The organism is Paralimibaculum aggregatum, assembly GCF_030270585.1.
Lineage (GTDB): Bacteria > Pseudomonadota > Alphaproteobacteria > Rhodobacterales > Rhodobacteraceae > Thermohalobaculum > Thermohalobaculum aggregatum.
The window spans coordinates 1-46,206 of the sequence record NZ_BSYI01000043.1 but is presented as its reverse complement, the minus strand read 5'-3'; the positions used below and the strand labels follow the sequence as shown (position 1 = coordinate 46,206).

Sequence of the window (46,206 nt, the reverse complement as noted above, 5' to 3'; positions counted from 1 at the left end):
AAGCGCCACCGCCCGCAGGCCCGAGCCGCAGACCTGGTTGATCCCCCAGGCCGCCGCCTCGATCGGCAGCCCGGCCGCGATATGCGCCTGCCGCGCCGGGTTCTGGCCCTGGCCCGCCGTCAGCACCTGCCCGAGGATCGTCTCCGACACATCCGCCGCCGCAACCCCGGCCCGCGACAGCGCCGCACCGATCGCCACCGCCCCGAGCTCGTGCGCCGGTACCGACGCGAACGACCCGTTGAAGCTCCCAACCGCCGTCCGTGCCGCAGATACAATAACCACAGAGCCCATCGCTCAGATCTCCTCCGCTGCCAGGGCCGCGGGCCGGTGCCGCGGCGTCGGGGGCGAGAGTTCCACAGCGTGGAAACCGGGCATATGCGACCAATCCGCCAAGCCGGCCCCGGCGGGGCGCCGGGCGGAGTGCCGCGAGAAGGGTGTTGCGGTGCGGCGCATGCGGTGCGAGAGTACCGCAGTCCTGTAACTGCGCCGTTCTGGGGAGAGCGTCTTGGCAAATCCGAAACATTCCGGCGACGGACCGATCATCATCAAGAAATACGCCAACCGCCGGCTCTACAACACGGCCAAGAGCAGTTACGTGACGCTGGAGGACCTGAGCCAGATGGTTCAGGGTGGCGAGGATTTTCAGGTGTTCGACGCGAAGACCGGCGAGGACATCACGCGCTCGGTGCTGGCGCAGATCATCTTCGAGCAGGAGGCGAAGGGGCAGAACATGCTGCCGACCAACTTCCTGCGTCAGCTGATCCGGCTCTATGGCGATGCGCTGCAATCGGTGGTGCCGGGCTATCTCGACGCCTCGATGGAGGCCTTCTCGCGCAACCAGGAGCGGATGCGCGAGGCCTTCGGGCAGAACCCGGCGATGGCCTCGTTCGAGACCCTCGCGCGGTCCAACATGGAGTTTGCCGAGCGGGCGATGCGGATGTTCGGCCCGTTCGGTGCGCCGGGCGCTGCCGGCGGCGCGCCGGGCGCGGGCCAGGAGCCCGGCGCCGGCGGTGCCCCGTCGGGCGGATCGGGGCCGGCGGATATCGGCTCGGACATCGAGGCGCTGCAGCGCAAGCTCGCCGAGATGCAGGCCCAGCTCCAGTCGCTCGGCGGCGGCCAGGCCGGCGCGGCGCCCGGTGCTGCACCCAGCGCTGCCGAGCCCGAGGCCGGCGCGGCGCCCGCGTCAGAGGATGCGGGCAAGAAGCGGGGCCGGGGCTGAGCTGAGCCCGATGCCCTCTGCGCCGGGGCGGTAGCCCTCGAGATAGTCGATTCCCAGACGCTGCGCCGCCCGGGCCTCCGCAGCGCTGCCGAGGCCGAGGGCGACGGTCATCGTCTCCAGCCGCTCCGCCAGCCCCACCGTCTGCGCGATCGCATGATGCAGCGCCGGATCGCCGGCGGCGCGGCCGAGAAGCGGGCCGGGCAGCGTGAGGATGTCGGGCCGCAGGGCGTGCAGCGCCAGCGGATCGGGCCCGCCGGGCCGGCCGGCATCGAGCGCCAGGGCCGGGCCGAGGGAACGCAGCCGCGCCAGCGCCGGGCCGAGCCGCAGCAGCGCCTCGCCGGGGCCGGAAACCGCGAGGATCAGGCGCTCCGCCGGGTGATCTCGCGCCTTGCCGGAGGCTGCAAGTGCGGCGCTCCAGCCCGGGTCCTCCAGGCTCTCGACGGCAACGGGAATGGCGATGCGCGCGCGCGGCGCGGTCTCCAGCGTCGCGAGGACGCCGGCGAGAACCGCCCGGTCGATCTGCGGCAGGAGACCGAGCGCGGCGGCATCCGGGGCGATCTCGTCCCGGGCCCGCGAGCCGATGCGGGGATGGGCGATGTGGAAGCTGGCGATGCGGGCGCCGGCGCGCAGCACCGGGCGAAAGCCGATCCTGAGGGCGCCCTCCGCGGTGCAGGCCATGGCCGCCTCGGCGGCGGCGGAACGCCCAGCCTGGCGTGCGGCCGCCGATGCGGCATCGGCGGCGAGCACGCGGATGCCGCCACCTGCCGCCTCTGCCGCCGCCAGCGCCGCCTGCGCGGCATCGCCGAGGCGGGCGGCATCGCCATCCGGCGCCGCGGCGCAGCCGATGGCGATGCGCAGCCCGAGCGGGCCGCGCCGGGTCGGCACCGGGGTCTCTGCAAGGGCGGCGGCCAGCGCCGCCGCGAGCCGCTCCGCGCCCTCGGCGCCGAGCCCGGGCACGCCGACCGCGAAGCGCCGCGCCCCGGCCTGCCAGAGCCCGCCGGCGCGGGGGGCCGCCGCGGCGAGGCGCCGGGCCGCGGCGCGCAGCAGCTCGGCGGCGCAGTCCTCCCCCAGCAAGGCCTCGAGCGCGGCGAGATTGACCAGCGAGACCAGCAGCAGGGCATGCGGGCGCCCGGGCTCCGGCGCGGCATGATCCCCGGCCGGCCCGTCCCCGCCGCTGCCAAGCCCTGCACGCTCACCCATGACACACCGCTTTCCGCAACATGGGCCGCACCGGTCGAGACGACCCTTGCAGTATGTTCGGCAAATGTTCTAAACAGATGGTTAACAGCCCCGCCCAACCGAGACCGAGACGGAGCCCCGATGTCCGAGCGTTGCACCTGGTGCGGCACCGATCCGCTATACGTCGCCTATCACGACACCGAATGGGGCCGCCCGGAGACCGGGTCCCGCGCGCTCTGGGAGAAGCTGGTGCTCGACGGCTTCCAGGCCGGGCTCGCCTGGATCACCATCCTGCGCAAGCGCGAGAACTTCCGCGCCGCCTTCGAGGGGTTCGAGCCGGCCCGCATCGCGCGCTGGGGCGAGGCGGAGGTGGCGCGCTGCCTCGCCGACCCCGGCATCGTGCGCTCGCGCGCCAAGATCGAGGCCGCCATCGGCAATGCCCGCGCCTATGAGCGGATCGAGGCGCGCGAGGGCTTCGCCCGCTTCCTCTGGGGCTTCACCGGGGGGCGGATGCTCGACAGCAGCCCGCTGCGCATGGCCGACGTGCCGGCCGAGACGCCGGAGAGCCGGGCGATGTCGAAGGCGCTGAAGGCAGAAGGCTTCAAGTTCTGCGGGCCGGTGATCGTCTATGCCTTCATGCAGGCATCGGGGCTCGTCAACGACCATCTCGCGGGCTGCCCGGCACGGGACGCCTGCACCGCCGAGGCGCGGGCGCTGGGGCTCTAGGCGCGCTCGCCGAAGCGTGAGGCGACCAGGGCCGCGAGCGCGTCCATCAGCGCCTCGGCCTCCGGCCCGCGGGTCGCCACCTCGATCGAGGAGCCGGGCCCGGCGGCGAGCATCAGCAGGCCCATGATCGAGTCCCCCAGCACGGTCTGGCCGTCGCGGGTGACATCGGCCTCGGCGTCGAAGCGCTCCACGGTCTCGACGAATTTCGCCGAGGCGCGGGCATGCAGGCCGCGCTCGTTGACGATCTCGAGGCGGCGGCGGAGCTTGGCCTCGCTCATGCCTGGCGCCCCGGATCGAGGATCTGGCTGGCGCAGTCGATATACTTGTGCCCCGCATCGAGGGCGTTGCGCACCGCCTCGGCCAGCGGCAGGTCGCGGCTCTTGGCGAGCTTGACTAGCAGCGGCAGGTTGGCGCCCCAGATCACCTCGACCTGGGCCGATTGCAGCGAGCCGAGCGCGAGGTTGGAGGGGGTGCCGCCGAACATGTCGGTGATCAGCACCACGCCGTCGCCGCTGTCGATCTCGTGCACGATGCGCTCGATCTCGGCGCGGCGGGCGCGCAGGTCGTCGGTGGGGTAGATCGGCACGGTGCGGGCATTGGCCTGCTTGCCCACCACATGCTCGGTGGCGGCGAGCAGCGCGCCGGCGAGCTCGCCATGGGCGATGATCAGGATGCCGATCACGGGCGGCGCCCCGCGGCGGCGCGGCGACAGGCGCGGGCATGCGGCCAGCCGGGGCCCATCAGGCGCCCGCCTTGCCGGGGCTGCGGCGCTCGATCTCGCGGTGGCGCAGCGCCACCGGCCAGCCCTTGGCCTCGATCTCGCGCGCCAGCGCCTCGGCCACCGCCACCGAGCGGTGCCGCCCCCCGGTGCAGCCGAGGGCGATGGAGAAGTAGGCCTTCCCCTCGGCCTTGTATGCCGGCAGCAGCATCAGGGTCAGCTCGGACAGTCTGGTGAAAAATTCGGGATAGAGCGGGTCATCGGACACAAAGCTTTGTATTCGCGGATCGCCGCCGTCAAGGGCGCGCAGCTCCGGGTCCCAGTAGGGGTTCCGCAGAAACCGGCAGTCGAGCACCATGTCGGCCTCGTGCGGCGCGCCGCGCTTGAAGGAGAACGACTGCACCGAGACCGAGAGCCCGGCCACCAGGCCCTGGCCGAAGCGGCCGGCGATCTCCTGCTTGAGCTCGTGCGGCGTGAGGTCGGTGGTGTCGATCACCACATCGGCGCGGCCACGCACCTCCTCGAGGATCGCGCGCTCGCGGGCGACGCCGGTGGCGGCATCCTCGGCCGGGGCCAGCGGATGGCGGCGGCGGGTCTGGCTGAAGCGGGCGATCAGCACCTCGTCGGCGCAGTCGAGGAAGACCAGCAGCGCGCCGATGCCGTGGCTCTGGCGCAGATGGTCGAGGCTGGCCGTCAGCGCCCGCGTCGAGAAGCCGCGGGTGCGGGTCTCGATGCCGAAGGCGATCGGCCGGGCCGGCCCGCCGGTGCCCGCGCCGGGGGCAGGGGCGATCACCGTCTCCAGCAGCGCCAGCGGGAAGTTGTTGAGCGGCTCGTAGCCGAGATCGTCGAGCACGTTGATCGCGGTGGTGCGCCCGGCCCCCGACATGCCGGTCACGATCAGCACCAGCGGGCGCTCGCGCTCCGCCTCCGGCGCTGCGGGCGCGGGCGGCTGTGGCTGGGGCGGGTCGGTCTCTGCCATGTCTGGCGGTCCTTCGCGCGGTCGCTGCGGCCGCTCGGGCTCACAGCGAGAAGAATTCCGGATCGAGCAGCCCGCCCGCGCGCAGCATCGCCATCAGCGCCGGCGCGAGACCGGGCCGCCCCTTGCCGAAGATGACCGGGCAGGTGATGCCGAGCAAGCCCCGCTTGTCGGGCCGCGGCAGGCGCTCGGTGGTCTCGCGGTTGAGATCGACGATGCAGGTGAGCGGGGCCTGGTCGGTGAAGGGCAGGCGCACGAGGCCGATGCCGCGAAGCTCGAGCAGCCCCTGGATCGGCCCCGGCGCGCTCATCACCAGGCCGACGGCGCGGCCGCGCTCGACGATCACCCAGTCGTCCGCCACCAGCCCGGCGCCGAGCGCCAGCAGCTCCGCCGCAAGCTGCGACTTGCCGCTGCCCGGGTCGCCGGTGATCAGCATGCCGCGATCGTTGAGCGCCACCGCGCTGCCATGCAGCGTGATGCTGTCGGGCCCGGCGCGCTCCGCGATGCGCGGCTTGAATTCCTCGGCTCCGCTCACGCTGTGCTCCCAGGCTCAGGCCGGCAGGTCGAAGACGAAGCGGGCGCCCTTCACCGGCGCCTCCGGCCCGGCCTCCGGATCGCGGATGTTCTCGACCCAGATCCTTCCGGCGTGGGCCTCGATGATCTGCCGCGAGATCGACAGGCCGAGGCCGGAATGGTTGCCGAATGCCTCGGCCTCCGGGCGCTCGGTATAGAAGCGCTCGAAGATCGAGGTGATGTTGTCCGGCGGCACGCCCGGCCCCTGGTCCTCGACGGCGACGCGGATGCCGCCGGGGCGCTGCCGCGCGACGATGCGGATGGTGCCGCCCTCCGGCGAGAAGCTGAGCGCGTTGTCGAGCAGGTTGGTGATGACCTGGGCGATCCGCCCCTCGAGGCCGCGGGCGGTCAGCGCCCCCCCGGGCAGCTCCGCCGCCACCGAGACGCCGCGCTTCTCGCCCTGCGAGCGGGTGACCTCGGCGAGCATGGAGATCAGCCGGCCGAGGTCGAAATTCTCCATCCGCTCGCGCACCAGCTCGGCATCGAGGCGCGAGGCGTTGGAGATGTCGGTGACCAGCCGGTCCATGCGCCCGACATCATGGGCGATGACGTCGAGCAGGCGCTGGCGCTGTTCCGGGGTCTTGGCATATTTCATCGTGTCGACGGCGGAGCGCAGCGAGGTCAGCGGGTTCTTGATCTCGTGCGCCACGTCCGAGGCGAAGCTCTCGATCGCCTGGATGCGCTTGTAGAGCGCCTCGGTCATGCGGATCAGCGCCGCCGAGAGCTCGCCGATCTCGTCGGTGCGGTGGCTCATGTCCGGGATCTCGACACGCTCGGGGTTGAGCGGGCGGGCGGCCGAGGTGCCCTCGGTATCGGCGGCGCGGGCGAGCCGCTTGATCGGCCGCGCGATGGTGTTGGCCAGCAGGATCGACAGCGCGGTGGAGACGATCGCCGCCACCAGGAAGACCTGGAAGATCGCCACCCGCTCGCCGCGCACGATGGCGTCGATGTCGCCGCCGGGGGTGGAGAGCACCAGCGCGCCGAGGATCGCGTCCATGCGGCGCACCGGCACCGCCACCGAGACGATCAGCTGGTCCTGGTCGTTGACCCGCACGGCGCTGCGCGAGGCGCCGCGCACCGCGCTCTGCACCTCGAAATCGCGGCTGATGCCGCCCTGGCCCGCCTCGTCATAGCGCGGCGGGGCCGGGCGCAGGATGTCGGTCATCTGCTCATAGGTGCGCTCGAGCGCGCTCGAGGCCCGGGCCGAGGGCGAGGCCGGCGCGCCGGCCGGCGGCAGCGGGGCGGTCTCCACCGCCTCCGGCCCGGTGCCGAGATTGCGCGTGTCGCCGGTGAGCCGCATCCGCGAATCGTAGAGCCGGGCGCGCAGCCCGGTGGGCCGGGCGAGCCGCGCCAGCACGAGGTTGGCGCGCACCTGGTCATAGTCGGTGCGGCCGTTGCCGTAGCCGGCGGTCTCGCCGATGGTCAGCGCGATCAGCTCGGCCTGGGTCTCGAGCGCGTCGACGCGCTGCTCGATCAGCCCGGAGCGGAACTGGTTGAGATAGAGGACGCCGAGCACGAGGAAGGCGAGGCCGGCGAGGTTGAAGAAGATGATGCGCCGCTGCAGCGAGGAGAACGGCGCGGACTGTTTCAACCCCTGAATGATCCGGGCCCGCATGTTTGCGGGCCGGGGACGGTTGTCCAGGCCGACGAGTTCATGCTCGAGGCCGGTGTGATCGCCTGCGTCCAAGCGGCTCCTCAGACTTCGTTGTACCGGTACCCCACGCCGTAGAGAGTTTCGATGGAGTTGAAGTCCGGGTCAACCTTCCGGAACTTTTTTCTGATCCGCTTGATGTGGCTGTCGATGGTGCGGTCGTCGACATAGACCTGATCGTCATAGGCCGAATCCATCAGCTGGTCGCGGTTCTTGACGAAGCCGGGCCGCACCGCGAGGGCGTGCAGGATCAGGAACTCGGTGACGGTGAGCGTGACGTTCTGCCCCTCCCAGAGGGTGGCGTGGCGCAGCGGGTCCATCTCCAGCTTGCCGCGGCGCAGCACCTTCTCGGCCTCGGCGCGCTCGGCGGTCGGCTCCTCGGCCGCCTCGCGCCGGCGCAGCACGGCGCGGATGCGCTCCACCAGCAGGCGCTGCGAGAACGGCTTGCGGATATAGTCGTCGGCCCCCATGCGCAGGCCGATCACCTCGTCGATCTCCTCGTCCTTCGAGGTCAGGAAGATCACCGGCAGGTCGGATTTCAGCCGCAGCCGGCGCAGCAGCTCCATGCCGTCCATCCGCGGCATCTTGATGTCGAACACCGCGAGGTCCGGAGGCGTCGCCGAGAGCGCGTTGAGGGCCGCGGCGCCGTCGGTGTAGCTCGAGACCTGGTAGCCCTCGGCCTCCAGCACGATGGACACCGAGGTCAGGATGTTGCGGTCGTCGTCGACCAGGACGATGCTCGCCATGAATTCCTCCTAGCGCGTGCTGAGTCGGGTCGGAGCACAACTTGTGCCCCGGATTCCGCGCTTTCGCACTATGATACCGGAGAAATGGCGAGGGCGAGACGGGATATTGGCGACAATGCGACGCTTTTGCCCCGCCTTGCGACGGACCGGCTCTGGACCTCGCCGCGCGGCCTGTATTAGAGGATGCGCGACGGCGATAGCGACGCAACAATATTTCGCGCCGAACGGCCGCCTGGGAAAAATCGAAGGAGCGATCCATGGAAACCGGCCTTTGCAACCCGGCCTTCAGGCTCGAGGATGCCGGCATCACCGGCCTCGGCCAAGTGCACTACAACATGCTCGAGCCCGCGCTGGTCGAGGCGGCGGTGAAGCGCGGCGAGGGCGTCCTCGGGCAGGGCGGCGCCTTCCTCTGCTCGACCGGCAAGCACACCGGCCGCAGCCCCAAGGACAAGTTCGTCGTCCGCGAGCCCTCGGTCGAGGCCGACATCTGGTGGGAGAACAACCCGCCGATGGATCCCGAGGCCTTCGAGCGCCTGCGCCAGGACATGCTGGCCCACATGCAGGGCGGCGAATACTTCGTGCAGGATCTCTATGCCGGCGCCGACCCGGCGCACCGGCTCAACATCCGCATGGTCAACGAGCTGGCCTGGCACGGGCTGTTCATCCGCCACATGCTGCGCCGGCCCGAGCTCTCCGAGCTCGCGGGCTTCACCGCCGATTTCACGGTGATCAACTGCCCGAGCTTCAAGGCCGACCCGGCGCGCCACGGCTGCCGCTCCGAGACCATCATCGCCGTCTCCTTCGAGCGCAAGCTGGTGCTGATCGCCGACAGCTCCTATGCCGGCGAGAACAAGAAGTGCATCTTCTCGATCCTCAACTTCATCCTGCCCGGCCGCGGCGTGATGCCGATGCACTGCTCGGCCAACCACGCGCCCGGCGATCCCTCGGACTCGGCGGTGTTCTTCGGCCTCTCCGGCACCGGCAAGACCACGCTCTCGGCCGATCCGGCGCGCACCCTGCTCGGCGACGACGAGCATGGCTGGACCGATACCGGCATCTTCAACTTCGAGGGCGGCTGCTACGCCAAGACCATCAACCTCTCCGAGGAGGCCGAGCCGGAGATCTATGCCACCACCACCCGCTTCGGCTCGGTGGTGGAGAACATGGTCTATGACGAGCACACCCGCGCGCTCGACTTCGCCGATGACAGCCTCACCGCGAACATGCGCTGCGCCTATCCGCTGCACTACATCTCCAACGCCTCGGAGACCGGGCTGGCCGGCATCCCGCGCACCATCGTGATGCTGACCTGCGACGCCTTCGGCGTGCTGCCGCCGATCGCCCGGCTGACCCCGGCGCAGGCGATGTATCACTTCCTGTCGGGCTTCACCGCCAAGGTGGCCGGCACCGAGAAGGGCCTCACCGAGCCGACGCCGACCTTCTCCACCTGCTTCGGCGCGCCGTTCATGACCCGCCGCCCGGAGGTCTACGGCGAGCTGCTGCGCCGGAAGATCGCCGAGACCGGCGCGCAGTGCTGGCTGGTCAACACCGGCTGGACCGGGGGCGCCCACGGCACCGGCAGCCGGATGCCGATCAGGGCGACGCGCCGGCTGCTGCGCGCGGCGCTCGACGGCTCGCTGGCCGATGTGCAGTTCCGCGCCGACCCGCATTTCGGCTTCGAGGTGCCGGTGGCGGTGCCGGGGGTGGAGACCGGGCTGCTCGACCCGCGCAGCACCTGGGCCGATCCGGCCGCCTATGACGCGCAGGCCTCGCGGCTGGTGCGGATGTTCGTGGAGAACTTCGCGCAGTACCGCGCCCATGTCGGCGAGGACGTGAACGCGGCGGCGCCCCACGCCGCCTGATCCGGCGGCGGCGCGGAGACCGGGCGCGGCCTGCCGCAGGCCCCGCCCACCCTTGCCGCCGTCGCGCCCCCTGCGGGCCGGTCTCTCCCCCACCGGCCTGCGGCAGGCCGCGCCCGCTGCGAGCGCTGCGCTCGGCCCCCTGCGGCAGGCTGTAACCGCAGCCGGCGTTGTGCTCACATCCCCCTGCGGCAAGCCGCGCCCGCGGCTGGTGCTGTGATTGATCCCCCTTCTGCAAGTCGTGCCCGTGGCCAGCGCGGCGCTCGGCCCTCCCGCGGCAGGCCGTGGCCGTGGCCGGTGCTGCGCTCGGTCCCGTGCGGCAGGCCGTGCCCGTGGCCAGCGCTGTACTCGATCCCCTGCGGCAGGTTGTGCCCGTGGCCGGTGCTGCGCTCGGTCCCGTGCGGCAGGCCGTGCCCGTGGCCAGCGCTGTACTCGATCCCCTGCGGCAGGTTGTGCCCGCGGCCGATGCTGCGCTCGGCCCCCTGCGGCAGGTCGTGCCCGTGGCCAGCGCTGCGCTCGGCCCTCCCGCGGCAGGCTGTAGCCGCAGCCGGCGCTGCGCTCGATCCCTCTCCGGCAGGCCGAGCCCGTGGCCGGAGCCACGCTCGGCCCCTGCGGCAGGCCGTGCCTGCGTTCGGCGCTGCGCTCGATCCCTCTCCGGCAGGCCGTGCCCGTGGCCGGCGCTGCGCTCGGCCCTCCCGCGGCAGGCTGTAGCCGCAGCCGGCGTTGTGCTCAGATCCCCTGCGGCGGGCCGCGTCCGCGGCCGGTGCGGCGCTTGGCCCCCTGCGCCTGGCCGTGCCTGCGGCCGGCGCTGTGCTCGATCTCCCTGCGGCCGGCGCGGCGCTCGGCCCCCTGTGGCAGGTTGTGCCCGTGGCCGGCGCGGCGCTCGGCCCCCTGTGGCAGGTTGTTCCCGTGGCCGGCGCGGCGCTCGGCCCTCCCGCGGCAGGCTGTATCCGCGGCCGGAGCTGCGCTCGGCCCTCTGTGGCAGGCCGCGCCGTGGCCGGCGTTGCGCTCGGCCCTTTCGGCAGGTCGAGCCCGTGGCCGGCGTTGCGCTCGGAGCCCTGCGGCAGGCCGTGCCGCGGCCGGCGTTGCGTTCAGAGCTCCCCCTGCGGCAGGTCATGCCCGTGGCTGGCGCGGCGCTCAGCCCGGCGCCGGGCGGGCCTCGAAGGCCATCGGCGTGAGATCGGCCACCAGCCGCGGCTCGGCCAGCCGGTCTGGCCCGGGGACCGGCTGCCGCCAGAGGCTCCCCGCCTCGGCATAGAGGATGTCGGCGCCGTCGCGCTCGGCCCATTCCCAGCCCTCGCGCGCCAGCACCGCGCCGGCCGGGCTCTCCAGCAGATGCGCGTCGCGGTAGACGCCGGCGCCCTGCGGCATCGGGAAGCCCGCCTCGGCGATCTTGTGCAGCACCCAGCCATGGGCGAGCGGCTTGGCGAAGGTGGCGCGGTCCGGGCTCCAGCTCCGCTCCTCCCAGCCGTCGCGCAGCAGCCGCGGGAAGTAGATCCCGAGGCATTCGTTGTTGCGCTGCCGGCCGAGCGGGCTCGGCACCAGCGCCAGCCCGCTGCCGCGGCGGCCCTCCCCGTGCCCGCCGTTCAGCCAGTAGCTGCGATTGCCGGCAAAGCCGCCGCCGCCGTTCCAGGCATTGCCCTTGGGCCAGAGGTCGAGCGCGGTGAGCCAGGGCATGCGCGAGACCGCGGTCCAGCTGCCGCCGGTCTCCTCGTGCAGGGCCGGCGCCCGGTTGTGCCGCGCGGCGAAGACGATCATGTGCCGCCCGTCCGGGGAGATGTCGCAGCGCCGCTCGTAGATCCGCCCGGCGAACCAATGGCCGAGGCTCAGCCGGTCGGTCGCGAGATCCCAGGCGAGGCTGGCGACCTCGCGCGTCGGGCCGCGCCGGAACACCACCGCCATCCGCGCCTCGCGGGCGATGATCGCGTGCAGGCGGGCCGGGTGGCGCTTCGGGGCGGGGCTGCCGGACATCACCTTCCCTCGCGGCGCTGCCACGCTTGACAGCCCCCGAGGCTTGCGGGATTAGCGCCTGATGGGCAAGGGGTTCGGCATCGCGGCGGGACATCGGCTGACCGTGGAGGCCGGCGCGGAGGTGCTGGCCGCCGGCGGCAGCGCCATGGATGCGGCGCTGGCCGGCGCCTTCATGGCGATGGTGGCGGAGCCGGTGCTGGCCGGGCTGCTCGGCGGCGGCTTCGCCATGGTGCGCGCGCCCGGCGGCAGCTGCGAGCTGCTCGACGCCTTCGTCGACACGCCGCGCCGCAAGCGCCCCGAGGGCGAGATCGACCTGCGCGAGATCCATGCCGATTTCGGCGGCGTCACCCAGGCCTTCCACATCGGCGCCGGTGCGGTGGCGGCCTCGGCGCTGGCGCCCGGGCTGGCCGAGGCCCATGCCCGGTTCGGCCGGATGCCGCTGCGCGATGTGGTGGCGCCGGCGGCGGCGGCGGCGCGGGCCGGGGTCGCGCTCACCCCCTACCAGGCGCGGCTGGCGGAGATCGTCCGCCCGATCCTCTGCGCCAGCGCCGGCGCCCGCGCGCTGCACTGCCGCGGCGACGGCACGCTGAAGGCCGCCGGGGAGCGCCTCGCCAACCCGGATTTCGCCGATGTGCTCGAGGAGTTCGCCGCCGAGGGGCCGCGCTTCGTCACCGAGGGGGAGATCGCGGCGCGGCTCGTCGAACATGCCGCCGCCGGCGGGCATCTCACCCGGGCGGACTGCGAGGACTGCCGGCCGGCCTGGCGCCGCCCGGCCGAAGAGCGCCGCGGCGCCGCCCGGCTGGCGCTCAACCCGCCGCCCTCGCTCGGCGGCACGCTGATCGGGCTGGCGCTGGCGCTGGCCCCGCGCGGGGCCGATGCGGTGGCGCTGGCGCGGGTCTTCGCCGCGGTGGCCCGGGCGCGGGCCGAGCACGGGCTCGACACGGCGCCGGAGGCGGGCGCGGCGCGGCTCGCCGACCCGGTGGTCCGGGCGCGGCTGGCAAAGGCGCTGGCGGCGCTCAAGGGGCGCCCGGCGGCGCAGCGCGGCACCACGCAGATCTCGGTGATCGACGGCGCGGGGCTCGGCGTCTCGCTGACGCTCTCCAACGGCGAGGGCTGCGGCGACATCCTGCCGGGCACCGGGATCATGCCCAACAACATGCTCGGCGAGGCCGACCTGGTGCCGGGGCTGGCCGAGGGCGCGCCGCTGCGCTGGCCCGAGGGGTGCCGGCTGGCCTCGATGATGGCGCCGCTGGCCGCGAGCTGGCCCGACGGCCGGGTGGCGATGCTGGGCTCCGGCGGCTCCAACCGGATCCGCACGGCGCTGGCGCAGGTGCTCCTGCGGCTGGTCGATGCGGAGCTGCCGCTGGCGGACGCCATCGCGGCGCCGCGGCTGCATGTCGAGGATGCCGGGGCCGAGGCCGTCGACATCGAGGGCGAGGACCTGCCCGAGGGCAGCCGCGCGGCGCTGGCGGCGGCCTTCCCCGAGGCGCGGTTCTGGGACAGCCGCTCGATGTTCTTCGGCGGCGTGCACGGGGTCGAGGCCGGGCCGCGGGGCTTCGCCGCCGCCGGCGATCCGCGCCGCGACGGGCACGCGCTGACGGGCTGAACCCGGCTCCGGCCGGGCACCCCGCGGCCGAATCGCGCCAGGCCCGCCGGTCGCCGCGCGGTCCGGCGCCGGCGCGCACCGCTTGGAGCCTGCCTTTTTCGATGCCGGACCGCTACCGAATCCCGGCCGGGCTGATCTGCCGCGATTTTCCGGACAGCCCCCGGCGCCGCCTCCCGCGCAAGCAAATTTTAACCGCGGCCGGGCAGGGGACAGCATCTTGCGCAAGATGATTGACCCGGACCCTGTTGCGCCCTAGTTTGCCGCACTGCGTCAGAAAATGGCGCGGCGCAGCATCGCGGCCCGCGGAGGGCCCGACGGGATGAGACGAGGAGAGCGCGCATGAACCTCCAGACCGCGGTCGGCGAGACCCCCGAGGCAGGAAACGCAGCCGGCGAGGCGCTCGCCGCCGAGACCCTGCTGGCATTGACCGGCGCGGCCCTCGGCGCGGCGGAAACCCTTCTGGCAGCGGCGAAATCCCATGTCGCCGGGCGCGTGCGCTCGGGCGAGCGGGTCTCCGGCCGGGCGCTCGACGCGGCGCAGTTCGCCGGCCACGGGCTGGCCTGGGCCGCCACCTATGTCGAGTCGCTGCGGCAGATGCGCGCCTGGGCCGAACGCCTCGCCGCGGAGGACCGGTTCGGCGAGATGGAACGTCTGATCCTGCAGATCGCCTATGGCGAGTATCTCGCGCAGCTCGCCGGCGGCATCCCGATGAGCCAGGCCGAGATCGCCCGGCCGCAGGACATGGGGCTCGGCGCCGCCGAGATCGCCGCCTTCCGCACCGAGGAGACCGAGCGCCTGATCGCCGCCGGCACCGATGACGCGGTCCGCCAGCGGCTGGTCGCGCTGATGCGCGCGCAGTCCGGCGCGGCCAGCTTCGGCGACACCGGGCTCGACGAGGAGCTCGACATGGTGCGCGACCAGTTCCGGCGCTTCGCCGACGAGCGGGTGGTGCCCCATGCGCATGGCTGGCACCTGCGCGACGAGCTGATCCCGATGGAGATTCTCGAGGAGATGTCGGCGCTCGGCGTCTTCGGCCTGACCATCCCCGAGGAGCATGGCGGCTTCGGCATGGGCAAGACCGCGATGTGCGTGGTCTCCGAGGAGCTCAGCCGCGGCTATATCGGCGTCGGCTCGCTCGGCACCCGCACCGAGATCGCGGCGGAGCTGATTCTCGGCGGCGGCACCGAGGCGCAGAAGGCGCACTGGCTGCCGAAGCTGGCCAGCGGCGAGATCCTGCCGACCGCGGTCTTCACCGAGCCCAACACCGGCTCCGATCTCGGCGCGCTGCGCACCCGCGCCGCCCGCGATGGCGACGACTGGGTGCTCACCGGCAACAAGACCTGGATCACCCATGCCGCGCGCACCGACCTGATGACCGTGCTGGCGCGCACCGATCCCGAGACCTCCGACTATCGCGGCCTCTCGATGTTCCTCGCCGAGAAGACCCGCGGCACCGACGACGACCCCTTCCCGGACGCCACCATCGCCGGCGGCGAGATCGAGGTGCTCGGCTATCGCGGCATGAAGGAATACACCCTCGCGCTCGACGGCCACCGGGTGCCGGCGGCGGCGCTGCTCGGCGGCGAGGCGGGGCAGGGCTTCAAGCAGCTGATGCGCACCTTCGAGAGCGCCCGCATCCAGACCGCGGCGCGCGCCATCGGCGTCGCCCAGGCGGCGCTCGAGGCCGGGCTCGCCTATGCCGAGGAGCGCAGCGCCTTCGGCCGGCCGATCGTCGCGTTCCCGCGCGTCGGCGCCAAGCTCGCCATGGCGGCGGTGGAGATCATGGTGGCGCGCCAGCTCACCTATCACTCGGCGCGGGAGAAGGATGCCGACCGGCGCTGCGACCTCGAGGCCGGCATGGCCAAGCTGCTCGGCGCCCGGGTCGCCTGGTCGACCGCGGATTGCGGGCTGCAGATCCATGGCGGCAACGGTTTCGCGCTGGAATATCCGATCTCGCGGCTGCTCTGCGACGCCCGCATCCTCAACATCTTCGAAGGCGCGGCGGAGATTCAGGCGCAGGTGATCGCGCGCCGATTGCTCGAGGCTACCTGATGAAAGTGCGTCTGTTGCGCCGCGGGAAGCCTTTGGAAAACAATACGGCAATTCGGGGAGGGTTGCGCTGAGCGCATGACGGGTATGCGCTGGGGTGGCTTACCGCCGATCCCAGACTGCATTATTTCCCGCTCTCCGCCGGGTTAACCGGCATTAACCATCAATTCAAGACACAAGGAGACGTGTCGTGCCCTACGACATGAACCGGGATTCGTTGCTCGAAGAGCAGGGCAAGCGGGCGCAGAAGCTGTTTGCCGCGGTCGTTCTGGCCGCCATCGACGACGCCATCCTGGAAGAGAAGAAAAGCGGGACCGGCGTGAGCACGATCGCGTCCTGGGCGCGCTCGAAGGACGGCAAGCTGATCCTCTCGGCGGCCGGCATCGAGGTCTGCGAGCGCACCGTCGAGAACCTGATGGCCTTCGTGGCCCGCGGAATCAAGACCACCGTCGCCTGACGCGCTCCCCCTTGCGCGGGGGGCCGTTTTCCTTTACCCGTCAGGGCGCTCAAGACGTTCGATACCGATCTCTGCTGTCTCCGCTACTGCAGTCATCCTTCGATCCGACTGCGCACTCGGCCCCCACATGGTGTGGCGGGCATACTGTCAGGAGACCAGACATGGCCACCGGTACCGTCAAATGGTTCAATTCCACCAAAGGCTTCGGCTTCATTCAGCCCGATGGCGGCGGCAAGGACGTCTTCGTCCACATTTCCGCCGTTGAGCGCGCCGGCCTCACCGGCCTCGCCGATGGCGCCAAGATCGAGTTCGAGCTCGAGCAGGATCGCCAGGGCCGCAGCGCCGCGAGCTCGCTCCAGCTGCTCGACTGACGCGATCCGCGTCCCCCGGCCGCGATAGCGGCCCTGCGCCCCCCATTGCTTGACGCGGGGGCGCCCATCGGGCAGCCTCCTTGGAGCAACGAGGAGGCTGCCATGCGCCGCACGTCTTTCGCCATTGGATTGATTTCTTTCGGTTTTCTGGTCGCAGGCTGTGCCGCGCCGCCGCCGCCTCCCCCGCCGCCGGAACCCGAACCGCCCGCCTACAACCAGCAGCCGCCCGCCTATGGCCAGCCGAAATACGGCGAGCCCGGCTACGGCCAGCCCGGTTACGGCCAGCAGCCCCCCGCCTACGGACAGCCGAAATATGGTGAGCCGAAATATGGGCAGCCGAAATATGGGCAGCCGAAGTATGGGCAGTATGAGCCGCCGCCGACATACAAGCCTGCGCCGAAGCCGAAGCCGGCCTATTACCCGCCCTACTGGCAGGGGTATCAGTGCGTGCGCAAGGACGCGTATGGCAACGTGACCCCGGTCGATCCGAAGCGCTGCCCGCCGCGCTACTGAGGGCGCATGCAGGCATCCGGGGGCTGGCGGCCAAGATGCTGCCAGGCCCCGTTTTTTTGCCCGGACGGCGGCCGGAAGGGGCATCCGGCGCCGGCCCCGGCCGGGCCTGCCGGGCGCCGCCTTGCCGGCCGCATCCGGCGCGCCGGCCCGATTCCGGCCTGATTCTGCGGGCGGCGGCGGGGCGCGCCGGCGGAGGCCGGGGCGGGCCCGCGCGGGCGGTTTTCGGGCACGGACAAAGGTTCGCACGGCGCCCCGCCGCCCCAAGCGAAAAATTCCCGCGAACATTTTCCACGGGAACGTTCGCACGAACATGGTGGGTCGGTCATCGCCTTCGGCGAGATCATCAACCCCACCTGGATCGTGGAGGCGCCGCTCAAATGAGTGGGTCTTTGCGTTGTGTCGCGCGCTCTCGCGCGCCTTCCAAATTTCGGGGATGATTAAATCTTTTTGGAAAGGTGAAATTGAACGCTCTAAGGCATGATGGTCCGCTCATTATGTACTGTATAATTCGATCTCAGTAGGTTTCGTTTGAATCCTCGCGTTTCATATGATCCATTGATGAAGAAGGCATCGTTTGTAAGGTTTGGCTATGGTAGAGAAGAGCGGGTCGCCGGGACGGGTTACATCGGTTCGCGGGTTTCTAGGAAAAGTGTTTGAACTTGATCGCCGAAGTGGGTTTGAGGGGAGTGCAGTACGAGTTTTTTACAGAGGTCAGTGGAATCATGAATGGCCTATATGGCCTTCTGTATTTAGAAATGAGAATTTGAAGGAAAATGAAGGGAAGCTTATTAAGGAGGTTGTTTCCAGATTTCCAGATGAGTTTATAAATGATAATACAACACTAGAGAAACTTGTTCGATTGCAACATTATGGGTTGCCAACGAGAATACTTGATCTTACGGAGAATTCCTTGTATGCACTATACTTTGCGTGCTGCGAAGGCGCAAGTGAAAAGAAAGATGGTGTTGTTTTTTCTTTTGTTGTTAATCGTGATTACTGTTTGGATTTTATGAGTGATACGGCGTCCGTGGTGTCGAATCTGTCCTATCTAAATTCAGAAGAGAGGGTTTCGATTCGTGAGAAGGCGTTAAATTTAATCAAAAAAGAAAAGCTATCAGGTGAGGATGTGGTTAAGTTTAATAATGATTTTCACATGAGAAGACTACTTCATTTCATAAAGGAGGAGAAGCCATATTTTGAGCCAAAAATTGCGCCCAAGTCCCTCCATAGAATTGTTGCCGTAAACCCAAAAATGAACAACAGGAGAATTATTGCGCAAAGTGGAGCTTTCTTCCTGTTTGGAATTCAGGATATTTTAAAAGAGAATAATGATGATGAAATTAGCGTGGAGAGAATAACTATAGATGGAGCGTCAAAACTTAAAATAATTGAAGAATGTGAAAAAATTGGCATTACAGAATCAAGGTTGTTCCCAGAGATTACGTCTGCAACATTGGAGGTGAAGAGGAAGTATGAGAGTATTGGTCGTTAGGACTATTAAGTCTAATCATCCATCTTCAACGCGTTGATGAACGCTTCCTGGGGGATGTCGACGCGGCCGAACTGGCGCATCTTCTTCTTGCCGGCCTTCTGCTTGTCGAGGAGCTTGCGCTTGCGGGTGGCGTCGCCGCCATAGCATTTGGCGGTCACGTCCTTGCGGAGCGCCGAGATCGTCTCGCGGGCGATCACGCGGCCGCCGAGGGCGGCCTGGATCGGCACCTTGAACATGTGCTGCGGGATCAGCTCCTTGAGCTTCTCGCACATCGCCCGGCCGCGGGCCTCGGCCTTGTCGCGGTGGACGATGGTGGAGAGCGCGTCCACCGGTTCCTCGTTGACCAGGATCGACATGCGCACCAGGTTGCCGGCCTCGTAGCCGTCGATCGCGTAGTCGAAGCTGGCATAGCCCTTGGTGACGCTCTTCAGCCGGTCGTAGAAGTCGAACACCACCTCGTTGAGCGGCAGCTTGTAGACCACCATGGCGCGGGAGCCGGCATAGGTGAGGTCGAGCTGCACGCCGCGGCGCTCCTGGCAGAGCTTGAGCACGTCGCCGAGGAACTCGTCCGGCACCATGATGGTGGCCCGGATCCAGGGCTCCTCGATGCTGTCGATCTTGGTGACCTCGGGCATGTCGGCGGGGTTGTGCAGCTCGACGAGATCGCCGCCGGTCATGTGCAGGCGGTAGACCACCGAGGGCGCGGTGGTGATCAGCTCGATGTCGTATTCGCGCTCGAGCCGGTCGCGGATCACCTCGAGATGCAAGAGCCCGAGGAAGCCGCAGCGGAAGCCGAAGCCGAGGGCGGCCGAGGTCTCCATCTCGAAGGAGAAGGAGGCGTCGTTGAGGGCGAGCTTCTCGATCGCGTCGCGGAGCGATTCGAACTCCGCCGAATCGACCGGGAAGAGGCCGCAGAACACCACCGGCACCGCCGGCTTGAAGCCGGGCAGGGCCTCGGCGCAGGGCCGCTTCTCGTGGGTGATGGTGTCGCCGACGCGGGTGTCGCGGACCTGCTTGATCGAGGCGGTGAGGAAGCCGATCTCGCCGGGATGCAGCTCGCCGGTGAGGGTCATCGCCGGGGTGAAGACGCCGACCCGGTCGACCGGGTAGCGCGCGCCGGTCTGCATCATGCGGATCTGGTCGCCCTTCCTCAGCACGCCGTCGATCACCCGCACCAGCACGACGACGCCGAGATAGGCGTCGTAGTAGCTGTCCACCAGCATCGCCTTGAGCGGCGCCTCGGGGTCGCCCTCGGGCGGCGGCAGGCGGGTGACGATGGCCTCCAGCACCTCCTCGATGCCGAGGCCGGTCTTGGCGGAGATCTGCACCGCGTCGGTGGCGTCGATGCCGATCACGTCCTCGATCTGCTCGGCGATGCGCTCGGGCTCGGCGGCGGGCAGGTCGATCTTGTTGAGCACCGGGACGATCTCGTGATCCGCCTCGATCGCCTGGTAGACATTGGCCAGCGTCTGCGCCTCGACGCCCTGCGAGGCGTCGACCACCAGCAGCGAGCCCTCGACCGCGTTCATCGAGCGGTTGACCTCGTAGGCGAAGTCGACATGGCCCGGCGTGTCGATCAGGTTGAGCTTGTATTCCCGGCCGTCCCTGGCGCGGTAGATCAGGCGCACGGTCTGCGCCTTGATGGTGATGCCGCGCTCGCGCTCGATATCCATGGTGTCGAGCAGCTGCGCCTTCATCTCGCGCTCGGTGACGGTTCCGGTCGACTGGATCAGCCGGTCGGCGAGGGTGGATTTGCCATGGTCGATATGGGCGACGATGGCGAAATTTCGGATGTGCGATTGCGTGGCCATGGCATGGCTTATGGGCGATTTCACGGCCCCGTCAAGCGGCGCCGGGCCTGCCGGGGCCGGCCGGCCCGCAGCGGTTGCCATGCTGCACCCGCAGGGCATCGCCCGCCCGCCCGCGCCGGCCCCGCGCCGGCCCCGCGGCACCGGGTCAGGCCGGCATCCGGGCCGGCGCGAGATCGGCCAGCACCGCATCGGCAAGGCCGGGCAGGGCGGGGTGCATCATCCGGTAGAAGGCCGATTTCGCCCGCGGCACCTGGCCGCCGGCGCCGCGCACCGGGATCGGCGCCGAGACCCTGAGCACCGGGCCGTCGTCGATCGTCTCGGTCATCCGGTGCGCGGTCCAGACATTGCTGTCGGCGCCGCGCGCGAGCACGTCGCCATGCGGGTCGAAGCCGGCGCCGTGGCCGTTGGCGAGGTCGGAGGGGTGCAGGTTCACCGCGCCGAGGCGGGGGCGGGAGAGGATCGGCCCGTCGAGCCGCTGGCCGAGGCAGCAGCACAGGATGAGATCCGGCGCCCAGCGGTCGAGCAGGCGGCGGAAGCCCCGGCATTTCAGCTCGCCGGTATAGGCCGGCACCCCGGCGCGGAGCGCGATCGCCATCGTCGCGAGCTGCGTCCGGAGCCGGGAAGGCGGGTCGAAATGGCGCCAGATCCGCTTCGCCGCGCCGATCCGGGCGGCCGGGTTCACGGCATCGTCGGTGGCGAGGCCGACCAGCTGCACCGGCACCGCGGCCCGGCCGTCCCGGTCGAGCAGCGCGCGCAGCAGCACGGGCGCGAACTCCCAGCTGGTCATCGCCAGCACGCGCAGCGCATCGCCCGCCGGCCGCGGCCGGTGCGGCGCCAGCGGCCGCCCGGGCAGGACCAGCCCGCCCCAGCGGGCGCCGGCGAGCGCAACCACCCGCGCGCCCGGATCGACCGCCGCGAGCCGCCTGCGCAGCTCCGCCGGCATCACCGCCGGATCGCCGGCCCGGCCGATCGGAACGCCCTCGCCGAAACCGGCAGGGCCGGCATCCGCATCCGCATCCGTCATCATGTCACCGCCCCCGGAGTTCCCGCCTCGCCGCCCAGCGGTCTGGATGCCAAGGGCGGTTGAAGCTTTTGAGGCAAACTCGTGATGCTTTTGCGGTAATAGTTCTTAATAAATACTTAACGGGAGGCGATCCGATGCCAGACCCCCGTCGCCGTCCGCAGCACCGGCGGAGAGCGGCAGGCCGCCGGCGCCTCCGGCCCCGCCGGGCGCGCGGAACCGGGCGAGGCCCTCCGGGCCGCGCGGCGGCAGGCCGGGCAGGGGCTGCCGGGGGCGACGGGTCCGGGGGGCTCGCGGGCCGGCTGCGCGCAGCACGGGCGGCGGCGGCAGAGGGCGCCCCGAAGGCGCTTCCGCGATCGCGGCGGGGGCGGCGGCGGACGCCGCCGGGGCGGGCGCCCGGTGGACGGACACCGACATTCCGATCCCGGAATGCCGGGCCGATCCGCAGCGTGAGCCCCCGTTGCGCCTCGACCTTTCCCGACCGAAGGCGCGGCGGATGCCGGGCGCTTCCGTCCCGGCCGAAGCGCTAGCGCGCGGCCAGCTCCGCGATCAGGGCGCGCGCGGCGGTCTCGACGAGATCGAGCGTGCGCTCATAGGCGGCCGGCCCTTCGCCATAGGGGTCGGGGATCTCGTGCCCGGCCGGGTGGAACAGGCGCAGCTCGGCCCGCCCCTGCGGCGGCGCGAGGCTCTCGAGCTTGGCGAGGTTGCGCCGGTCCATGGCGAGGATCAGGTCGAAGTCGTGGAAATCCGCCGCCGACACCTGGCGCGCCCGCTGGGCGCTGTTGTCATAGCCCCGGGCGGCGGCGGCGGCGAGGCCCTCGGGCTGCGGCGGCTCGCCGATATGCCATCCGGAGGTGCCGGCGCTGTCGACCTCGAGCGCGAGGCCCGCCGCCTCGCCCATCGCGCGGAGCGTGCCCTCGGCCATGGGCGAGCGGCAGATATTGCCGAGACAGACGCAGAGGATGCGCATTCGGGGGTCCTTTCGCCGGGATGCCTGCCAGCGAGGTCTTAGCCGCTCCGGCGGGAAATTCCAGCGCCCCCGGGATCAGCCCGCCGTCCGGCGCGCGCGCCAGCCGAGCGCGGCGAGGCCGGCGAGCAGCAGCGCCAGCGGTGCCGGCAGCGGGACATCCGAGCCCGGCACGGTGAAGTTCTGGGTGCCGCTGGACCCGGTTGCCAGCGTCGTGTTCAGGATCTCCAGCGTGCCGACCGTGAAGAGCAGCCGGTAGCCGTTCCAGCCATCGCCGAAGGTGTCGAACATGTTGAGGATGTAATCGCCCGGCGCGGCCTCGAAGCTGCCCGAATGGATGCTGATGAACGGCCCCTCCGCGAAGATCGCGGCGCCGCCGGCCGCGGGCACCACCTCGTAGGAGACCTCGTTGACGAAGATGCCCGGGATGCCGGTGTAGCTGACGCTCACCGCTCCGGCGGTCGATGGCGCGGCGATGCCGGCGGCGCCGATGAGCGCGGACAGCATGGCGGCACGAAAAAGGCTCTGCATTTGGTAACACCCCCCGATCACTGCAGGCAGACTGTAGCGGGCGTGGACCTTTGGCAAGACCCTTGCGCCGGCCCCGCAGCCGGCCTCCCCGACCGTTGCGGATTGCACCCGGAGGGGCGGAGGGCTAAGCAGGCGCCATGCTGGAATTCGCCGCCGCCGTGTTCTTCCTGATCGTGACGCCGGGGCCCGGGGTGCTCTCCACCGCCGGGGTCGGCTCGGCCTATGGCACGCGGGCCGGGCTGGCCTATGTGTCGGGGCTCTGGGTCGGCAACAACCTGGTGGCCGGGCTCGTGGTCTCGGGCCTCGCCGCGGCGGCGCTGGCGGTGCCCTGGCTGCGCGCGGTGCTGCTCTGGGGCTCGGCGGCCTACCTGCTCTATCTCGCGGCGAAGATCGCGCTGGCCGGGGCGCGGATCGGCTTCATCCATCCCGAGCGCAGCCCGGGCTTCTGGAACGGGCTGGCGCTGCAGCCGATCAACCCCAAGGCCTATGCGGTGAACACCGCCTTCTTCTCGGGCTTTGCCTTCATGGCCGAGGCGCCGGGGCTCGAGGTCGGGCTGAAGTTCCTGATCATCAACGCGATCTGGATCCCGATCCACCTGGCCTGGCTCTGGGCCGGGGTGACGCTGCGGCGCATGGAGCTGCCGGCGCGGGTCAACCGGGCGATCAACATCGTGATGGCGGCGGCGATGCTGATCGTGGTGGCGCTGGCGGTGCAGGCCCAGCTCTGAGGCCGGCTCAGCCCGGGCCGTGCTCGCGCTCCGCCGCGGCCTCGAGCCGGGCCAGCCAGGGGAACGACCGCGCCCAGCCGAAGAGCAGGATCGCCCAGCCGAGCGCCAGCCCGGCGGCGCCGTACCAGGGGTCGATCTCGGCGAAGGCGGCGGGCGCCGCGCCGAGGCCGAGCAGCCAGAGCAGCTCCGGGATCTCGAGGCGCGCGAGGTCGGCATCGGCCCGCGGCGTCTGCGGCGCGATCCAGCGCCCGGCCCGCGCCGAGGCGACGAGGTCGCGCACGCCGAGGCTGCGCCGCGCCCGGCCCGCCCGCTTCAGCCGCGCCCGATAGGCCGGCCAGAGCGCGGCCGCCACCGGCATCAGCGCCCGGCGCGGGCTGGTGCGCGGCTCGTCGTCGAAATAGCTGGCCGGGTCGACGGCGGCGATGTCCACATCGAATTCGTCGGCGAAGGCCTCGAGCAGCCCGCGGCCCTCGCGCGCGGTGATCTTCAGGTGCTCGACGAGGCGGTGCTCGGGCTCGATCTCCTCCGCCGGCACGCCGGCATGGCCGGCCACCAGGGCGCGCACCCGGTCGAGATGGGTGACCCGGGTCATCGGCGGCCTCCGCGCGGGCGGGCGCGGCGGGTCGGGGCGGCGGCGGCCGGGTCCTCCGGCCAGGGGTGTCTGGGATATTGCGCGCGCATGTCCTTGGCCATCTCGGCATAGCTCCCGGCCCAGAAGCCCGGCAGGTCGCGGGTGAGCTGCACCGGCCGCCGGGCCGGCGAGAGCAGCTCCACCACCAGCGCGATCGGCGGGTCGCCGACGCTGGGGTGGCGGGTGACGCCGAACATCTCCTGCACCCGCACCGAGAGGGTCGGGATCTCGCGATCATAGTCGATGGCGATGCGGTTGCCGAGCGGGGTCTCGAAGCTCTCCGGCGCGGCGCGGGCGGCGGCCTCGGCCAGCTCCCAGCCGAGATCGGCGCGCAGCAGCGCGGCGAGGTCGATCCGGGCGCAGTCCTCGATCCGGCGGAGACCGGCGAGATGCGGCGTCAGCCAGGCGTCGAGGCGGGCCAGCAGCCCGGCATCGGACCAGTCCGGCAGGCGGGCCGCCAGCGGGCCGGGCTGCGCGGCGAGCCAGCGCATCCGGGCGCGCAGGCGGGCGGCGGCCGGGCCCCAGGGCAGGGCGGCGATGCCGCGGTCGCGGATGCCCTCGGCCAGCGCCGCGCCGAGCGCCTCCGGCGGGGCGTCGCGCCAGATCCGGTCGTCGAGCGCGATGCGGCCGAAGCGCTCCTGCTGGCGCGCGACGACGCGGCCCTCGCGGCGGCTCCAGCGCGCCTCCGAGACCCAGCCGATGGCGGGCCCGTGGATCGCGCGCAGCTCGGCCTCGGTGATCGGCGCGGCGCGGCGGATGGTGGCCTCGGGCACGGTGTCCTCGAGCTCGGCGGCCACCATGAGGCGCTGCCCGGCGAGCGCGTCCTCCGCCGCGATCCGCGCGCCGCGGCCGCCGGAGAGGAGATAGCGCGGCTCGGTGCCGGGCTCGTGGCTGCGCCGCAGCGCCACCCGGTCGGGATAGGCGCGGGCCAGCAGCGGGCCGGCGGCGGCGCGGGCGCGGGCAGGGTCCGGGCGGCGGGCGCCGGGGGCGAGCCGGCGGGCCTCCTCGCGGAGCCGGGCGACGACGCCGGCATCGGCGCCGGGCGGCGTGCCGCGGCCGGCCAGCGCGGCCAGACGGAGCCCGAGATCGGCGCCGCTGCCGGGCGGCAGCGGGTCGCGGTCGGCCAGCAGCGCGGCGAGCAGGGCGGCCTCCGCCGCGAGGCCCTCCGCCGCGGCGGTCTCCAGCATGTGCGCGAGGCGCGGATGCGCCGGCCGCTCGGCGAGGCGCCGGCCATGCGCGGTGATCCGCCCTTCGGCATCGAGCGCGCCGAGGCCGGCGAGCAGCGCCCGCGCCTCGGCCATGGCGGGGGCCGGCGGCGGGTCGAGGAAGGCGAGCCGGCCGGGCTCGGCGCCCCAGGCCGCGATCTCGAGCGCCAGCGGCGCGAGATCGGCCTCGAGGATCTCCGCCGGCGCGGCGGCGGGCAGGGCGCCCTCCTCGGCACGGCTCCAGAGCCGGTAGCACAGCCCCGGCCCGAGGCGCCCGGCGCGGCCGCGGCGCTGCTCGGCCTCGGCGCGCGAGACCGGCACGGTGACCAGCCGGCCCATGCCGGTGGCCGGATGCACCCGCTGGCGCCGCGCCCGGCCGCCGTCGATCACCACGCGCACGCCGGCGACGGTCAGCGAGGTCTCGGCGATGGCGGTGGCCAGCACCACCCGGCGGCGGCCCTGCGGATCCGGCGCGAGGGCGGCGCGCTGGCGCTCGAAGGAGAGCGCGCCATAGAGCGGGCAGACCGGCAGCTCCGGCGCGCGCGCGGCGAGCAGCCGGGCGGTGCGGCGGATCTCGCCGGCGCCGGGCAGGAAGGCGAGGATGTCGCCGCCCGGCGCCGCCGCGGTCTCGGCCAGCGCGGCGAGCACGGTCTCGGCCATCGCGGTCTCGAGCGCGCCGCGGCTCCGCGGCAGGGGGCGCCCGGCCCAGCGGGTCTCGACGGCATGCGCGCGGCCGGCGCTCTCGATCACCGGGGCGCCGCCGAGCAGCCGGGCGAAGGCCGCGGTGTCGAGCGTCGCCGACATCGGCAGCAGCCGCAGCCCGGGCCGGAGCCCGGCCTGCACCTCGAGCGCCAGCGCCAGCCCGAGATCGCTGTGGATCGAGCGCTCGTGGATCTCGTCGAAGAGGATCGCGGCGATCCCCGGCAGCTCCGGATCGGCCTGCAGCAGGCGGGTGAGGATGCCCTCGGTCACCACCTCGATGCGGGTCGCCGGGCCGGTGCGGCTCTCGCCGCGGATGCGGTAGCCGACGCGCCCGCCCGGGCGCTCGCCGAGCTGCGCGGCGAGGCGCTCGGCGGCGGCGCGGGCGGCGATGCGGCGCGGCTCGAGCATCAGGATGCGGCCCTGGGCGGCCCAGGGCTCGCCCATCAGCGCGAGCGGCACGCGGGTCGTCTTGCCGGCGCCGGGCGGGGCGGCGAGCACGGCATTGGGGCCCTGGCGGAGCGCGGCCGTCAGCGCCGGCAGCACCGCCTCGATGGGCAGTGCGGCCGGTGCCGCCTCGTCGGGCAGTGCGGCCGGTGCCGCCTCGGCGGGCGGTGCGGCTGCTGCCGTCTCGTCGGGCGGTGCGGCTGCTGCCGCGGGCTGGGGCTCGGGGTCCGGGGTGGCCATGCCCGGGGCCATAGCGCAAAGCCGGGCCGACCGCGAGGGGCAGGCGGCGCGGGCCCCGCCACCCTCCCCCACCCACCCACCGGAGGGCGGCGGGGCCCGCGCTTCCGGCCGGCCGGCCCGCTCCCCCCGCCGGTGCGGCCATCGGTGCGGCGGCCAGTGTGGCAACCGGTGCGGCGCCGGCGCCATGCCCGGCGGTTTCCGCCGGCCGGATGGCGGGTGGCCGCCCGCGCGGCATCCGCGGCGATTGCGCGGTCCCCCGCGCCTCCCGTAAACCGGCCCGACACGCCCGTGCCGAGACGAGACGAGGAGCGCATCATGGCAAGCCCGACAGAGGACCCGACCGCCGAACTCGCCGCCGCGCTTGCCCGCGGCGAGCGGCGCGCGCTGGCGCGGGCCATCACGCTCGTCGAATCGCAGAACCCGGCGCACCGCGCCCGCGCCCGCGCCCTGCTCGAGCGCCTCGGCCCGGAGCCGCAGACCCTGCGCATCGGGCTCACCGGCACGCCGGGGGTCGGCAAGTCGACCTTCATCGAGCGCTTCGGGCTGATGGCGATCGAGGCCGGGCGGCGCGTCGCGGTGCTGGCGGTGGACCCGTCCTCGGCGCGCTCCGGCGGCTCGATCCTCGGCGACAAGACCCGCATGGAGCGCCTCTCGCGGGCACCGCAGGCCTATATCCGCCCTTCGCCCGCGGGCAGCGCGCTCGGCGGCGTGGCGCGGCGCACCCGCGAGACGATCCGGCTGGTCGAGGCGGCCGGCTTCGACACGGTGATCGTCGAGACCGTCGGCGTCGGACAGTCGGAGACGCTGGTCGCCGAGATGACCGATCTCTTCCTGCTGCTGATCGCGCCGGGCGGCGGCGACGACCTGCAGGGGGTCAAGCGCGGCATCATGGAGATGGCCGATCTCGTGGTGGTCAACAAGGCCGACGGCGCGCTGAAGCCGATCGCCGAGGGCACCCGGGCGGATTATGCCAGCGCGCTCCGGCTGCTGCGCCGCCGGCCCGGCGATCCGGACGACATCCCGGCGGCGCTGAGCGCCTCCGCCGCCACCGGCGACGGGCTCGCGGCGATCTGGGAGCGTCTGGTCTCGCTCGATGCCTGGCGGCAGGGCAGCGGCTGGCGGGCCGAGCGGCGCCGCGCGCAGGCGGTCACCGCCTTCGAGCGGAGCGTCGGCGAGGGGCTCGCGGCGGCGGTGCGCGGTGCGCCCGGGCTGGCCGCCGCCTGGGAGGCGGCGCGGGCCGATGTCGAGGCCGGGCGGGCGCTGCCGGAAGCCGCCGCCGACGGGCTGATCGCGGCGCTGGCCGCACGCCTCGGGGCCGCCGCCGCCGACCGCTGAGCGCCCGGCCGCCGATGGCCGAGCGCGGACACCGCCGACGGCTGAGCGCCCGGCCGCCGATGGCCGAGCGCGGACACCGCCGACGGCTGGGCGCCCGGCCGCCGATGGCCGAGCGCGGACACCGCCGACGGCTGGGCGCCCGGCCGCCGATGGCCGAGCCCGGACACCGCCGACGGCTGAGCCCGGCTGGCGCAGCGGCTGAGCGCAGACGGCGCCGACGGTTGAGCCCGCGCGGCGCCGACGGCTGTGGCCAGCCGGCGCGACCGCCAAGCCCCGATTGCGCAGATTGCCGAGCCCGGACGGCTCCCCGGCTGAGCGCGGACGGCACCGACGGTTGAGCCCGCACCGCGCCGACCGGTGAGCCCGGATGGCGCCGCCGACCACTGAGAGCGGACGTCGCCGACCGCTGAGCCCGGACGCCGCCGACGGTTGAGAGCGGACACCGCAACCGCTGAGCGCGGATGGTGCTGACCGTTGAGCCCGGCCGGCGCGACCGCTGAGCCCTGACGGCGCCGATGGCTGAGCGCGGCCGGTGCCGACGACCGAGCGTGGCCGGCGCCGACGGTTGAGCCCGGATGGCGCCGAAGGCTGAGCGTGGCCGGTGCCGATGGCTGAGCGCGGGTGGCACCGACGGCTGAGCCCGGATGGCGCCGACGGCTGAGCGCGGGTGGTGCCGAGGCTGGGCCCGGGTGGCGCCGACGGCTGGGCCGGCACGGTGCCGATGGCTGAGCGCGGCCGGTGACGACGGTTGAGCCCGCATGGCGCCGACGGTTGAGCCCGGATGGCGCCGATGGCTTAGCCTGCACGCCGCCGGGTCGGGCCTGCGCCAATCTGTCGCCGCGCGGCCACAGGCGGGACGGCGCCCGGGCCTCTGGGCAGGCGGTATAGACAATTCCCGTGACCGGATCGCCGGCCTGTGTCATCAATCTGTCATATTGCCCCGCGGCACGCGGCGGGGCGCCGGGCAGGGGGTGGCGATGCAGGGGGTGGCGATGGGTATCGTTGGGCGGATCTGTCAGGCGCTCGTGCTGATCGCGGTGACGATGGCGGCGGGCGCGGCGGGGCCGGCGGGCGCGGCGGGCGCGGCGGGCGACCGGGCGGAGCCGCCGGTCTCCGGAGAGCGGCTCGCGGCCTATGCCAGGGCCTGCGCGACCTATGCCAACCGGGCGCGCTTCCTGCCGCGCGGCGACAGCCCGGATTTCCTCGTGATGATGGCGGATGGCTGCCGTGCGGCGCAGGCGACGCTGGCCGGGGGCAGCGCGGCGCAGCGCCGGGCGGCGGCGCGGTATCTCGCGCGGCTGCTGGAGCTGCGCGACACGGTGGTGGCGATCAACATGGACCGGATCTATGGCCGCGAGCGCACCCGCTCGTCGCGGCCGAAGACCGTCTCGGGCCGGCTGATGGCCTTCCAGTCGGTCTCCGTCACCGGGGAGTTCCTGATCGCGCATCGCATGGGGCTGATCGCGGCCTACCGGCTGTGGCGCGCCCGGGCGCCGGAATTCGCGCTGGCGCAGGGCGGGCAGCCGGGGCGCTGAGCCGGCGGGGCGCTGAGCCGGCGGGGCGCCGGGCCGGCCGCGGCACCGGTTTCTGCGGCGCCGGCGCCGGGGCCGTGCCGGCGGGGCTTGCGCAAGCCGGCGCGACGGCGTAAATCGCGGTTGGCCTAGGGGTGTAGCTCAGTTGGTAGAGCGACGGTCTCCAAAACCGTAGGTCGGGGGTTCGAGACCCTCCGCCCCTGCCACCTCACCTCCCGCGAAGGAGCCGACGCATGATGAACCCAGCGCAGTTCGTTGCCCAGGTCCGCACGGAGGCCTCGAAGGTGGTGTGGCCGTCCCGCAAGGAAGCCGGGATGACGACGCTGATGGTCTTCGTCATGGCGATCCTGGTGGCGATCTTCTTCTTCCTGGTCGACCAGCTGCTGAGCTTCGCGATCGACCTGCTGCTCACGCTCTGAGCTGCCGCGGGGCCGCGCGCCCCGCCCCTTCCACTCCGGAGGCATCGCGGCCCGGGCCTGCCGCGGCGCAGGAGCATCCATAACATGCGCCGCCGGCCCGTTCCCGGGCATCCCGGTCGGATCGGGGGTTGATCTCTCCCGCGTCAGGCTGTAAAGGGCACACTTCCGATCCAGATCGAGACGCGGCGCGCCACGGAACTCCGGCGGCGCGCCGGGCCAGTTTCGGCCGAGGCGGCGAAATAGGCCCTGCACGCCGGTGCGGCAGCGCGGGGCACGAAGTAGACTGCGAGAGAAGACGGGGCCGATGGCAAAACGCTGGTATTCGGTGCATGTGCTGTCCAACTTCGAGAAGAAGGTGGCAGAGGCGATCCGCGAGGCGGTCGCGCAGCACGGGCTCGAGGACGAGATCGAGGACGTTCTGGTCCCCACCGAGGAGGTGACCGAGGTGCGGCGGGGCCAGAAGGTCCAGGTCGAACGGCGCTTCATGCCGGGCTATGTGCTCGTGCGCATGGAGATGACCGACCGCGCCTATCACCTGATCAACGACATCCAGCGCGTGACCGGCTTTCTCGGTCCGCAGGGGCGCCCGACGCCGCTGCGCGACAAGGAGGTCTCGCGGATCATCAACCAGGTCGAGGAGGGGCTCGAGCGGCCCCGGCCCGCGATCACCTTCGAGATCGGCGAGACGGTCTCGGTCACCGACGGGCCCTTCGAGGGCTTCACCGGCATGGTCGAGGATGTCGACGAGGAGGCCGCGCGCCTCAAGGTCTCGGTGACGATCTTCGGCCGCGCAACCCCGGTCGAACTGGAATACGCGCAGGTCAGCAAGGCGGCCTGACGCGGATCGCGGTGGGAGGCGAGCGCGGCGCGCCGCGCGGACCGGACCACCCCATGGCAGCGGCGGGAACGCGTTCCCGCCTGATGGAGAGAGACGATGGCGAAGAAAGTTATCGGGCAGCTGAAGCTGCAGGTGCCCGCGGGCAAGGCGAACCCCTCGCCGCCGATCGGCCCGGCGCTGGGCCAGCGCGGCATCAACATCATGGAGTTCTGCAAGGCCTTCAACGCGAAGAGCCAGGAGATGGAGCCGGGCGCGCCGTGCCCGACCGTCATCACCTACTACGCGGACAAGTCCTTCACCTTCGAGATCAAGACGCCGCCGGCGAGCTACTTCCTCAAGAAGGCGGCCAAGCTGAAATCCGGCGCCAAGACCGCGGGCCGCGAGACCGTGGGCACCGTGACCAAGGCGCAGGTCAAGGAGATCGCCGAAGCCAAGATGAAGGATCTCAACGCCAACTCGGTCGAGGCGGCGATGCAGATCATTCTCGGCAGCGCGCGCTCCATGGGCATCGAGGTGAAGTGATGGCGAAGCTCAGCAAGCGCGTGAAGGCGATCCGCGAGAACGTTGCCGGCAAGTCGCTGGTGCCCCTCGAGGAGGCGGTGTCGCTGGTCAAGGGCAACGCCACCGCGAAGTTCGACGAGTCGATCGAGGTGGCGATGAATCTCGGCGTCGATCCGCGCCATGCCGACCAGATGGTCCGCGGCGCGGTGACCCTGCCGAACGGCACCGGCAAGACCGTGCGCGTCGCCGTCTTCGCCAAGGGCCCGAAGGCCGAGGAGGCCGAGGCCGCCGGTGCCGACATCGTCGGCGCCGAGGACCTGATGCAGGCGATCCAGGGCGGCGAGATCAACTTCGACAAGTGCATCGCGACGCCGGACATGATGCCGATCGTCGGCCGCCTCGGCAAGGTCCTGGGCCCGCGCGGCCTGATGCCGAACCCGAAGACCGGCACCGTGACGATGGACGTCAAGGCCGCGATCGAGGCCGAGCGCGGCGGCAAGGTGGAGTTCCGGACCGTGAAGACCGGCATCATCCACAGCGCCGTCGGCAAGGCGAGCTTCGAGGAAGGCCATCTGGTCGAGAACATCCGCGCGCTGGTCGATGCGATCAACCGCGCCAAGCCGAGCGGCGCCAAGGGCCAGTACCTGAAGAAGGTCACCGTGAGCTCGACCATGGGCCCGGGCATCAGCGTGGCGCTCGACAGCCTGGCGGCCGCCTCGGCCGAGGCCGCGGAGTAACGAGATCCCCCGGGCGACCGGGGGTGCGGGCGCAGCGATGCGCCCACCTGTCCGAGACGGTCGGCGGCGGGGCAGCCCGCGGAAGTCCGGCCATAGACGGGTGCTGAGCAGGACCGGACGGCAGCGATGCCGGACGATCGCGGTGAGGCCCCCGGACGGGACCCGAGATGTCGGGTCTGGCACGACCGGACCCGGCAAACGAGAGCCGGCGGCAAGGGGGAGACCCGGCGCCGCCAAGACCTGGAGCCAAGACTGTGGATAGAACCCAGAAGGAAAATGTGGTGGCCGAGGTCGGCCAGATCTTTTCCGACTCTGGCGTCATCGTGATCGGGCACTATGCCGGTCTCACGGTCGCGGAGATGTCGGATTTCCGGAACCGGATGCGTGAAGCCGGTGGCGGGGTCCGCGTGGTCAAGAACCGGCTCGCCAAGATCGCCCTCGAGGGCAAGCCATGCGAAGGCATGGCCGACCTGCTCAAGGGGCAGACGGTGCTCGCCTATTCCGAGGACCCCGTCACCGCGGCGAAAGTCGTGGAGAAATACGCCAAGGACAACAAGAAGTTCATCGTTGTCGGCGGCGCTATGGGGAACGAGATCCTCGACCAGAACGGCGTCAAGGCCGTGTCGGACATGCCGTCCCGCGAGGAGCTGCTGAGCTCCATCGTGGGCATGCTCATGTCGCCGGCCGGCAACATCGTCAGCGCGATCACGGCACCCGCCGCGAACCTGGCCGCCATCGCCCAGACCCTCGAGGAGAGGGAAGAGGCGTAAGGCATCGAGCGAACCGTGGACCAGCGACCCGAATGCAAGCGCGCCGGATCCACCCTGCTAAGCGAAACGGAACAGACACATGTCGAAGATTGAAGAACTCGCCGAGAACCTGGTCGGCCTGACCCTGCTGGAAGCCGCCGAGCTCAAGAACCTCCTGAAGGACAAGTACGGCATCGAGCCGGCTGCCGGCGCCGTGGCCGTGGCCGCGATGCCGGGCGCCGGCGCCGCTGCCGAGCCCGAAGAGGAGAAGACCGAGTTCGACGTCATCCTGAAGGCGGCGGGCGACAAGAAGATCAACGTGATCAAGGAGGTCCGCGCGATCACCTCGCTCGGCCTCAAGGAGGCGAAAGAGCTCGTCGAGGCCGGCGGCAAGCCGGTCAAGGAGGGCGTGTCCAAGGCCGAGGCCGAGGAGATCGCCAAGAAGCTCAAGGATGTGGGCGCCGACGTCGAGATCAAGTGATCCGGCGGCCGCGTGCCGACATGACGAGAGACTGCGGGTTCCGGGGTGGCGTTGCCGCCCCGGGCCTCGCGACGTTCGGCCGGGGCTGAGGCAGCCCGGCCGCAACGCAGAACGAGGCCCGGGCAGGACCGGCGGGGGCCGCCGGTTTCGAGGATGGGGCCCGTTTGCGTTCGGAGCCAGCGAGCCTGCCGCCCCAGCAGGCCCGCGTGCAACGAACCGATCCGAGGGTTTCCATGGGCGAGATGTATTCCGGCCGCAAGCGGCTGCGCAAGTTTTTCGGCAAGATTCGCGAGGTCGCGGAGCTGCCGAACCTGATCGAGGTCCAGAAGCGCTCCTACGACTACTTCCTTGAGAGCGGCGATCAGGGCCAGCCGATCGACGGCGACGGCCTGCAGGGGGTGTTCCAGTCGGTCTTCCCGATCAAGGACTTCAACGAGACCGCGGTGCTGGAGTTCGTCCGCTACGAGCTCGAGGCGCCGAAATACGACGTCGAGGAATGCCAGCAGCGCGACATGACCTATGCCGCGCCGCTCAAGGTGACGCTGCGGCTCATCGTCTTCGAGGTCGAGGAGGACACCGGCGCCAAGTCGGTCAAGGACATCAAGGAGCAGGATGTCTACATGGGCGACATGCCGCTCATGACCAAGCACGGCACCTTCGTGGTGAACGGCACCGAGCGCGTCATCGTCAGCCAGATGCACCGCAGCCCCGGCGTGTTCTTCGACCACGACAAGGGCAAGACCCATGCCTCGGGCAAGCTGCTCTTCGCCAGCCGGGTGATCCCCTATCGCGGCTCCTGGCTCGACTTCGAGTTCGACGCCAAGGACATCGTCTTCGTCCGCATCGACCGGCGCCGCAAGCTGCCGGTGACCACGCTGCTCTATGCGCTGGGGCTGGACCAGGAGGCGATCTGCGACCACTTCTACAACCGCGTCACCTATCAGCGGAAGGGCGAGGGCTGGTCGGTGCCGTTCAACGCCGACCGGCTGAAGGGCATGTCGCCGGTCTATGACTTGGTGGATGCCGACAGCGGCGAGGTGATCGCGCCGGCCGGCCAGAAGCTGACGCCGCGCAAGCTGAAGAAGATGACCGAGAGCGGCGTCGAGCGCGTGCTGGCGCCCTTCGAGGCGATCCACGGCCGCTTCGCCGCGGTCGACATGATCAACGAGGAGACCGGCGAGATCTATGTCGAGGCGGGCGATCCGCTGGAGGCTGAGGTGGTCGAGACGCTGATCGCCGCGGGCCACGAGGCGATCGAGACCCTCGACATCGACAACGTCACCATCGGCGGCTACATCCGCCAGACCATGGCGGCCGACAAGAACCTCGACCGCGAGTCGGCGCTGCTCGACATCTACCGCGTGATGCGCCCGGGCGAGCCGCCGACCCTCGATGCCGCCGAGGCGATGTTCCAGTCGCTGTTCTTCGACCCGGAGCGCTACGACCTCTCCGCCGTCGGCCGCGTCAAGATGAACATGCGCCTCGATCTCGATGCGCCGGACACCCAGCGCACGCTGCGCCGGGAGGACATCCTCGCCGTGGTCAAGGCCATGGTGGAGCTGCGCGACGGCCGCGGCGAGATCGACGACATCGACCATCTCGGCAACCGGCGCGTGCGCTCGGTGGGCGAGCTGATGGAGAACCAGTACCGCGTCGGCCTGCTGCGCATGGAGCGCGCGATCCGCGAGCGCATGAGCTCGGTGGATATCGACACGGTGATGCCGCAGGACCTGATCAACGCCAAGCCGGCGGCGGCGGCGGTGCGCGAGTTCTTCGGCTCCAGCCAGCTCTCGCAGTTCATGGACCAGACCAACCCGCTCTCGGAGGTCACGCACAAGCGGCGCCTCTCGGCGCTCGGCCCGGGCGGCCTGACCCGCGAGCGCGCCGGCTTCGAGGTGCGCGACGTGCACCCGACGCATTACGGCCGGATGTGCCCGATCGAGACGCCGGAGGGGCCGAACATCGGCCTGATCAACTCGCTGGCGACCTTCGCGCGGGTCAACAAGTACGGCTTCATCGAGACCCCCTACCGGGTGGTCGAGGACGGCCGGGTGAGCGACGAGGTGCGCTATCTCTCGGCCACCGAGGAGATGCGCCACACGGTGGCGCAGGCCAACGCCTCGCTCGACGAGGAGGGGCGCTTCACCGCGGACCTGATCTCCTCGCGGCGCGGCGGCGAGTTCCAGCTCTCGCCCCCGGGCGAGATCACGCTGATCGACGTCTCGCCGAAGCAGCTGGTGTCGGTCGCGGCGGCGCTGATCCCGTTCCTCGAGAACGACGACGCCAACCGCGCGCTGATGGGCTCGAACATGCAGCGCCAGGCGGTGCCGCTGATCAAGGCCGAGGCGCCCTTCGTCGGCACCGGCATGGAGGGCCGCGTGGCCCGCGACAGCGGCGCGGCGATCACCGCCCGGCGCGGCGGCGTGATCGACCAGGTCGACGCCATGCGCATCGTCGTGCGCGTGACCGACGAGATGGAGATCGGCGATCCGGGCGTCGACATCTACCGGCTGCGCAAGTTCCAGGGCTCGAACCAGGCGACCTGCATCAACCAGCGCCCGCTGGTGAAGGTGGGCGACCGGGTGCATGCCGGCGACGTGATCGCCGACGGGCCGTCGACCGATCTCGGCGAGCTGGCGCTCGGCAAGAACACCCTCGTCGCCTTCATGCCGTGGAACGGCTACAACTACGAGGACTCGATCCTGATCTCCGAGCGCGTCGCGCGCGACGACCTCTTCACCTCGATCCATATCGAGGACTACGAGGTGATGGCCCGCGACACCAAGCTCGGGCCGGAGGAGATCACCCGCGACATCCCGAACGTCGGCGAGGAGGCGCTGCGCAACCTCGACGAGGCGGGCATCGTCTATATCGGCGCCGAGGTCGGCCCGGGCGACATTCTCGTCGGCAAGATCACGCCGAAGGGCGAGAGCCCGATGACGCCGGAGGAGAAGCTGCTCCGCGCGATCTTCGGCGAGAAGGCGAGCGACGTGCGCGACACCTCGCTGCGGATGCCGCCGGGCGAGTACGGCACCATCGTCGAGGTCCGGGTGTTCAACCGCCACGGCATCGAGAAGGACGAGCGCGCGCTGCAGATCGAGCGCGAGGAGATCGACCGGCTGGCCCGCGATCGCGACGACGAGCTGGCGATCCTCGAGCGCAACATCTATGCGCGCCTCAAGGAGATGATCCTCGGCAAGACCTGCGTGAAGGGGCCGAAGGGCGTGAAGGCCGGCTCGGTGATCACCGAGGACCTGCTGGCGACGCTCTCCAAGGGCCAGTGGTGGCAGCTCGCGCTGCCCGAGGAGGCCGACGCGCAGGCGATGGAGGCGCTCAACGGCCAGTTCGACCAGGCCAAGCGCGTGCTCGAGGCCCGCTTCGAGGACAAGGTGGAGAAGGTCCGCCGCGGCGACGACCTGCCGCCGGGCGCGCTGAAGATGGTGAAGGTCTTCGTCGCGGTGAAGCGCAAGCTGCAGCCGGGCGACAAGATGGCCGGCCGCCACGGCAACAAGGGCGTGATCTCGCGCGTCGTGCCGATGGAGGACATGCCGTTCATGGGCGACGGGACCCCGGTGGACTTCGTGCTCAACCCGCTCGGCGTGCCGAGCCGCATGAACGTCGGGCAGATCCTCGAGACCCATATGGGCTGGGCCTGCGCCAATCTCGGCCGCCAGATCGACGAGGCGCTGCAGATCTACCGCCAGCATGGCGACCTCACCCCGGTGAAGGATGCCATGACCCTGGCCTATGGCGAGAACGTGCTGAACGCGGCCATGGAAGAGATGACCGAGCACGAGTTCCTCGAGGCGGCGGAGAACGTGCGCACCGGCGTGCCGATCGCGACCCCGGTCTTCGACGGCGCCAAGGAGGCGGACGTGAACGAGCATCTGGTGAAGGCCGGGCTCGACATGTCGGGCCAGTCCACCGTCTATGACGGGCGCACCGGCGAGGCGTTCTCGCGGCCGGTCACCGTGGGCTACAAGTATCTGCTCAAGCTGCACCACCTGGTGGACGAGAAGATCCATGCCCGCTCCACCGGCCCGTACTCGCTGGTCACGCAGCAGCCGCTCGGCGGCAAGGCGCAGTTCGGCGGCCAGCGCTTCGGCGAGATGGAGGTCTGGGCGCTGGAGGCCTACGGTGCGGCCTACACGCTGCAGGAGATGCTCACGGTGAAGTCCGACGACGTGGCGGGCCGCACCAAGGTCTACGAGTCGATCGTCAAGGGCGAGGACGACTTCGAGGCCGGCATCCCCGAGAGCTTCAACGTGCTGGTGAAAGAGATCCGCTCGCTCGGCCTCAATGTCGAGCTGCTGGACAGCGAAACGGACGACTGATCCCCCACCCTCGGCCGGCGCGCGCCCCCCGGCGCGCCGGCTCTGGGGGATTGTCTGATACGGGGATGATTGGAGACCTGAGATGAACCAGGAATTGACCAACATCTTCAACCCGACCGAACCGCCGAAGGCGTTCGACGAGATCCGGATCTCGCTGGCGAGCCCCGAGCGCATCCTCTCCTGGTCCTATGGCGAGGTGAAGAAGCCGGAGACGATCAACTACCGGACCTTCAAGCCGGAGCGGGACGGCCTGTTCTGCGCCCGGATCTTCGGCCCGATCAAGGACTACGAGTGCCTCTGCGGCAAGTACAAGCGGATGAAGTATCGCGGGGTCACCTGCGAGAAATGCGGCGTCGAGGTGACGCTGCAGAAGGTCCGCCGCGAGCGCATGGGCCATATCCAGCTCGCCAGCCCGGTCGCGCATATCTGGTTCCTGAAGTCGCTGCCCTCGCGCATCGGCCTGATGCTCGACATGACGCTGAAGGATCTCGAGAAGATCCTCTATTTCGAGCAGTACGTGGTGATCGAGCCCGGCCTGACCGATCTCAGCCACCGGCAGATGATGTCGGAGGAGGAGTATCTCGACGCGCAGGACCAGTATGGCGAGGACGCCTTCCGGGCCGGCATCGGCGCCGAGGCGATCCGCGAGATGCTGGCGGCGATCGAGCTCGACGTGGAGGCCGAGCGCCTGCGCGCCGATCTCGCCGAGGCGACCGGCGAGCTGAAGCCGAAGAAGATCATCAAGCGGCTGAAGCTGGTCGAGAACTTCATGGAGTCGGGCAACCGTCCGGAATGGATGGTGATGACCGTGATCCCGGTCATCCCGCCCGAGCTGCGCCCGCTGGTGCCGCTCGACGGCGGCCGCTTCGCGACCTCCGACCTCAACGACCTCTACCGCCGCGTGATCAACCGGAACAACCGCCTCTCGCGGCTGATCGAGCTGCGCGCGCCGGACATCATCATCCGCAACGAGAAGCGGATGCTGCAGGAGGCGGTGGACGCGCTGTTCGACAACGGCCGCCGCGGCCGCGTGATCACCGGCGCCAACAAGCGCCCGCTGAAATCGCTCTCCGACATGCTCAAGGGCAAGCAGGGCCGGTTCCGGCAGAACCTGCTCGGCAAGCGCGTCGACTTCTCCGGCCGCTCGGTGATCGTGACCGGCCCCGAGCTCAAGCTGCACCAGTGCGGCCTGCCGAAGAAGATGGCGCTCGAGCTGTTCAAGCCGTTCATCTACAGCCGCCTCGATGCCAAGGGGCTCAGCTCCACGGTCAAGCAGGCCAAGAAGATGGTGGAGAAGGAGCGGCCCGAGGTCTGGGACATCCTCGACGAGGTGATCCGCGAGCACCCGGTGCTGCTCAACCGCGCGCCGACGCTGCACCGGCTCGGCATCCAGGCCTTCGAGCCGGTGCTGATCGAGGGCAAGGCGATCCAGCTGCACCCGCTGGTCTGCTCGGCCTTCAACGCCGATTTCGACGGTGACCAGATGGCCGTCCACGTGCCCCTCTCGCTGGAAGCCCAGCTCGAGGCGCGCGTGCTGATGATGTCGACCAACAACGTGCTCTCGCCGGCCAACGGCAAGCCGATCATCGTGCCCTCGCAGGACATGATCCTCGGCCTCTACTACATCTCGCTGGACAAGAAGGGCGAGCCCAACGAGGGCATGGCCTTCGCCGACTGGGACGAGATCGAGCACGCCCTCGAGGCCGGCATCATCAACCAGCACACCCGCATCGTCACCCGCCACGAGACGGTGGACGAGAACGGCGAGACGGTGCGCCGGCGGGTCGAGACCACGGCCGGCCGGATGAAGCTGGCCAGCCTGCTGCCGAGGAACCCGAACATCCCCTTCGAGCTCGTCAACCGCGTGCTGCGCAAGGGCGAGGTCGGCGAGGTGATCGACACCGTCTACCGCCACTGCGGGCAGAAGGAGTCGGTGATCTTCTGCGACCGGATCATGTCGCTCGGCTTCCGCGAGGCGTTCCGCGCCGGCATCTCCTTCGGCAAGGACGACATGGTGATCCCCGACAACAAGTGGGAGATCGTCAACGAGACGCGCGACAAGGTGAAGGAGTTCGAGCAGCAGTACCAGGACGGGCTCATCACCCAGGGCGAGAAGTACAACAAGGTCGTCGATATCTGGGCGAAGTGCACCGACAAGGTGGCCGACGAGATGATGAAGCGCATCTCGGCGGTGCAGGTGGACGAGGAGACCGGCCGCGAGAAGGACCCGAACTCGATCTACATGATGTCGCACTCCCGGGCGCGCGGCTCGCCGACCCAGATGCGCCAGCTCGCCGCCATGCGCGGCCTGATGGCGAAACCGTCGGGCGAGATCATCGAGACCCCGATCGTGTCGAACTTCAAGGAAGGCCTGACCGTGCTCGAGTACTTCAACTCGACCCACGGCGCGCGCAAGGGCCTGGCGGACACCGCGCTCAAGACGGCGAACTCGGGCTATCTGACCCGGCGTCTCGTCGACGTGGCGCAGGACTGCATCGTGAAGGAGCACGACTGCGGCACCGACCGGGCGATCACCGCCGAGGCGGTGATCGACGGCGGCAACGTGATCGCGACGATCGGCGAGCAGGTGCTCGGCCGGGTGCCGGCCGAGGATGTCCTCGACCCGGCGACCGACGAGGTGATCCACCCCGCCGGCGTGATGATCGAGGAGCGCCACGCCGCCCTGATCGACGCCGCCAAGGTGCCGGACATGAAGATCCGCAGCCCGCTCACCTGCGAGACCGAGGACGGCGTCTGCGTCATGTGCTACGGGCGCGACCTGGCCCGCGGCACCGTGGTCAACCAGGGCGAGGCGGTCGGCATCATCGCGGCGCAGTCGATCGGCGAGCCGGGCACGCAGCTGACCATGCGGACCTTCCACATCGGCGGCGCGGCGAACGTCTCGGACCAGTCCTTCACCGAGTCCACCCACGAGGGCAAGGTGCAGTTCCGCAACCCCAACACGCTGACCAACCAGGACGGCGACATCATCGTGATGGGGCGGAACATGCAACTCGCGGTGATCGACGAGCAGGGCCGCGAGCGGGTCTCCTACAAGCTGGCCTACGGCTCCAAGCTGCTGGTCGAGGAAGGCGAGCAGATCAAGCGCGGCACCCGGGTGACCGAATGGGACCCCTACACCCTGCCGATCATCGCCGAGAAGGACGGCGTGGCGAAATATGTCGATCTCGATCTCGGCTTCTCGGTGCGCGAGGAGACCGACGACGCGACCGGCATCACCCAGCGCATCGTGTCGGACTGGCGGGCCGCGCCGAAGGGCAACGAGCTGAAGCCGGCGATCACGCTGGTGGATGCCGACGGCAACATGGTCAAGCTCGCCAACGGCAACCCGGCACACTACTTCATGTCGGTCGACGCGATCCTCTCGGTCGAGAACGGCCAGGGCGTGAAGACCGGCGACGTGCTGGCCCGCATCCCGCGCGAGGGCGCCAAGACCAAGGACATCACCGGCGGTCTGCCGCGTGTCGCCGAACTCTTCGAGGCCCGCCGTCCGAAGGACCACGCGATCATCGCCGAGATCGACGGTGTGGTGCGCTTCGCCAAGGACTACAAGAACAAGCGCCGCATCGAGGTCGAGAGCCATGACGGCTCGGAGACGCGCGAGTATCTCGTGCCCAAGGGCAAGCACATCGCCGTGGCCGAGGGCGACGTGATCCAGAAGGGCGAGTACATCATGGACGGCAACCCGGCGCCGCATGACATCCTCGCCATCATGGGGATCGAGGCGCTGGCGAACTACCTGATCAACGAGGTGCAGGAGGTCTATCGCCTGCAGGGCGTGAAGATCGACGACAAGCACATCGAGGTGATCGTCCGGCAGATGCTGCAGAAGGTGGAGATCTCCGCCAGCGGGGATTCGACGCTGCTGGCCGGCGAGCAGGTCGACAAGGCCGAGTTCGACGAGGTGAACCAGAAGCTGCTGGCCGAGGGCCGGCGGCCGGCCGAGGGGGCCCCGGTCCTGCTCGGCATCACCAAGGCGAGCCTGCAGACCCGCAGCTTCATCTCGGCGGCCTCGTTCCAGGAGACCACCCGCGTGCTGACCGACGCCTCGGTGCAGGGCAAGCGCGACAAGCTGGTGGGCCTGAAGGAGAACGTGATCGTCGGGCGGCTGATCCCGGCCGGCACCGGCGGGGCCACCGAGCGGATCCGCGTCGAGGCGCAGCGCCGCGACAAGCTGATCCAGGCCGAGCGGGCGAAGGCGGCCGAGCAGGCCGCGGCGGCCCTCGAGGTGATCGACACCGCCGAGGAGGAGCACGATCCCGAGCCGGCACCCGCCGGCGGCGGCGGCTTCGGCGAGATCCTCTGAGGCCGGCCCGGCGCGCCCCGGCTCCGGGGGCGCGCCCGCCCGCCCACCCCGCGCCCCCGGAACCGGGGCGCGCCGGGCCGGGGCGAGACATGCGAGACAGGACCCGGGCGGGGCGACCGCCCGGGTTTTTTCTTGCTCGCGGCAGCGGTCCGGCAACGGGATCGTTGCGCGGGGGCATGAAGGATGCGAGGCTGCCCCGAGGTCATTCAGGCGATTTCGGGGAGCCTCGTCATGTCGGTCGGACGCAGCATCATCGCGGCAGGGGCGGCGCTCTGCGTGCTGGCCTCGGCCGCCCCGGCGATCACCGTGGATCTGACCACGGATCCGGCCAGCTTCACGCTGGACCCGGGGCTCAACACGATCTCCGACCGGGTGAGCTACACCTGCACGGGGGTCGGTTTTCCGGTGCCGTGTTTTCCGGGCGAGACCAGCGATTTCACCTTCACGATTCCCGGCGGGTTCTCGATCTCGGCGATTCTCTTCACCGCGCTGACCCCGGCCGGCGACTTTCTCGTCACCGATCCGGCGATCAATTTCCAGGGCGATCTCGGGCCCTTCAATCTCGGCCCGGGCTCGCTGAACGTCACCTGGGTCTCGGCGCTGGGCACCGGGCCGGGCGTCTACAACGTCACCGGCGCGGCGACCCAGCCGGTGCAGGGCACGGAGGGCACGCAGACCCAGGACTGGAGCCTCGCGGTCACCCTGGCCTCGGATGCCGCGGTGCCGCTGCCGGCGGCCGGCTGGCTGCTGCTCGGCGGCCTCGCCGGGCTCGGCCTGCGGGGCCGGCGCCGCGGCTGAAGGCCGCGGCAGGGCGGGGCCGGGGATTCTTCGGGGCAGGCGGGCCATCCGGCCTTGACCCGCGCGAATGCTGCCCGTATAAGCCCGCAGTCCCGACGGCGAGTAGCGCCGCCGGGCTAGATTGCGACACTCGGGCACGGCACGACCCTGGGCAACCCCATGGTCCTCTGCGCAACGGCTGTGAGACGCGTCATACGACGTCGCCTTGCGGCCCATCGGCTTTTTGTCGAGCCTGATGCGGCGCGATCCGACCGAGACGGACGAGAAGCCAGATCTGGGGATGAGGCCCGAATGCCGACGATTCAGCAGCTGATCCGGAAACCCCGGCAGCCCAAAGTGAAGCGCCAGAAGGCCATGCACCTGCAGGCCTGCCCCCAGAAGCGGGGCGTGTGCACGCGCGTCTACACCACCACGCCGAAGAAGCCGAACTCCGCGCTCCGCAAGGTCGCGAAGGTCCGGCTGACCAACCGCTTCGAGGTCATCGCCTATATCCCTGGCGAGGGTCACAACCTTCAGGAGCACTCCGTGGTCCTGATCCGCGGCGGCCGCGTGAAGGATCTTCCGGGCGTGCGCTACCACATCCTGCGCGGCGTGCTCGACACCCAGGGGGTGAAGAACCGCAAGCAGCGCCGCTCGAAATACGGCGCCAAGAGGCCGAAATGATCCGCATCGCACTCATTGCGATGCTGGTTGGCGCGGCCCTGCCGGCCGCGGCCGAGACCTTCGGCGCGATCGCCTACAGCACGTCCGACCAGAAATGGGGCCGGGCGTGGGACTACGGCTCGCGCGAGGCGGCCGAGACCGCGGCGAAGGAGTTCTGCGCGGCCGCCGGCGGCGCGAACTGCGAGACCGCGGTCTGGCTCGAGGACGGTTGCGGCGCCGTGGCGCGCGCGCCCTCGACCAAGGACATCTCCCAGCTCGGCGTGAGCTGGGGGTTCGAGACGGCGGAGGCCTCGCGGCCCCGCGCGATCGCGGAATGCGAGCAGAACCACGGGGGCGAGGCCTGCACGGTCGTCGCCTCGGTCTGCTCGTGGAAGAAAAACTGAGCTAGGAGCGCGAAAGAAATGTCCCGTCGCCATCGCGCGGAAAAACGCGAGATCCTGCCCGACGCCAAGTTTGGCGACCGGGTCGTGACGAAATTCATGAACAACCTGATGTTCGACGGCAAGAAGTCGGTTGCCGAGGGCATCGTCTATGGTGCCTTCGACCGGGTGGAGAGCAAGATCCGCCGCGAGCCGGTCGAGGTGTTCCACGAGGCGCTGGACAACATCAAGCCTTCTGTCGAGGTGCGCTCCCGGCGCGTCGGCGGCGCGACCTACCAGGTCCCCGTCGAGGTGCGGCCGGAGCGGCGCGAGGCGCTGGCGATCCGGTGGCTCATCAACGCCTCCCGCGCGCGCAACGAGAACACCATGGAAGAGCGGCTCGCTGCCGAGCTGCTCGACGCGGTGAACAATCGCGGCACGGCCGTGAAGAAGCGCGAAGACACCCACAAGATGGCCGAGGCGAACAAAGCCTTCAGCCATTATCGATGGTAACCTGAAGACCGACCTGAGGACAGTCCAATGGCCCGCGAATACTCCCTGGGACGCTACCGTAACTTCGGTATCATGGCGCATATCGACGCCGGAAAAACCACGACGACGGAGCGCATCCTCTACTACACCGGCCGCAGCCACAAGATTGGCGAAGTCCATGACGGCGCGGCCACGATGGACTGGATGGCGCAGGAGCAGGAGCGCGGGATCACCATCACCTCGGCGGCGACCACCTGTTTCTGGTTCCGCACCGAGGACGGCAAGACCCCGTCCGGCGACTATGGCGACACCCCGGACGAGGCGAAGTTCCGCTTCAACATCATCGACACCCCCGGCCACGTCGACTTCACCATCGAGGTGGAGCGCTCGCTCGCGGTGCTCGACGGCGCCGTCTGCGTGCTCGACGCGAATGCCGGCGTGGAGCCGCAGACCGAGACCGTCTGGCGCCAGGCCGACCGCTACAAGGTGCCGCGCGTGGTGTTCGTCAACAAGATGGACAAGATCGGCGCCGACTTCTTCAACTGCGTGGAGATGATCCAGAACCGCACCGGCGCGATCCCGGCCCCGATCCAGCTGCCGATCGGCGCCGAGAACGAGTTTGCCGGCCTGATCGATCTCGTGACCATGAAGGAGTGGTTCTGGGACGGCGAGGAGCTCGGCGCGAGCTGGAAGATCCAGGAGATCCGCGACGATCTCAAGGACATCGCCGAGGAGTGGCGCGGCAAGCTGATCGAGATCGCCGTCGAGCAGGACGACGACGCGATGGAGGCCTATCTCGAGGGCGAGGAGCCCAGCGAGGAGACCCTGCGCAAGCTGATCCGCAAGGGCACGCTCAGCATGTCCTTCGTGCCGGTGATGTGCGGCTCGGCGTTCAAGAACAAGGGCGTGCAGCCCATGCTCAACGCCGTGATCGACTACCTGCCGGGCCCGCTCGACGTGCCGGCCTACATGGGCTTCAAGCCGGGCGACGAGGACGAGACCCGCAATGTCGAGCGCCGCGCCGATGACGCGATGCCGTTCGCCGGGCTCGCCTTCAAGATCATGAACGACCCCTTCGTCGGCTCGCTGACCTTCGTGCGGATCTATTCCGGCTCGATCAAGAAGGGCGACAGCCTGCTCAACTCGACCAAGGGCAAGCGCGAGCGCGTCGGCCGCATGATGATGATGCACTCGAACAACCGCGAGGAGATCGAGGAGGCCTTTGCCGGCGACATCATCGCGCTGGCCGGCCTCAAGGAGACCACCACCGGCGACACGCTCTGCGACACCTCCAACCCGGTGGTGCTCGAGACCATGAGCTTCCCGGAGCCGGTGATCGAGATCGCGGTCGAGCCGAAGACCAAGGCCGACCAGGAGAAGATGTCGCAGGGCCTGCAGCGCCTGGCGGCGGAGGACCCGTCCTTCCGCGTCTCGACCGATATCGAGAGCGGCCAGACCATCATGAAGGGCATGGGCGAGCTCCATCTCGACATCCTGGTCGACCGCCTGCGCCGCGAGTTCAAGGTGGACGCGAACATCGGCCAGCCGCAGGTGGCCTATCGCGAGACCATCAGCCACCGCGCCGAGATCGACTACACCCACAAGAAGCAGTCGGGCGGCTCCGGCCAGTTCGCGCGCGTCAAGATGGTGATCGAGCCGACCGAGCCGGGCGAGGGCTACAGCTTCGAGTCGAAGATCGTCGGCGGCTCGGTGCCGAAGGAGTACATCCCCGGTGTCGAGAAGGGCATCGAGTCGGTCATGGACAGCGGCCCGCTTGCCGGCTTCCCGGTGATCGACTTCAAGGTGGCGCTGATCGACGGTGCCTATCACGACGTCGACTCGAGCGTGATGGCCTTCGAGATCGCGGCCCGTGCGGCGATGCGCGACGGCCTGAAGAAGGCCGGCGCCAAGCTGCTCGAGCCGATCATGAAGGTCGAGGTCGTGACCCCGGAGGAGTTCACCGGCGGCATCATCGGCGATCTCACCTCGCGGCGCGGCCAGGTCACCGGCCAGGAGAACCGCGGCAATGCGGTGGCGATCAACGCCTTCGTGCCGCTGGCGAATATGTTCGGCTATATCTCGAACCTGCGCTCCATGTCCTCGGGGCGGGCGAACTTCACCATGCAGTTCGCGCATTACGAGGCGGTGCCGGCGAATATCAGCCAGGAAATCCAGGAAAAGTACTCGGCCTGATACGGGCCGAGGCGAGCTGGCGAGGCGCGGGCGCGCCTGTTTGAGACGAAGAGGAGGCCATC

40 protein-coding genes and 1 tRNA gene are annotated in these 46,206 nt (G+C 70.5%); 26 read left to right on the top strand and 15 right to left on the bottom strand.

The annotated features are described in order from the left end of the window. Window positions 1–291 (bottom strand): thiolase family protein (locus QSJ97_RS20080; RefSeq protein WP_491630629.1); only part of this gene is annotated, 291 nt, incomplete at its 3' end. 214 nt (window positions 292–505) lie between these two features. On the opposite strand from QSJ97_RS20080, the gene phaR reads away from it, so the two are divergent. Next, window positions 506–1,219: a polyhydroxyalkanoate synthesis repressor PhaR gene (phaR, locus tag QSJ97_RS20075; RefSeq protein ID WP_285673942.1), complete on the top strand. Its 714-nt coding sequence runs from the start codon at window positions 506–508 to the stop codon at window positions 1,217–1,219. Here the strand turns inward: phaR and QSJ97_RS20070 are convergent. Continuing rightward, a complete protein-coding gene (locus QSJ97_RS20070; RefSeq protein WP_285673941.1) occupies window positions 1,184–2,419 on the bottom strand; it encodes an EAL domain-containing protein in 1,236 nt (411 codons plus the stop codon). The genes phaR and QSJ97_RS20070 overlap by 36 nt on opposite strands. 120 nt (window positions 2,420–2,539) lie before the next feature. On the opposite strand from QSJ97_RS20070, the gene QSJ97_RS20065 reads away from it, so the two are divergent. Further along, window positions 2,540–3,124, top strand: a complete 585-nt coding sequence (locus QSJ97_RS20065; RefSeq protein ID WP_285673940.1) for a DNA-3-methyladenine glycosylase I — start codon at window positions 2,540–2,542, stop codon at window positions 3,122–3,124. Here QSJ97_RS20065 and QSJ97_RS20060 read toward each other — a convergent pair. The 6 genes from QSJ97_RS20060 to QSJ97_RS20035 all read right to left on the bottom strand — a co-directional run bounded on the left by QSJ97_RS20060 (window position 3,121) and on the right by QSJ97_RS20035 (window position 7,788). Then, on the bottom strand, window positions 3,121–3,402 hold the full coding sequence (locus tag QSJ97_RS20060) for an HPr family phosphocarrier protein (protein ID WP_285673939.1): 282 nt from the start codon (window positions 3,400–3,402) through the stop codon (window positions 3,121–3,123). The two genes, QSJ97_RS20065 and QSJ97_RS20060, sit on opposite strands and share 4 nt — an antisense overlap. Then, the gene (locus QSJ97_RS20055; protein WP_285673938.1) at window positions 3,399–3,806 is read right to left on the bottom strand and encodes a PTS sugar transporter subunit IIA; all 408 of its coding nucleotides are present in this window, start codon (window positions 3,804–3,806) and stop codon (window positions 3,399–3,401) included. Before QSJ97_RS20055 ends, QSJ97_RS20060 begins: the two co-directional genes overlap by 4 nt. A gap of 58 nt (window positions 3,807–3,864) precedes the next feature. Continuing rightward, a complete protein-coding gene (rapZ, locus tag QSJ97_RS20050) occupies window positions 3,865–4,821 on the bottom strand; it encodes an RNase adapter RapZ (protein WP_285673937.1) in 957 nt (318 codons plus the stop codon). Window positions 4,822–4,861: 40 nt separating this feature from the next. Then, a complete protein-coding gene (locus QSJ97_RS20045) occupies window positions 4,862–5,353 on the bottom strand; it encodes an HPr kinase/phosphorylase (protein WP_285673936.1) in 492 nt (163 codons plus the stop codon). A gap of 15 nt (window positions 5,354–5,368) precedes the next feature. Further along, on the bottom strand, window positions 5,369–6,982 hold the full coding sequence (locus QSJ97_RS20040; protein ID WP_285673935.1) for a stimulus-sensing domain-containing protein: 1,614 nt from the start codon (window positions 6,980–6,982) through the stop codon (window positions 5,369–5,371). A 104-nt stretch (window positions 6,983–7,086) separates the two neighbouring features. Next, window positions 7,087–7,788, bottom strand: coding sequence for a response regulator transcription factor (locus QSJ97_RS20035; protein WP_285673934.1), 702 nt, complete (start codon window positions 7,786–7,788; stop codon window positions 7,087–7,089). A 257-nt stretch (window positions 7,789–8,045) separates the two neighbouring features. Here QSJ97_RS20035 and QSJ97_RS20030 point away from each other — a divergent pair, with 257 nt between their 5' ends. Further along, window positions 8,046–9,650: a phosphoenolpyruvate carboxykinase gene (locus tag QSJ97_RS20030; RefSeq protein WP_285673933.1), complete on the top strand. Its 1,605-nt coding sequence runs from the start codon at window positions 8,046–8,048 to the stop codon at window positions 9,648–9,650. Between the two features lie 1,134 nt (window positions 9,651–10,784). Here the strand turns inward: QSJ97_RS20030 and QSJ97_RS20025 are convergent. Further along, window positions 10,785–11,618 (bottom strand): hypothetical protein, encoded by an 834-nt coding sequence (locus QSJ97_RS20025; RefSeq protein ID WP_285673932.1) that lies wholly within the window; start codon window positions 11,616–11,618, stop codon window positions 10,785–10,787. A 61-nt stretch (window positions 11,619–11,679) separates the two neighbouring features. On the opposite strand from QSJ97_RS20025, the gene QSJ97_RS20020 reads away from it, so the two are divergent. The 6 genes from QSJ97_RS20020 to QSJ97_RS19995 all read left to right on the top strand — a co-directional run bounded on the left by QSJ97_RS20020 (window position 11,680) and on the right by QSJ97_RS19995 (window position 18,106). After that, complete coding sequence (locus QSJ97_RS20020) at window positions 11,680–13,224, top strand: gamma-glutamyltransferase (protein ID WP_285673930.1); 1,545 nt, start codon at window positions 11,680–11,682, stop codon at window positions 13,222–13,224. Between the two features lie 339 nt (window positions 13,225–13,563). After that, on the top strand, window positions 13,564–15,276 hold the full coding sequence (locus tag QSJ97_RS20015; RefSeq protein ID WP_285673929.1) for an acyl-CoA dehydrogenase family protein: 1,713 nt from the start codon (window positions 13,564–13,566) through the stop codon (window positions 15,274–15,276). A 199-nt stretch (window positions 15,277–15,475) separates the two neighbouring features. Continuing rightward, window positions 15,476–15,730, top strand: coding sequence for a DUF6280 family protein (locus tag QSJ97_RS20010; protein WP_285673943.1), 255 nt, complete (start codon window positions 15,476–15,478; stop codon window positions 15,728–15,730). A gap of 161 nt (window positions 15,731–15,891) precedes the next feature. Further along, window positions 15,892–16,101, top strand: coding sequence for a cold-shock protein (locus QSJ97_RS20005; protein ID WP_285673928.1), 210 nt, complete (start codon window positions 15,892–15,894; stop codon window positions 16,099–16,101). A gap of 102 nt (window positions 16,102–16,203) precedes the next feature. Next, window positions 16,204–16,614 carry a hypothetical protein gene (locus QSJ97_RS20000; RefSeq protein ID WP_285673926.1) on the top strand — a complete coding sequence of 137 codons (411 nt, stop codon included), beginning with the start codon at window positions 16,204–16,206 and terminating at the stop codon, window positions 16,612–16,614. A 649-nt stretch (window positions 16,615–17,263) separates the two neighbouring features. Further along, complete coding sequence (locus tag QSJ97_RS19995) at window positions 17,264–18,106, top strand: FRG domain-containing protein (protein ID WP_285673925.1); 843 nt, start codon at window positions 17,264–17,266, stop codon at window positions 18,104–18,106. A gap of 11 nt (window positions 18,107–18,117) precedes the next feature. Here the strand turns inward: QSJ97_RS19995 and lepA are convergent, their stop codons facing one another. The 4 genes from lepA to QSJ97_RS19975 all read right to left on the bottom strand — a co-directional run bounded on the left by lepA (window position 18,118) and on the right by QSJ97_RS19975 (window position 22,436). Next, window positions 18,118–19,917: a translation elongation factor 4 gene (gene lepA, locus QSJ97_RS19990; protein ID WP_285673923.1), complete on the bottom strand. Its 1,800-nt coding sequence runs from the start codon at window positions 19,915–19,917 to the stop codon at window positions 18,118–18,120. A gap of 145 nt (window positions 19,918–20,062) precedes the next feature. Beyond that, the gene (locus QSJ97_RS19985; protein ID WP_285673922.1) at window positions 20,063–20,944 is read right to left on the bottom strand and encodes a formyltransferase family protein; all 882 of its coding nucleotides are present in this window, start codon (window positions 20,942–20,944) and stop codon (window positions 20,063–20,065) included. A gap of 520 nt (window positions 20,945–21,464) precedes the next feature. Next, a complete protein-coding gene (locus QSJ97_RS19980) occupies window positions 21,465–21,908 on the bottom strand; it encodes a low molecular weight protein-tyrosine-phosphatase (protein ID WP_285673920.1) in 444 nt (147 codons plus the stop codon). A gap of 75 nt (window positions 21,909–21,983) precedes the next feature. Further along, a complete protein-coding gene (locus QSJ97_RS19975; RefSeq protein WP_285673918.1) occupies window positions 21,984–22,436 on the bottom strand; it encodes a hypothetical protein in 453 nt (150 codons plus the stop codon). Between the two features lie 137 nt (window positions 22,437–22,573). Here QSJ97_RS19975 and QSJ97_RS19970 point away from each other — a divergent pair, with 137 nt between their 5' ends. After that, the gene (locus QSJ97_RS19970; protein ID WP_285673917.1) at window positions 22,574–23,164 is read left to right on the top strand and encodes a LysE family translocator; all 591 of its coding nucleotides are present in this window, start codon (window positions 22,574–22,576) and stop codon (window positions 23,162–23,164) included. 7 nt (window positions 23,165–23,171) lie between these two features. Here the strand turns inward: QSJ97_RS19970 and QSJ97_RS19965 are convergent, their stop codons facing one another. Both QSJ97_RS19965 and hrpB read right to left on the bottom strand, forming a co-directional pair. After that, window positions 23,172–23,756: a DUF1493 family protein gene (locus QSJ97_RS19965; RefSeq protein ID WP_285673915.1), complete on the bottom strand. Its 585-nt coding sequence runs from the start codon at window positions 23,754–23,756 to the stop codon at window positions 23,172–23,174. Next, on the bottom strand, window positions 23,753–26,386 hold the full coding sequence (hrpB, locus tag QSJ97_RS19960) for an ATP-dependent helicase HrpB (RefSeq protein WP_285673914.1): 2,634 nt from the start codon (window positions 26,384–26,386) through the stop codon (window positions 23,753–23,755). The genes QSJ97_RS19965 and hrpB overlap by 4 nt, the downstream gene beginning before the upstream one ends. Before the next feature lie 315 nt (window positions 26,387–26,701). On the opposite strand from hrpB, the gene meaB reads away from it, so the two are divergent. From meaB to fusA, 16 genes are all read left to right on the top strand, one after another. Beyond that, window positions 26,702–27,721, top strand: coding sequence for a methylmalonyl Co-A mutase-associated GTPase MeaB (meaB, locus tag QSJ97_RS19955; protein ID WP_285673912.1), 1,020 nt, complete (start codon window positions 26,702–26,704; stop codon window positions 27,719–27,721). A 992-nt stretch (window positions 27,722–28,713) separates the two neighbouring features. After that, window positions 28,714–29,256: a hypothetical protein gene (locus QSJ97_RS19950; protein WP_285673911.1), complete on the top strand. Its 543-nt coding sequence runs from the start codon at window positions 28,714–28,716 to the stop codon at window positions 29,254–29,256. Between the two features lie 127 nt (window positions 29,257–29,383). Beyond that, window positions 29,384–29,459, top strand: a tRNA-Trp gene (locus QSJ97_RS19945). A gap of 27 nt (window positions 29,460–29,486) precedes the next feature. Then, entirely contained in the window at window positions 29,487–29,672 is a 186-nt protein-coding gene (gene secE, locus QSJ97_RS19940) for a preprotein translocase subunit SecE (protein WP_285673908.1), read from the top strand. A 304-nt stretch (window positions 29,673–29,976) separates the two neighbouring features. Further along, a complete protein-coding gene (nusG, locus tag QSJ97_RS19935) occupies window positions 29,977–30,510 on the top strand; it encodes a transcription termination/antitermination protein NusG (protein WP_285673907.1) in 534 nt (177 codons plus the stop codon). Window positions 30,511–30,606: 96 nt separating this feature from the next. Next, the gene (rplK, locus tag QSJ97_RS19930) at window positions 30,607–31,032 is read left to right on the top strand and encodes a 50S ribosomal protein L11 (protein WP_285673906.1); all 426 of its coding nucleotides are present in this window, start codon (window positions 30,607–30,609) and stop codon (window positions 31,030–31,032) included. Next, window positions 31,032–31,748, top strand: a complete 717-nt coding sequence (rplA, locus tag QSJ97_RS19925) for a 50S ribosomal protein L1 (protein WP_285673905.1) — start codon at window positions 31,032–31,034, stop codon at window positions 31,746–31,748. The genes rplK and rplA overlap by 1 nt, the downstream gene beginning before the upstream one ends. Before the next feature lie 254 nt (window positions 31,749–32,002). Next, on the top strand, window positions 32,003–32,518 hold the full coding sequence (gene rplJ, locus QSJ97_RS19920) for a 50S ribosomal protein L10 (RefSeq protein ID WP_285673904.1): 516 nt from the start codon (window positions 32,003–32,005) through the stop codon (window positions 32,516–32,518). 79 nt (window positions 32,519–32,597) lie between these two features. Next, window positions 32,598–32,978, top strand: coding sequence for a 50S ribosomal protein L7/L12 (gene rplL, locus QSJ97_RS19915; RefSeq protein ID WP_285673903.1), 381 nt, complete (start codon window positions 32,598–32,600; stop codon window positions 32,976–32,978). Between the two features lie 233 nt (window positions 32,979–33,211). Further along, entirely contained in the window at window positions 33,212–37,312 is a 4,101-nt protein-coding gene (gene rpoB, locus QSJ97_RS19910) for a DNA-directed RNA polymerase subunit beta (protein ID WP_285673902.1), read from the top strand. A gap of 82 nt (window positions 37,313–37,394) precedes the next feature. After that, window positions 37,395–41,639 (top strand): DNA-directed RNA polymerase subunit beta', encoded by a 4,245-nt coding sequence (gene rpoC / locus QSJ97_RS19905; RefSeq protein WP_285673900.1) that lies wholly within the window; start codon window positions 37,395–37,397, stop codon window positions 41,637–41,639. 231 nt (window positions 41,640–41,870) lie between these two features. After that, complete coding sequence (locus tag QSJ97_RS19900; RefSeq protein ID WP_285673899.1) at window positions 41,871–42,437, top strand: VPLPA-CTERM sorting domain-containing protein; 567 nt, start codon at window positions 41,871–41,873, stop codon at window positions 42,435–42,437. Window positions 42,438–42,728: 291 nt separating this feature from the next. Next, window positions 42,729–43,100 carry a 30S ribosomal protein S12 gene (gene rpsL / locus QSJ97_RS19895; RefSeq protein ID WP_285673898.1) on the top strand — a complete coding sequence of 124 codons (372 nt, stop codon included), beginning with the start codon at window positions 42,729–42,731 and terminating at the stop codon, window positions 43,098–43,100. Further along, window positions 43,097–43,483: a DUF4189 domain-containing protein gene (locus QSJ97_RS19890; RefSeq protein WP_285673897.1), complete on the top strand. Its 387-nt coding sequence runs from the start codon at window positions 43,097–43,099 to the stop codon at window positions 43,481–43,483. The genes rpsL and QSJ97_RS19890 overlap by 4 nt, the downstream gene beginning before the upstream one ends. Before the next feature lie 18 nt (window positions 43,484–43,501). Next, a complete protein-coding gene (rpsG, locus tag QSJ97_RS19885) occupies window positions 43,502–43,972 on the top strand; it encodes a 30S ribosomal protein S7 (RefSeq protein ID WP_285673896.1) in 471 nt (156 codons plus the stop codon). 27 nt (window positions 43,973–43,999) lie between these two features. Then, on the top strand, window positions 44,000–46,144 hold the full coding sequence (gene fusA / locus QSJ97_RS19880) for an elongation factor G (protein WP_285673895.1): 2,145 nt from the start codon (window positions 44,000–44,002) through the stop codon (window positions 46,142–46,144). Window positions 46,145–46,206 lie beyond the last annotated feature (62 nt).

Bases quoted from the DNA above. Each gene is read 5' to 3' on its own strand.
- QSJ97_RS20070 (WP_285673941.1), bottom strand. From the start codon at position 2,419: ATGGGTGAGCGTGCAGGGCTTGGCAGCGGCGGGGACGGGCCGGCCGGG.
- QSJ97_RS20065 (WP_285673940.1), top strand. From the start codon at position 2,540: ATGTCCGAGCGTTGCACCTGGTGCGGCACCGATCCGCTATACGTCGCC.
- QSJ97_RS20060 (WP_285673939.1), bottom strand. From the start codon at position 3,402: ATGAGCGAGGCCAAGCTCCGCCGCCGCCTCGAGATCGTCAACGAGCGC.
- rapZ (WP_285673937.1), bottom strand. From the start codon at position 4,821: ATGGCAGAGACCGACCCGCCCCAGCCACAGCCGCCCGCGCCCGCAGCG.
- QSJ97_RS20035 (WP_285673934.1), bottom strand. From the start codon at position 7,788: ATGGCGAGCATCGTCCTGGTCGACGACGACCGCAACATCCTGACCTCG.
- QSJ97_RS20030 (WP_285673933.1), top strand. From the start codon at position 8,046: ATGGAAACCGGCCTTTGCAACCCGGCCTTCAGGCTCGAGGATGCCGGC.
- QSJ97_RS20025 (WP_285673932.1), bottom strand. From the start codon at position 11,618: ATGTCCGGCAGCCCCGCCCCGAAGCGCCACCCGGCCCGCCTGCACGCG.
- QSJ97_RS20020 (WP_285673930.1), top strand. From the start codon at position 11,680: ATGGGCAAGGGGTTCGGCATCGCGGCGGGACATCGGCTGACCGTGGAG.
- QSJ97_RS20015 (WP_285673929.1), top strand. From the start codon at position 13,564: ATGAACCTCCAGACCGCGGTCGGCGAGACCCCCGAGGCAGGAAACGCA.
- QSJ97_RS20010 (WP_285673943.1), top strand. From the start codon at position 15,476: ATGAACCGGGATTCGTTGCTCGAAGAGCAGGGCAAGCGGGCGCAGAAG.
- QSJ97_RS20005 (WP_285673928.1), top strand. From the start codon at position 15,892: ATGGCCACCGGTACCGTCAAATGGTTCAATTCCACCAAAGGCTTCGGC.
- QSJ97_RS20000 (WP_285673926.1), top strand. From the start codon at position 16,204: ATGCGCCGCACGTCTTTCGCCATTGGATTGATTTCTTTCGGTTTTCTG.
- lepA (WP_285673923.1), bottom strand. From the start codon at position 19,917: ATGGCCACGCAATCGCACATCCGAAATTTCGCCATCGTCGCCCATATC.
- QSJ97_RS19985 (WP_285673922.1), bottom strand. From the start codon at position 20,944: ATGATGACGGATGCGGATGCGGATGCCGGCCCTGCCGGTTTCGGCGAG.
- QSJ97_RS19980 (WP_285673920.1), bottom strand. From the start codon at position 21,908: ATGCGCATCCTCTGCGTCTGTCTCGGCAATATCTGCCGCTCGCCCATG.
- QSJ97_RS19975 (WP_285673918.1), bottom strand. From the start codon at position 22,436: ATGCAGAGCCTTTTTCGTGCCGCCATGCTGTCCGCGCTCATCGGCGCC.
- QSJ97_RS19970 (WP_285673917.1), top strand. From the start codon at position 22,574: ATGCTGGAATTCGCCGCCGCCGTGTTCTTCCTGATCGTGACGCCGGGG.
- QSJ97_RS19965 (WP_285673915.1), bottom strand. From the start codon at position 23,756: ATGACCCGGGTCACCCATCTCGACCGGGTGCGCGCCCTGGTGGCCGGC.
- hrpB (WP_285673914.1), bottom strand. From the start codon at position 26,386: ATGGCCACCCCGGACCCCGAGCCCCAGCCCGCGGCAGCAGCCGCACCG.
- meaB (WP_285673912.1), top strand. From the start codon at position 26,702: ATGGCAAGCCCGACAGAGGACCCGACCGCCGAACTCGCCGCCGCGCTT.
- QSJ97_RS19950 (WP_285673911.1), top strand. From the start codon at position 28,714: ATGGGTATCGTTGGGCGGATCTGTCAGGCGCTCGTGCTGATCGCGGTG.
- secE (WP_285673908.1), top strand. From the start codon at position 29,487: ATGATGAACCCAGCGCAGTTCGTTGCCCAGGTCCGCACGGAGGCCTCG.
- nusG (WP_285673907.1), top strand. From the start codon at position 29,977: ATGGCAAAACGCTGGTATTCGGTGCATGTGCTGTCCAACTTCGAGAAG.
- rplK (WP_285673906.1), top strand. From the start codon at position 30,607: ATGGCGAAGAAAGTTATCGGGCAGCTGAAGCTGCAGGTGCCCGCGGGC.
- rplA (WP_285673905.1), top strand. From the start codon at position 31,032: ATGGCGAAGCTCAGCAAGCGCGTGAAGGCGATCCGCGAGAACGTTGCC.
- rplL (WP_285673903.1), top strand. From the start codon at position 32,598: ATGTCGAAGATTGAAGAACTCGCCGAGAACCTGGTCGGCCTGACCCTG.
- rpoB (WP_285673902.1), top strand. From the start codon at position 33,212: ATGGGCGAGATGTATTCCGGCCGCAAGCGGCTGCGCAAGTTTTTCGGC.
- rpoC (WP_285673900.1), top strand. From the start codon at position 37,395: ATGAACCAGGAATTGACCAACATCTTCAACCCGACCGAACCGCCGAAG.
- QSJ97_RS19900 (WP_285673899.1), top strand. From the start codon at position 41,871: ATGTCGGTCGGACGCAGCATCATCGCGGCAGGGGCGGCGCTCTGCGTG.
- rpsL (WP_285673898.1), top strand. From the start codon at position 42,729: ATGCCGACGATTCAGCAGCTGATCCGGAAACCCCGGCAGCCCAAAGTG.
- QSJ97_RS19890 (WP_285673897.1), top strand. From the start codon at position 43,097: ATGATCCGCATCGCACTCATTGCGATGCTGGTTGGCGCGGCCCTGCCG.
- rpsG (WP_285673896.1), top strand. From the start codon at position 43,502: ATGTCCCGTCGCCATCGCGCGGAAAAACGCGAGATCCTGCCCGACGCC.
- fusA (WP_285673895.1), top strand. From the start codon at position 44,000: ATGGCCCGCGAATACTCCCTGGGACGCTACCGTAACTTCGGTATCATG.